The sequence below is a fragment of the Streptomyces sp. NPDC002573 genome (assembly GCF_042889625.1).
GTDB classification, from domain to species: Bacteria; Actinomycetota; Actinomycetes; order Streptomycetales; family Streptomycetaceae; genus Streptomyces; species Streptomyces gibsoniae.
Genome location: NZ_JBIARC010000030.1, coordinates 1 through 57,671 on the forward strand (window position 1 = coordinate 1; position 57,671 = coordinate 57,671).

Sequence of the window (57,671 nt, forward strand, 5' to 3'; positions counted from 1 at the left end):
GGGGTGTTATCCCCCCCCCGGGGGGGCCCCCCCGTCCCCGGTCCGGCGCAAATATAACCCCCCCCCCCGGGTTGTGCCATACGGACGGGCCGCGGCCGGATCCGGCAGCGGCCCTTCTCCTCCACGACGTGCGGTGTCAGCGCTGGGTGTAGATGAAGCCGGTCTTGTCGACCTCGTCGCCGGAGCGGCCGTGGAATCCGGCGATCTGCCAGCCGCTGGGCGCCGTGCGCGTCACGCAGTCGGACGTCGTGGTGCCGCCCGCCAGGCTGTTGCCGAGGTTGGTCGTGAACTTGGCGTAGAAGATCCTCGTGTGGCCGTCGTACCGGCCCTCGCACAGCTGTGCGCTCGTCACGTACTCGCCGCTGCCCAGGGTGAGGGACGACGCCGTGCCGCCGGTGCCGCCGTGGGCGAGCGTGGTGCCGTTGCTCAGCGTCAGGCCGACGCGGTCGACGCGGGAGCCGCTGCGCAGGGTGATGCTCGTGGCGCGGGCGCCCGCCGGGACGCTGTCGATGTCGTTGAAGTAGTCCCCGTGCGGCCCGCCGAACTGGTCACTGAGCTGGAAGGCGGAGTTGTGCGACCAGCCGAACGTCGCGGTGATCGGGTCGTGGTCGGAGAGCATGAGCCCGTCGTCGGTGAGGAACTTCGCGTGCTCGTTGTTGTACGAGGTGGCGTTCAGCGAGACGAGCCTGCTGCCTCGGTAGAGGACCTTGTCTACGATCTCGCAGCTGTTCGTGACCGCGTTCTCGTCGCAGACCAGCGCGTCGCTGCCCTTGACGGGCGGGGTGCCGCCGCGCACGAGCCGGACCCAGGCGTCGGTGAGTCCGTTGGCCGCGGCGAACTCCGCGATGGTGTCACCGGAGCGGGTGTAGCGGGTGTTGGTGTCGCCCATCACCACGACGGCGTTGCCCGCGGAGTGGGTGCGGATGAAGTCCGTCAGCTGGCTGAGGTTGTCCGCGCGCGAGGCCAGGTCGCCGTCGTTCGTCCCCGCGTTGGTGTGCAGGTTGTAGAAGTCGACGTACACGCCCTCGGCGAGCCGCTCCCGCATGAACGTGAAGCCCTTGGGGGTGAGGCAGTCGCCCGAGTCGTACTGGCACGATTTCCAGTGGACGCGCTCGAAGTCGTCGGTGTCGTACGGCAGGTCGGACAGCGTGTTGAGGCCGCTGCCGATGCCGGCTCCGCCGCTGGTGGGCGTGCGGTAGGGGTGGGTGTCGGAGGCGTACAGGTAGGAGTGGTAGTTGAAGTCCTCCTGCACATGGACGATGTCGTACGGGCCGAGCCGACCGCCGATCGTCGTCGTGCTCGGCTGACGGGGCGTCGGGGCGCTGGAGAGGCCTTCGGGGAGGCCCGCGACGTTGTAGCTGAGCACGCGGAACGTGCCCGAGTCGGCCGCCGTCGCGGCGGGCGCGGCGGTGGTGAGTCCACCGAGGACGGCGGCCGTCGCCGCGAGGGTGGCGAGGAGTCTGCGCATGGGGGTACGGCTCCTGGGGTGACGGGAGGTGGATGTTGCGCGCATGTCAAAACGCAGCGCCAACGTAGCGGCCGAAGCTGTGAGGGAATGCGCTTTCTGCCGCTTCGGGCAAGACTTCACCCAACGGTCGCCCCAGCGTCGACGACGACCCTAGGCCGCGTGTTCCAGCACCTCCTGCGCCACGTTCTTGTCCAGGGCCGCACGCACCAACGCGGCCGACAGCACGGCCGGTTCGGTGTCCCCGGCGAGCCGCACCAGCCGCTGCGGATCCTTGGGCAGGCCGAGCCGCTCCGCACCGGACAGGGCCTTGGCGTCCAGATAGGGCCCCACCTCCGGCCAGACCCGCTGCACCTCCCGCAGAAAGATGTCGGCGCCCGCCGGCCCCATCCCCGGTATCTCCTGGAGCAACCGGCGCAGCTCCGGAACGTCCCCGTGCGCCTCCTTCCGCATCCGCCGCAGATCGCCACCCCAACGCTCCGTCAACAGCTCGGCTCCGCCGCCGAGTTGGGTCGCAGTGCGCTCGTCGTAGCGCCGGTAGCCGCCCCGCCCCAGCGCGTCCACGCGCTCCTGCCAGTCGGCCCCGGCCATGCGCCGCGGATCCCGCAGACCCGCCTCCTGCAGCGCCCGCACGGTCTCGAGGGCGATCGAGCTGCGGATGCGGGCGCTGAGCAGCAGGGCCATCAGCAGCAGCCGGTAGAGCGGCTGCGGGGTGTCCTTCAGCGGGATGCCGGCCTCCTCGGCGTACGTGTGCCCGTGCTCGCCGAGCAGTTCGGCGACGACACGGTCCGCCTTGCCCTGGCGGGGCACGGGGGTCTCACCGCCCCGGCCTGAGCGGGTCGTGGCCGATCGTCATCAGCTGGTGGCGCCGCTCGTCGTCCACCGCCTCGGGCTCGTTCTCCAGGTCCCGCCCGTCCGTCACGGTGTCCACGACCTCGCGCATCACCTGGACGTCGTCGTCGGTCAGATCCGTGCGCCGCTTCTGCAGGATCGCGAGCACATGCCGCCCGGTCGGCGGCCCCGCCCGCTCGGGCAGCGGCTCGGTGTCCTCGCCAGCGTCCCGGACCCGCAGCCAGGCCGCGAGTTCCTGGGACGTCATGTTCACCACGCGGTGGAACTCGGCCCACAGCGCGTCCATCTCCAGGGCGTCGGTCATGGCGTACTCCTCTCCGCCCTCGGTGGCCGGGCCCTGTCCGTCCCCGGCGGGCCGGGCCCGGCCGCTCCGGTTCAGTCCTCCGGCGGCCAGTTCTCGGCGTCGAACATCCAGCGCTGCTTCTCCAGCTCCGCGGTGAGACCGATCAGCAGATCCTGGGTGACCGGATCGGCCTTCTCCGTGGTGTCGATCCGAGTGCGCAGCCGTCCGATCGCCGTCTGCAGCGACTCCGCCATCAGCCGTACGACGTCCGTGTCGCGCAGCCGGCCGTCCTTCACGCCCGGCAGACCGAAGGCGGACGCGACGGTCTCCGGCCGCCCGTCCGGCGGGACGCCCAGCGCGGCGGCCCGCTCGGCCACCGTGTCGGCGTACGAGCGTGCCGTGGCCACCACCTCGTCCAGCTGGAGGTGGATCGAACGGAACCTCGGTCCGACGATGTTCCAGTGGGCCTGCTTTCCGACGAGCGACAGCCCCAGCAGATCCACCAGGGTCTCCTGCAGGGCGTCCCCCGTGACCCGGCGTGCGGGTCCGGTCAGCGTGCCGTGCACCACGGTCATCGAGCGCTTCTCCTTGTCCTCGGCGTCCTTGTCCGGACTTTCGCGGTCCGGAGCAGCTCGGCACGTTCCTGCTCACCGGTGCCGCCCCAGACGCCCGCCGTCTGCCCGCTGCGCAGTGCCCAGTCCAGGCACTCGCCGATCACCGGGCAGCGACGGCAGACGCGCTTGGCGGCGGCGGTCTCCTCCAACGCGGGCCCTGAGGACCCCACCGGGAAGAACAGGTCGGGGTCCTCGCCCACGCATGCCGCGTGCCGCAACCACTCCATGGCCGCCCGGGTGCCCGAGGCGGATGGGGTGAAACCCGGTGCGACCGCACCCCGGAACAGGGTCGGGGAACTTCCCGGCGGGCCGTCCGCGGTCTATAGTTCAAAACTAGCGGTGCTAATTAATGGTTGAGGCCGATCAGGAGTCCCGTCGTGCGTACCGTCCATTTCGCGGCAGCCCGCCGCACCCCCATCGGCAAGCTGCGCGGTGCGCTGTCCTCCGTACGGCCCGACGACCTCGCCGCGGCCGTGATCCGCGACCTGGTCGCGCAGGTGCCCGGCCTCGACCCCGCCCGTATCGACGACGTCTACTGGGGCGCCGCCAACCAGGCCGGCGAGGACAACCGCAACGTCGCCCGCATGGCCGTCCTTCTCGCCGGGCTGCCCGCATCCGTTCCGGGCGCCACGGTCAACCGGCTGTGCGCCTCCGGCCTGGAGGCGGTGACGGCCGCCGCCCGCACGATCGCGGCGGGCGAGGCGGACATCGTGCTCGCGGGCGGCTCCGAGTCCATGAGCCGCGCCCCCTTCGTGCTGCCCCGCCCCGACGAGGTGCTGCCGCACCGCATGGAGACCGCCGACACCCGTCTCGGCTGGCGCCTGGTCAACCCCGCGATGAAGGACCTCCACGGACTGCTGTCCATGGGGGAGACCGCCGAGGAGGTCGCGGAGCGGTACGGCATCGAGCGCGCCCGTCAGGACGAGTTCGCGCTGCGCAGCCACCGGCGGGCCGCGGACGCCCGCAAGAACGGCTGGTTCGACGGCGAACTCCTGCCCGTGACCAGGCCGGACGGGGTCGTGGTCGCCGCCGACGAATGCGTCCGCGAGGACACCTCGTACGAGAAACTCGCCCGGCTCCGGCCGGTCTTCCGCGAGGACGGCACCGTCACCGCGGGCAACGCCTCGCCCATGAACGACGGTGCCGCCGGACTTCTCCTCGTCAGTGAGGAGGCCCTCGACGAGCTGGGCCTGGAGTCGCTCGGCCGCTATGTCGCGGGCGCCTCGGCCGGCGTCCCCCCGGACGTGATGGGCATCGGGCCCGTCCCCGCCACCGAGAAGGCCCTCGCCCGGGTCGGCTGGACGATCGGCTCCATCGAGGAGGCCGAGCTCAACGAGGCCTTCGCCGCCCAGACCCTCGCCTGCGTCGACCGTCTCGGCATCGACCCGGAGCTGGTCAACCCCGACGGCGGCGCCATCGCCCTCGGGCACCCGCTCGGCTGCTCGGGCGCACGCATCCTGACGACCCTGCTGCACCGGATGCGCCGCACGGGAGCGGCCCGCGGTCTCGCCACGATGTGCGTGGGGGTCGGACAGGGCAGCACGGTGCTTGTGGAACGCCCGTAGGACTTTCCCGGACAAGGAACAGATTCGACAGCCTTGCCTCGGGCCGTCCTGACGCGCCCGTCGTCCGGTGTCCAGGGGCGATCGGTCTCCAGACGCAGAGCACGTTGATCAAGATCCTGCTGTCGGCGGGAATGATCGCGACGCCGGAGCACGACACCATGAACCCGGAACACGTCCCGGTGTTCGGCACGGTGTCCGACCTGCCGCCCGCGCTCAGGCCCCCGTTCGTGCCCCCGGGACACCGGCCCTGAACGAGGGCAGCAGGTCGCAGGCGTAACGGCGTACGGCCCGTGGGCGGAGTGCGGTGGACGGTGGAGAGCGCGGGCCCCCGCTCGGCGGTCGTCGCGGCCGTGATCTACTGCCACGACACGGACGATCCACGAGAAGCCGAGGCGATGACCCGACACTGCTGTCCGGCGATGACGGAACGGGTGAACCGGAGCTGTGAGCGGCACGACGAGGCTTTCGCCTGCCCGGACGCGCTGATCGTGTTCACCGCGAGGTTCCGGGAGTACGGGCTCATCGTCCACGACGGCGGTACGTCGAGCATCGGGATCGACTTCTGTCCCTGGTGCGGGCAGCGGCTCCCCGAGTCCCAGCGGGACCGGTGGTTCGAGGAGTTGGAGAGCCGCGGCATCGATCCGTGGAGCGATGAGATACCCGCTGAGTTCCAGGACGACCGCTGGCTCGGCGCGTCGGGCGGGAGTCAGTGATGCGGTCGGTGGGGTCGGTGGGGTCGGTGGGGTCGGTGCGGTCGGTGCGGGTTGTCGGGTATGAGTCGCTGGTGTCCGCCGTTGGGCGATGCGCGGGCGGAGGACCGGTCTCCGCATGAACACGATGTCGCTCTGGAACATATCGACCTGGGGGTTCGCCGCGCTGGCCGGCGCGGCGATGCTCGTCGGCTTCTCCAAGACCGCTGTCAGCGGTGCCAACACCATCAGCCTCGCGATCTTCGCCGCGGTCCTGCCCGCCCGTGCCTCCACCGGTGTCCTGCTGCCCGTGCTGATCGTCGGCGATGTCCTCGCGGTCCTCACCTACCGGCGGCACGCCCACTGGCCCACCCTGTGGCGCCTGTTCCCGGCGGTCGCCGTGGGTGTCGTCCTGGGCACCCTGTTCCTGGTGTGGGCGGACGACCGGGTTGTACGGACGTCGATCGGCGCGATCCTGCTGCTGATGACCGGGGTCACGCTGTGGCGCCGGCGTACCGCCGGCCGGGAGGAGGACCCGGACGCGGTGACCACCCGCGCCGGCCGGGTCAAGGCCCGCTCCTACGGCGTCCTCGGCGGTTTCACCACGATGGTCGCGAACGCCGGCGGCCCGGTCATGTCGATGTACCTGCTGTCGGCGGGCTTCCGGAAGCTGGGCTTCCTTGGCACCTCGGCCTTCTTCTTCCTGATCGTCAACGTCTCCAAGGTGCCCTTCAGCGCGGGGCTCGGCCTGATCGACGGCCGCTCGCTGCTGCTGGACGCGGCGCTCGCGGTGTTCGTGGTGCCGGGCGCGTTCATCGGGCGGTGGGCGCTCGACCGGATCAACCAGCGTCTGTTCGAGCAACTGGTCATCGTGGCCACCGTGGTGGGCGCGGCCCAACTGCTGCTGCGCTGAGCGGGACCGCCGCGCTAGCGCAGCAGCGTGGGGAGATCCGCGAAGGAGTCGAGGACGTGGTCGGGCTCGCCGCTCGCGGCCCGGTAGGTCTCCGCGCGGTACTTGCCGGTCCGGACGAGGACCCCGGTGATCCCGGCACGCTGGGCCGCGAGGACGTCGTTCTCGATGTCGTCGCCGACCATGAGCGCCTGGCCCGCGCCGACCCCGAGGCGGGCCAGCGCCGCCTCGAAGAACGCGGGTGACGGCTTACCCGTGACCTCGGCCTCGACCCCCGCGGCCCGCTCCAGCCCGAGCAGGAAAGCCCCCGAGTCGAGCTGCAGCCCCTGGTCCGTACGCCAGTACAGATTGCGGTGCATGGCGATCAGCCGCGCTCCCCGCTGGAGATGACCGAACGCGCGGTTGAGCGCCGTGTAGTCGAACTCCGGCCCGGCACCGCCGAGGAGCACGACGTCCGGGGGAGTGTCCTCGTCGGCGTCGTCGTCGACCACCGAGACCCCGACCAGGTCCGCCCGGATGTCACCGCTGTTGAGCAGCGCGCACCGTGCTCCCGGACAGTGGTCGGCGAGATACCGGGCGGTGACGGAGGGCGCGGTGAGGATGTCCTCCGCGGCCACCGGGAAACCGGCGCCCGAGAGGGTCTCGGCGACCGACGCCCGGGTGCGGGACGTCGTGTTGGTGACCAGGGCGACGGCGAGACCCGAAGCGCGGATCTCCCGCAACGCCTCGACCGTGCCCGGCAGCGGCTGCCACGAGACGGTGAGGACCCCGTCGATGTCGATGAGGACGGCGCGCACTGCATCCATGTCGGGACCCTAGCGAGCCGAGCGCCCGTGCGCCGTGAGGCCACGGGCGGCGGGCGCCCGGGCAGCCCGTACTCTCATGTCCATGCCCCTCCACGTCCTGGTCCTCGGCGGTACCACCGAGGCACGTGAACTGGCCGCCTCGCTCGCGGCCCGTTCCGGCGTGCGGGTGACCACCTCCCTGGCCGGGCGGGTGTCGCGGCCGGGGTCGCTGGACGGGGACGTACGGGTCGGCGGCTTCGGAGGTGCGGAGGGGCTGGCGGCGTGGCTCCGCGAGCACCGCGTGGACGCGCTGGTCGACGCCACGCACCCGTTCGCCGCCGGGATCACCGCGAACGCCGCGCGGGCCGCCGCGGACACCGGTGTCCCGGCCGTGGTGCTGCGCCGCCCCGGCTGGCGCGCGCGGCCCGGCGACCTTTGGCACGAGGCGGCCTCGCTCGACGACGCGGCCGCGCTGCTGCCGCGACTCGGCCGACGGGTGTTCCTCACCACCGGCCGGCTCGGCCTCGCCGCCTTCGCCCGGCTGACGGATCTTCACTTCGTCGTACGGTCGGTGGAGCCGCCCGGGCCGCCTCTGCCGCCGCACACGGACGTGCTGCTCGCCCGGGGGCCCTTCACGGTCGAGGACGAGACCGCGCTGCTGCGCGAGCACCGCATCGAGGTGCTGGTGACGAAGGACAGCGGGGGCGCGGCGACGGCGGCCAAGCTCACCGCGGCGCGGGAACAGGCGGTGCCGGTGGTCGTCGTACGGCGTCCGCCGTTGCCCGAGGGCGTCACGGCGGTATCGGACGTGTCGGCGGCACTCGCGCGGCTGGGGCTCGCTCCTCGGTGACCGGCCGGTCCGGCTCAGTCCCGCGGATTCCTGCGCAGCAGATACGTGTCCATGATCCAGCCCTTGCGTTCCCTGGCCTCGGCCCGCAGCCGCTCGATGAGCTCCGCCGTCTCGGCGAGGGGGCCGGAGACGAGGATCTCGTCCGGCGTGCCGATGTACGCGCCCCAGTAGATGTCGATGTCCTGGTCCGCGTACTGCCGGAAGGTCTGGTGGGCGTCGAGCATGACGACCACGTCGTCGACGCCTTCCGGGAGGCCCTCCGCGAGCCGGCGCCCCGTGGTGATCTGCACGGGCCGGGCCACCCGGTTGAGCCCCGTGCGGTGCTTCGCGACGAGCGCCGAGACACTGCTGATTCCGGGGATGACGTCGTACGAGAACGTCACCGTGCCGCGGTCCAGGATCTCCTCCAGGATGCCGAGCGTGCTGTCGTAGAGCGCGGGATCGCCCCAGACGAGGAAGGCGCCGGTGTCGTCCTCGCCCAGCTCCTCGGCGATCAGCCGCTCGTAGATGTCGGCGCGCGCCGAGCGCCAGTCGCCGACGGCGGGGGAGTAGGCGCTGCCGCCCGCGGCCCGGTCGCGCTCGGGGTCCCGTGCCTCGGCCAGCCGGTACGTCCCCTCGGGCAGATGCGCGTCGAGAATGTCGTGGCGCAGTTGCACGAGGTCCGACTTCACCTCGCCCTTGTCGAGCACGAAGAACACATCCGTGCTCTTCAGCGCCTTGACCGCCTGCAGGGTCAGCTGGTCGGGGTCGCCCGCCCCGATGCCGATGACATGAATCGTTCGCACGCCCCCGAGTCTGCCGTACGCCACCGGGGACCCGCGCAGGCCCCTGCCCCGGTCGGCCTACCGCCGCTCTCCGAGCAGCCGGGGCGCCCACGCCTGCGCGTCCACCGCGGCCGCGTCCCGCTCCACGACAGACGCCGACTCATTTGCCCAGGCGACCAGTTGCGCCACGTCCATGCCGTACGGCCGGTCCTCGCCGGTCTCGGCCGCCCACCCCTCGACCGCCGCGGCACCGCGGCGCAGCAGCCGGGCACCGCCCGTCGTGTTGCCCCGCGCCGCGTGGGTGAGACCGACCGCCATCTGCGCGAGCCCACGCCACAGCGCACGCTCCTCGTCCGGACCCGACTTCCAGGCGTCCTCGAAAACCTCGTGCGCATGGAACGGCCGTCCGGCGTCCAGCAGCGCCTGAGCCTTGCTCACGGTGTCCCGCGGAGTGCGCACGACACCCTCCGGCTGCCGCGCCACGCCCGGCGCCCCGTACGGCAGCGGCCGCCCCAGCCCGTCCCGCGGCCGAGCGTTGCGGGCCCGTCCCTCGGCGTCCCGGTCCCGTGCCCGGCCCGCGCCGGCCTCCGATGCGTCGTCCATACCCCGATTGTCCCCCCGCCGCCCGTGCCTTTCGGGGCAGCCCCCGGCGTGGGGTAAAGTTCTGTCCGCGCGATCACGCGGGCCACCGCGGGAAGCGCACCGGGACGTGGCGCAGCTTGGTAGCGCACTTGACTGGGGGTCAAGGGGTCGCAGGTTCAAATCCTGTCGTCCCGACGGTGCGAAGGGTCTTCGCGGGCGAGAGCCTGCGGGGACCCTTTTCGTGTGCTGTGCCCTCGACGTCCGGCACGCGACTCACCTTGCCGTCGGCCCGGTACGGGACATGCCCGACCGGACACGGTCCGCCGCGCCCAGGAGACCCGAGGCGGCGGATCCGGGCCGTTCAGCCGGCGTCGGTCGGTGTGAAGGTCACCTCCGCCGTGGCCGCCGTGTCGCCGCGGCGGCCGGGGGCGGTCTGCCAGTTCCAGTACAGGTTGATGTGGGCGATCACCTGGGCCGGGGGCGGTGCGCCGTATGCGGTGAGGTCCTCCGTGGTGTGTGCGTCGGTCACGAGCGTGGCGTCGTAGCCCCGCGCGATGGCGCCGTGCAGGGTCGAGCGGACGCACATGTCGGTCGCGGCGCCCGTGACGACGACGCGGCCCACCCCGCGCTCGGCGAGCAGCGCCTCCAGCTCCGTGTCCTCGAACGAGTCGCCGTACAGCTTGTGGACGAGCGGTTCCGGGTCGTGGCGCTCCAGCTCCGGCACGTACTGCCAGCTCTCGCTGCCCCGCACGAGGTCGTCGTCGGAGTGCTGCACCCAGATCACCGGCACGTCCTCCGCGCGGGCCTTGCCGATCAGGGTGTTGATGTTCGCGAGCACGTCGTCGCGGTTGTGGGCGGTGGCCACCACCCCGTTCTGCACGTCGATGATGAGCAGCGCCGTGTTCGGCCGGTCCGGCAGGGTTGTCATAAAGACTCCCGGATTCCTCGTGAGGTGCCAGGTCGCCTCACACCGTAGCGGCGGCCACTGACAACCGGGTGCGGGAACCGCGGCGCGGCAGGACGCCGTACCGCCCGCCGGGCGTGCGCCGGGGAGGGTCCTGCCCCTTGACTTCGCGGGGCCCCGGCGTCACATTTCCTGACGCTACGTCAGATACGGCTGTCCGTACGCCTCACCGTCCCTCGTCATCCCGGGAGCGATCTGCCATGGCCGCCAGCGCGGACCCCGCGAGACCCACCGCATCCCCCGCGGCGGCCGGACCGTCGCGCCGACAGGTGCTCGGCGCGACCGGCGCCGGGCTCGCCCTCGCGGCCGGGCTGCCCCAGGCCGCCGGCTCGGCGCCCGCGGCCGACCTGCCCTCGCTCGGCACGTACGACGTCGTCGTGATCGGTTCCGGCGCGGCGGGCATGACGGCCGCGCTGACGGCCGCCCATCAGGGGCTGAGCTGTGTGGTCGTGGAGAAGGCGGCCACCTTCGGCGGCTCGGCGGCGCGCTCCGGCGCGGGCGTCTGGATCCCGAACAACCCCGTCCTCCTCGCGGCCGGTGTCCCCGACACCCCGGCGAAGGCGGCGGCCTATCTCGCGGCGGTCGTCGGCCCGGACGTCCCCGTCGAGCGGCAGCGGGCCTTCCTCGGCCACGGTCCCGCGATGATCTCCTTCGTCATGGCCCACAGCCCGCTGCGCTTCCGCTGGATGGAGGGGTACAGCGACTACTACCCCGAGCTGCCCGGCGGTCTGCCGAACGGCCGCTCCATCGAGCCCGACCAGTTCGACGGGAACATCCTCGGCGCCGAACTGGCCCATCTGAACCCGCCGTACATGGCGGTCCCGGCCGGACTGGTCGTCTTCAGCGCCGACTACAAGTGGCTGACGCTCGCCGCCGTCAGCGTCAAGGGAGCCGCCGTCGCCGCGGAATGCCTCGCCCGCGGCACCAAGGCGGCCCTCCTCGGCCAGAAGCCCCTGACCATGGGGCAGTCGCTGGCCGCCGGTCTGCGAGCCGGACTGCTCGCCGCGGGCGTGCCCGTATGGCTGAACACCCCGCTCACCGATCTGCGTGTGGAGGGCGGGGCGGTCACGGGTGCCGTCGTGACGCGCGACGGTACGCCGGGACTCCTCCGGGCCCGGCGCGGTGTGATCGTCGGCTCCGGCGGTTTCGAGCACAACGCGGCCATGCGCGAGCAGTACCAGCGAGGGCCCATCGGCACCGACTGGACCGTGGGCGCCCGGGAGAACACCGGCGACGGCATCCGGGCCGGCGAGCGGGCCGGTGCCGCCCTCGACCTGATGGACGACGCCTGGTGGGGCCCGGCCATCCCGCTGCCGGACGACCCGTACTTCTGTCTCGCCGAACGCACCCTGCCCGGCGGACTGCTGGTGAACGCCGCCGGGGCGCGTTTCGTCAACGAGGGCGCCCCCTACAGCGACGTGGTGCACACGATGTACGACCGCAATCCCAGCGACCCGGACATCCCGGCCTGGCTGATCGTCGACCAGAACTACCGCAACCGCTACCTCTTCAAGGACGTCGCGCCGCTCCTCGCCCTCCCCGGCGCCTGGTACGACTCGGGTTCCGCGCACAAGGCCTGGACGCTGGACGCGCTCGCCGGGCAGATCGGCGTGCCCGCCGGCGCGCTACGGGCCACCGTGAGCCGCTTCAACTCCCTTGCCCGCAGCGGCGAGGACTCCGACTTCCACCGCGGGGACAGCGCCTACGACCACTACTACACCGACCCCGCGGTCGTCCCCAACTCCTGTCTGGCGCCGCTGTGGCTGCCGCCGTACTACGCTTTCAAGATCGTCCCGGGTGATCTGGGCACCAAGGGCGGAATGCGCACGGACGCGCGGGCACGGGTGCTGCGTGCGGACGGTTCCGTGATCCCGGGTCTGTACGCGGCGGGCAACGCCAGCGCCGCCGTCATGGGGCACAGCTACGCGGGCGCGGGCTCGACGATCGGCCCCGCCATGACCTTCGGGTACATCGCCGCGCTCGACCTCGCGGGCGGGTCGTGACCGGATGCGGCGCTGCTCGAGGAGGGGCGGGGAGCGGGGCGCAAACCCATGGCAACGGGTTCATATAGGCTGCTCGCTTCGGCCCCCCACAGTCCGCGAGCGCCCGGGAGAGTCCCAGTGACCGTAGCGATTCCTCCGTCCGACACGGCCGGTTCGTCCGACGACCGGCCCGTACCCCCGGCGCAGGCCGAGGACACTGCGGCTGCCGTACCGGCCCCCGCCGGCGAGGGGTTCTGGGTGGAGCCGGGGGCGGCCGATGACGCGGTCCCGGACCTGGCGGAGCCCGAGGTGGCCGAGGTCGTGGTCCCGGATCCGGCGGAGCCCGAGGTGGCCGAGGTCGTGGTCCGTGACGCCCGCGAGTTCGGGGTGTACGCCCGGACCGGTGGCTGGGCGTTCGCGCTGAAGGTGGCGCGCAGCGTACGGCCCGGCGGCGAGCCCGCGGGCGAGACGCCCAAGGTCTCCGCCAAGCGCTTCGCCGAGCTGGCGGGGTGCTCGCCGGAGCGGATCATGCGCTACTACAAGGCGTGGGACAAGGCCGCCGACGACGGGCTGGTGCCGCACTTCGAGATCCTGGTCCCCGGCCAGGACATCGAACTGCCGGACTCCGATGTGTGGCACTCGTACTACACCGCCCGCTCCAGCGCGTCCTCCGAGCGGGGGACCGCCATCGCCGCGGCGGCCGAGGCCGAGGGCATCCGGCCGACCAAGGCGCTGGAGGTCGCCGAGAACCCCACCGCGCTGCGCGCCGCCATCCTCGCCGACCCCGCGACCGCCAGGACCGCGCGGTCCGCACTGCTCGACCGGCTCAGGGAGGACCCCGTCCTGCAGACCGAGCTGGCCCGTGACGTCGCCCGCACCGACGAGCTGAAGAAGGCGGTCGCCACCGAGAGCCGGGCCGCGGACCGGATCGGCTATGTACGCCAGATCGTCGAGAACGGCCAGGTCAAGACGCCCGCCGGGCAGACGATCGACGCGCCCGCCGAACTCCGCGCGGAGGCCGAGCGCCATCTGTCCCTCATCGACGAGCTGGACGACGGGGAGGACACCGGACAGTGGGCCACGGAGGCCTACGACACGGTGAAGGAACTCGTCGTCCAGACCGTCGAGGCCGATCCGGAGCTGCGCCGCCAGGAACGCCGTACGAAGTTCTACGGCAGCCTGCAGCGGGCGACGAAGGTCTTCGAGGAACTGACCCTGGACGACGCGGACGACCTCGACGACCTGTACGAGGACGACATGCTCCAGCGGCTGGAGGAGTTGCAGACGGCCATCGGCACCTGCATCGCGGCCCTGCGGAAGGCGGCTCCGGAGCAGTCCTGACGCCGGGCGCACCGGACACAGGAATCGGCTAGGCCGGAACGACGGCCGGTTGCGGGTGCGGTTGCTCCTGCGGCCGCGTCTCCGGTCGCGGTACGAGGGTGTTCACCCGGTGGACCAGAGCCGGCAGGAACGGTGAGACGACCGTCGCCCCGGTCGCCGCGGACAGGGCGATGGCCCAGGCGGCCGGGCCGAGGGGCGTACAGCCGAAGAACTGGCTGAGCACCGGGGTCTGGACGACGGCGGCCAGCGCCGCCAGGGAGCCCACGGAGGAGACGACGATCGATCTGCTCCGGCCCCCGGCCAGCAGTGTCTGGCCGAGCTGGGAGCCCACCAGCGCGACCAGCGCGACGGTACGGGCGCGGGCGCGGCGCCCGGTGAACCGGGCGGCGAGCCAACCGGCCGTCGCGCCGAGGGTGGTGGCCACGGCGCGGCACACGGTCTCCTCGGTCAGCGCCGTACCGAGCGAGACCTCGGGGCCTTCGTGGACCATGCGGTCGGTGGCCTCGGGCGGGCGCAGGGCCACGGCCATGGCAGGTGCGAGGTCCGTGAACAGGTTGACCAACAGCAGTTGACGGGCCGTCAGTGGTGAGGTGCCGGTGGCGGCCGCACCGAGCAGGGTGAACGCGATCTCCCCAAGGTTGCCGCCCACCAGGATCGCCAGGGCCTGACGTACCGAGGCCCACATGGCGCGCCCCTCCACCAGGGCGGCGAGGACCGTCTCCAGCCGGTCGTCGGTGACCACCAGGTCGGCCGCCGCCCGTGCGGCCGGGGTGGCGCGGGTGCCGAAGGCGATCCCGATGTCGGCGAGCCGGATGGCGGGCGCGTCGTTGGCGCCGTCGCCGGTCATCGCGACCGTGCGGCCGAGGCGCTGGAACGCCTGCACGATACGGACCTTGTGCACGGGGGTGCCCCGCGCGACCACACCGATGTCAGGCAGCAGCGCGTCGAGGGCGTGGTCGTCGAGGTCGTCGAGCTCGGCACCGGTCACCACGCGTCTGCCGTCCAGGACGCCCAGTTCGTCGGCGGTCGAGCCGGCGGTGGCCGGGTGGTCGCCAGTGATCATCACGATGTGAACGCCGGCTTCCGCGAGGTGACGCACCGCGGCCGCGGCGGTCTTGCGCACTCGGTCGGCGAACGCCAGGAACCCGGCGAAGTCGAGCCCCCGCACGGTCTCGTCCGTGAGGTCGCCCTCGGGGGCGTCGCGGAGTTCGGCGACGGCGAGGACGCGGTGGCCCTCGGCCGCCAGTCTCTCCCCGGCGGCGAGGATCTCCGCTCGGCCCGCCTCGTCCAGCGGCCGGCCGCCGCGGGTGGCGCAGCGTCCGACGACCTCCTCGGGGGCTCCCTTCACCGACAGGATGCGGTGGCCCTCGGACCGGCACAGCGTGGCGTGGAAGCCGCGACTCGGCTCGAACGGCAGAGCGGACAGACGCTGCCAGCCGGGTGCGCCCGTCGTCCTGCGCACCCCTGCCTCCTGCGCCCCCGCGGTGACCGCGCCGTCGGTGGCATGGGCGAGCCCGCCCTCGCCGTGCGGGCGCGGTGTGGCCCGCAGCGCGACGGCGAGCACGGAGCGCTGTGCCTCGCCGAGCGACTCCAGGCGCCGGCTGTCGCCGTCCGCCGCGACGGAGACGAGGGAGATGCGTCCGTGGGTGAGGGTTCCGGTCTTGTCGAAGCAGAGCACGTCGGTGCGGCCGGCCGCCTCGATGGTACGGGGATCCCGGACCAGGGCGCCCCGGGTGGAAAGCCTTCTGGCGGAGGCGAGTTGGGCCGCCGACACCAGAAACGGCAGCCCCTCGGGAACGCTGGCCACGGCGAGCCCCACGCCCGCGCCGACGGTGTCCCGGGCCGGGCGTCCGCGCAGGGTGCCGGCCGCCATCACCGCCGCGGCCGAACCGAGCGCCACCGGCAGGGTGCCGCGGGTGATCCGGGCGAGCCTGCGCTCCACCCCGACGGCGGGGGCGGCGCCCCGGCCGATCGTCGCGGCCCGGCTCGCCTCGGTCGCGGGGCCGGTCGCGACCACGACCGCGCGGCCGCGGCCCGCCGCGACCGTGGTGCCCTCGTAGACCATCGACGTACGGTCCGCGAGGCCCGAGGCCAGTACCGGCGCGACGTCCTTGGCCACCGGGAGCGACTCGCCGGTGAGCGCCGACTCGTCGGTCTCCAGGTGGTGCGCCTCCAGCAGGCGGGCGTCGGCCGGTACGACGTCACCCGCGTCCAACCGGACCACGTCGCCCACGGTCAGGTTCCGCGCGGGGACGGTGGTGTCCGAGCCGTCGCGCACCGCCTTCGCCATGACGGCCGACTTGCGCCGCAGCCGGGCCACCGCCCGGTCGGTCCGATGGCGCTGGAAACCGCCGAAGAGCCCGGACAGCGCGGTGACGGCCACGATGACGACGGCGTCGAGGACGGCTCCCACGGACGCGGACATGGCCGCGCCGGCTCCCAGCACGGGCGTGAGCGGATTGGCCATCTCGGTCAGATAGGCCCGGCCGAGCGAGGTCGTCCGCACCTCCTCGCCCCGGGCGATGCCCCGCTCCCGCACCTCGTCCGAGGTCAGCCCGGCGTCCCTGCTCCCGGTCCGGTCGAGCACGGTGGCCGGGTCCATCGCGTGCCAGGGGTGCCGGGACACATCGGTCAGCGGCAGGGGCCGCCGCAGCAGCCGTGCCGCCGACCAGACACCGGCGGCCGTGCCGAGGGCGGCCGCCGCGTTGAACGCCGTCGTGCTGTGGGTCGCGGCCCGCCGCGGCTGCCCGGCCACCGCCGCCGTGGCGCCGACCGCGGCGGAGGCCTGTGCGAGCCGCACTCCGCGGTGGGCGCTGTCCCGAGCGGCGCGACAGGCGTGCACGAGGACGACGGTCGCCGCCGGATCCCGGTCCACGTACAGGTCCGCGCCCCAGGGCGGCCCGCTGTCGGGGTCGGCCAGGCCGACCCCCACGTCGGCGGCCTGCAGCGCGGTTCGGTCGCGGGAGACCAGCAGCACCCCGGTGCCGTCGCGCTGGAGGTCCCGTACGACGTCGAGCACCTGCTCGCCCGCGTCGCGCACCGCGTCGGCCTCCCGTACGGCCGGTTCCCGTGCGTACCCACCGGTGACCACGACGGTCAGCCCGGCGGCGTGAGCGGCGGGCACGAAGGCGCCGGCCGCGTCGTGCAGCCGCGGTACCACGCTGACCACGGCGTACAGGCGCCGTCCCCGCGCCAGGCCGAGCACGAACCGTGCGCCGTCGCGTTCCAGCCGTTCCCGGGCCTCCGCGCCCGTGTCTGCGTCCGTCTCTCCGTCCAGCGGGAGGTCCTCGACGGGCCCGAGCGTCCACTCGCCGTCCTCGGACAGCCGCTCGGGCGCGGAACCGTCGAAGAGCCGGTGGGCCCGCGCGGCGAGTTCTCCCGCGGGCGCGTCGTCGAGGGGCACCAGATCGGCCAGCACATGGGAGCCCGTGGCCAGCACGTCCGTGTCGAGGAGCAGCGTGCCGATCCGGTCCAGCCGGCGCAGCGCACGGGGCTCGGCCACCAGGACCCCCTGGCGTGCCAGGCCCCGGCCCAGGGCGCAGGCGAATCCCTCACGAGCCAGCAGCGGGGCCTTGGGGATCGCCGCCAGCGCGCCGCCGGCGGCCTTCGAGGGGCGCCGGGTGACGAGGAGGGAGCCGGCGAAGGACGCCGCGGCCACGAGAGGCACCTGATCGGCGTAACGCTCGACGGGACCCTGCCGCAGCGGGGTCTCGCGGGGGAGCGGGGGCGCCGCGTGGTGGGCGACCGCCTCGGCGCTGCCCGCCAGGCGCGGTTCGGCCGCGGCCCAGGTCGCGTCCTCCGCGTTCGCCTCCAGGATCCGCAGGGCGTGCCGGACGGTGTCCACGCCGGTGCCGAGGAGCCCTCCGGAGCCGGCCTGGCCCAGGGCCGTGAGCCCGGCCATGAGCAGTCCGGCGTACTCGGTGCCGACCGCCCGCTCCACCAGGGACCGCAGCCGGGGCATCGTCTCGACGAGGGGGGCGAGCGCGGCCACCGAGGACGGCAGGGGTGCCTTGCGCACCAGGACCGCCGCCGCGGCCAGTGGCGCCGCGGCCATGTGCAGGGCCATCGCCGACCCGGCGCGCCGGGACGTCCGGCCGGAGAGCGGATGGTCGGGCAGGGGGAGATCGATGTCGTGGGCCTCCTCGATCGTCTCGACCGCCTCGGTCACGGTCTCGACGATGTCCTCGGCGTCGTACCCGGTCGCGGCGGCGACGACGACATGCCCGAGCACCGTGTTGGCCACCGCCCAGGCCACCCCCGGCACCTCGGCGAGCCGCCGCTCGACCTCCTGGGCGAGCTTCCTGGCCTTGGCGGGAGGCAGCTCACCCTCCCGCAGACCTCGCACGGCCACATGGGCACGCCCGTCGAAGTGCCGTATGCGCCGGCACGTGTCGCCCTGCAGTACGGCGGCCGCGCAGGACACGACGGTCCGCAGCAGCGTGCCTCCCGGCAGTGCCACCACGCATCACCTGCTCCCGGCCCGGTGGGTTGACTCCGGTTGCACGAGTAGCCACCCGACGTAGGTTTCAATCCGGCGGAAGCCTCAGACTGCCCCAAGCGGGTCAAAATGGAATAAAGGGATGTAACGCTCTGAGAGGAGGGCAGTGGGATGGCCAAGACAGTAGGCACCGCACCGCAGCGGGAGACGTCCCAGAGACAGTCCCCGGAGACACACGCCCATGAAGGTGCCGGACTGCACCTGCATACGCTCACGCTGCACCCGTCGTTGAAGCTTCCCTACATCACCAGGGACGACGTGACGAGTACGGCGAGGGCGGCGACGTCACGGGTCCCGGGCATGCCGACGACCAAGGACGTCGTGTTCTACGGGGGTCTCGGCGCGCTGGCCGTGGCGGGGGCTCTGGAATGGCCGATCGCGCTGGCTGTCGGCGGAGCCACCTGGCTGCTGCGCGGCGGCAGGAGGCGGGGCCAGGATGCCGAACCGCCGGCCGAGCACTACCGCGGGGGCCGCGACGTGACCGGGAGCGGCCTCTGAGGCCGTAGCCGGTCACCCTACGGCGCGCGGCGTCGACGGCGCCGCGCCGGGCGCGCGTACGTGCCTCACGCCCGTATGCCCGCGGCCGGTGCGGCGGGGTGTTCGCTGTCGCGGCCGTGCGTCAGGCGGCGGCCGGGGCGGCGGCCGTGCGCACATGACGGCCGTACGCGGCCCACAGCTCCCACGCGAGACGCATAAGGATGGTCTCGGCCAGCGCGAGGCCGATCTTCGTGGCCACGGCTACAAGAATCTCGCCCATGTCATGACTTTCTGTACTCGGTTGCGGATGTCCGGTATCCGAAAGTGCGCCTGTTTTCTCTGCGACGGGTGCCGTAGGGGCGTACATGTGATGTCGCTTCGGTGAACAGGTGGGGTTGCGGCGACCGTCGGGACGGCCGAGCGCCGGTGGCTGCCTCCCGCTCCGGGAAAGTGGCCACCGGGCCTCCCGATTTATCCGCCGACCGAACAGATCAGGCTTATCTCCTCCTGTACGGCCGTGAACGGATGTGTGCTGACCGTCTGCCTCGTGGCGGTGCCGATCAAATAAGAGGTGAGCATCCGGGCGCGCCTGGGAGCATCTTCGACATTCATTGCGAACAGCAAATCAAGGAAAATGGACGTCACCTCTCCGAACATTCCGTCGATCGCGGTGAGCCGTCCCTGCCGCACGCAATGCATCCAGTACTCGTGCCACAGCATGATGGCCCGCGGCTCGCCCTGGAAAAGGGAGAGATAAGACTCGGTGGCCGCCCAGAATCGCCGACGCGGATCCGACTCCTCGGTCGCCGCGTCGCTAACCGTGCGGACGAACGCGGCGATGTGCGCGGTCATGGCCGTGTCCACCAGGTCGTTCATGTCCTGAAAGTAGTAGTGGATCGCGCTTTTCGTCAGCGGACTCGCTGCCGCGACCGCCCGCACCGTGCACCCTTCGAGCCCGTGCTCCAGCAGGACCTGCTTGGCTGCTTCGATGATTTGTGTCCGCTTCTCCGCCCGATTCGGTGAGAATGCGTATTCAGGTCCCGCTTGATCACCGTGCATGCGCGCAGCTTACCTCATCGTGTCGTGGGCGAGCGGCCGAGTCGGATTCACTCATTACGCTTTCTTCGTGATGAAGCGACGGCCAAGGGAATTTCCGGCGACGCTTCTCTCCCTCTTTTCTTTCGGTATTCGGACGAGTTCGTGAAGAGTGCCCGAAATTTCGCCGCTCACTTGACGGATCCGCCGGTGGCGCCGGCGGCGACATGGCGCTGAGCGACGACGAGCAGCACGGCCGCCGGGACGGACGCCAGTACGGCGGTGGCCATGGTGGCGTTCCACTGGTGGGTGTGAGCGCCGATGTACTGGTAGAGGCCCAGGGTGATCGGCCGCACGTTCTGGGTGGTGGTCAGCGTGAGGGCGAAGAGGAAGTCGCTCCAGGCGAAGAGAAAGGTGAACACGGCGGCGGTGATCAGTGCGTTGCGGCTCACCGGGAGCACCACGGAGAAGAAGATGCGCAGCCGTCCGGCGCCGTCCACCCGCGCGGCCTCGACGATCTCCCGGGGAATGCCCTGCATGGACGAGCGGAGGACGAGGATCGAGAAGGGGACACCGGCGGTGGAGTCGGCGAGGACCAGCCCGGCACGGGAGTTGAGGAGTCCCAGGTCGTCGTAGGCGCCGAAGAGCGCGTTGGCCACGACGATGTCCGGCACCATCTGGGTGACGAGGACGGCGAAGAGCACCGCGTTGACTCCCCGGAGGGGGAACCGGGCCAGCGCGTAGGCAGCCGGGGCCGCGAGGCCGAGGCTGAGCACCACGCTGCCGAGGGCCACGACGAGGCTGGTGACGAGGTTGCCGCCTTGGTCGCGCAGTGCGGTGGTGTAACCGCCGAAGTCCGGGTGCAGGGGGAACCAGCCCGCCCCGAGGGCGGTGCCCGTCGGCTGGAGCGAGGCGTTCACCATCCAGTAGACGGGGAACAGCATCAGCGCGAGCAGGACGATCCCGGCGAGTGTGGACGGCAGGCCACGGCGGGGTGCGCGTTTCATGGCAGCGCTTCTCAGAGGTCCCGGGCGCGACGCCGGGCGCGCAGATGGGCGAGGGCGAAGACGAGCGAGACGGCGACGAGGACATTGCTCATCGCGGCGCCGCGCCCGAACTCGAACTGCCGGAAGGACAGTTCATAGGCCCGGGTGGCGAGGGTCTCCGTGGCGTCGGCCGGTCCTCCGCCCGTCACGACGAGGATGATGTCCAGCACCTTGACCGTGTAGACGAGGTCCAGCAGCAGCACGACGCCGGCCACGGGCCGCAGCATCGGCCAGGTGACATGGCGGAACGCGGCCATCGGCCCGGCGCCGTCCAGCTTCGCCGCCTCGTACAGATGCACCGGGATGTCCTGGAGGCCGCCGTACAGGATGGCGGTGTTGAAGGGGATGCCGACCCAGATGTTGACCAGGATCACCGACAGGAGCGCCGGCGAGGTGCCGGTGAGCCAGGGGATGCCGGACGACACCAGGTGGAGGTGGCGCAGAACGTCGTTGACGACTCCCGAGTCGGTGTCGAGCATCCACCTCCATGTCGTTCCGGAGGCGATCAGCGGCAGCAGCCACGGCAGCAGCAGAAGCGACCGCAGCACGCCGCCGAGCGGGAATCTGCGCTGGAAGAACACGGCGAGGGCCAGACCGGGCACGAACTGCCCGCAGAGCGAACCGGCGGTGAACACGGCCGTGGTCAGCAGGGTCGCGGGGAACTCGCCCGACGTCAGGAGCTCCGCGTAGTTCCGGGCCCCCACGAACGGCGCCGCACCTGTGTAGAAGGTCGTGGTGGTGTACTGCTGCAGGCTCATCACGATGTTCTTGACGAGGGGGTAGCCGAAGAACAGCAGCAGATAGGTCAGGGCGGGCACGACGAACATCCAGCGGGCGAGCGACTCCCGGAAGCGGGCCCGGGTCACGTTCCGTTCCTCGCAGGGCGCGTCCTTCTCCACGGCGTCGTCCGGGGCGGCCTCAGGAGCGGGTCGCGATCTGCTGTGCACGCTTGAGTGCCTCCTCCGGAGTCTGTTCGCCGGTCAGCGCGGACTGGATCGCGGTGTAGATCCCGGTCGCCGCCGCGGGCCACTTCACGCCGAGCCGGGCGGTGCGGGACCGGGCGTTCTCGACGCTCCGGACGAACGCGGCCATCGACGGGACCTGCTCGGCATACCGGGCGGCCACCGCGGAGCGGGAGGGCACGGTGAGGTACTGCTTGGCCAGGGTGAGCATGTTGTCGGGGGTGTTGAGGCAGGCGAGCACCCGGGCGGCCTTCTCCTGCCGTTCCTTGGAAGCGGTCTGCGGTACGGTCCACACCTCACCGCCGAGCGGGGTGACGGGAGTCAGCCCCGCCCGGGGGACGGGCAGCGGCGCGACCCCCCAGTGCAGGTTCTCGGCCTGCTCCATGGCGTGGATCCGCCAGGGGCCGTTGACCATCATGGCCGCCTTGCCGGCGACGAACTGATCGTGGACATCGGACTGGTCCCAGTTCAGCACCGACCTCGACATGGATCCGCTCTTCACCAGGTCGACCCAGAGCCGGAGCGCCTGCGCGGCCTGCGGGCTGTCCAGCCGTGTCTCGTCCCCGCCGTTGGACCAAAGGAACGGCATGAACTGCCATGTGCCCTCGAAGCCGGCGTTCGCGTCGAGCGCCATGCCGTAGCGCCCCGGGCGGGTCAGCTTCTGTGCCGCCGTCCTCAGCTCGTCCCAGGTCCTCGGTACGGCGACCCCGGCCTCGGCGAGCATGTCCTTGTTGTAGAAGAGGGCGACCGTGCTGACGGTGGGGGCCAGCCCGTAGACCTTCCCCTGGTACGTGCCCGCCGACAGGATCCCCTCGGTGAATCCGCCGGCGTCGACGCCGTACCGGTCCAGCGGGGTGAGCGCGCCGGTCCGGGCGATCTGCTGGAGGTCCGGGTTGTCCAGCATCAACAGATCGGGAAGGGTGCGCGACGATGCCTGCTGCAGCACCTTGGGTATGAGGGAGGTCCCCGGCACGCTGGTGTGCTCCACCTTGACGTCTACGGTCCTGCCGCAGGCGTTGAGCCGCTCGCCCCACTGGGCGTGCTCGGTGGCGTCGGTGTAGTAGTCGAGCGCGGTGATGGAGGTGACCTCGCCCGTGGCCGAGCCGGCACCGGTGGTGGCACCGCACCCGGCGGCGGCCAGGGTCAGGACGGCGGTTCCCAGGAGGGCGGCGAACCGCCGCGCGGCCGGTCTGGCCGATGAGATCATGCTGATGCCTTTGCCGAGCGACGTCGGGGGACGGGGTGTCGGGTCGGGAGAGGCGGGATCCCGGACGTCCCATGACGACGCGGTCAGCATGCGCCTGCGGGCGAACACCAGGATTCCGGGTCGACGACAAGACGGCTCATACCGGCTTCTTCCGATTCGAACGCAGGATATCGGACCCGCTCGGCTCGTCCGCCGCTCGGCCCCGGGCATCGCGGTGCGCGGCCCGGAGAGCATCGCGGTGCGCGGCCCGGAGCCGCCTTTCTCATCGGCTCAGAAGACCTGCCCCGGTCCCTCGCCGTCCACGCGGCCAGGGCCCTGTGCGGCCGCCTCCCGGATCATCGCCGCCACGGCCTCGGGCCGGGACAGCATCACCGCGTGTGAGCTGTCCAGGAAGTGTTCGACGGCGGCCATGCGCTGCGCCATGAAGCGCTGAGCGGTGGGGTTGAGCATCCGGTCGGCGGTCGCGATGGCGTACCAGGACGGCTTCCCGGCCCAGGCCGGCGGGCCCGCTCTGCCGGTCAGTGCCCGCCGGGCGATCGAGCGCTGCGCCACCGACCGCACCCCAGTGACACACGGCGGCAGATCGGCCGCGTACACCTGCGAGAACCGTTCCGCACGAAGGGACAACTCGCCCTCCCCGCCGACGCCGTACCCGGTCTCGACCGTCGCGTCGACCCCCGGCATCAGGGGAAAACGGCCGGTGATGTCGAGGACGCACTCCCCGGCGTCCGGAGCGAACGCCGCCACGTAGCACAGCGCCACGACGTTGTCGGCGTCGGTGGCGGCCTCCGTGATCACGGCGCCACCGTAGCCGTGGCCGACCAGGACGACCGGGACCCCGAGGTGGCCCACCACGCTTCGGAGGTAGGCGGCGTCCTCATCCAGACCGCGCAGCGGATTCGCGGGAGCGCGGACCGATAACCCGGCGGCGTGCAGGACACCGATCACCCCGGCCCAGCACGAGGCGTCCGTGAACGCCCCGTGCACGAGCACGACGGCCGGCGGTTGGGGGGTGGACTGGTGCATGGCCGGTGACCTCCGACTGAGAACGACGTCCCAGCCAAGCGCACCCGCTCAGCACGGGCATCGCGTGAACGTACCAACCGGTCCGCTCAGTCGTCGGGCAAGGCCCTGACCAGGTTGGCGAGCTGAACCCGGGAGTTCACCGACAGCTTGCGGAAGACGGAGGTCAGATGAGTGTTGACGGTGTGCGGGGAGACGACGAGCAGATCGGCGGCCGACCGGTTGGTGTGGCCTTCGGCGATGATGCGCGCGATCTTCTTCTCCGAGGCCGTGAGGGCCTCCCAGCCCCGGACCGGTCGCTCTGCGGCCGTTGCCCCGCGGCGCTGCGCGCCCGCGGTCTCCAGGTCGCGCTGCACGCGCGCCGCCGCGGCCTGCGCCCCCGACTCGGCGAAGGTGCCATGAGCCTCGGTCAGGGCGGTCACCGCCTCCGTCTTTCGGCCCGCCGCCAGGAGCGCCTGCCCGAGGTCGGCGTGCGCGGCGGCCCGGACCAGCGGACGAGGACTCGCCCGGAGCAGCGTCACGGCGCGCTCCAGCAGGGCGAGATCGTCGCCCACGAGCCCGAGGGCCTGCGCGGCGATGCCGTTGGCGGTGGGCACGGCCGGGTTGCGTGCGGCGTGCGCCTCCGCCTGTGCGGCGAGGTCCGCGGCGAGAGCGTGGTCCGCGCCGCGCAGCGCCATGCGTATCGCCGAGTCGACCCAGTCGCGCAACAGCCGCCAGCGCATGAAGGGACCTTCGTCCTGCACACGCCGGATCCTGTCGACGGCGAGCGCCGTGTCGCCGTCGGCCTCGGCGTGGACCGCCTCCAGGAAGCGCACCGCGGCCGTGTTGCCCGGGTTCGGTTTGACCGCCAGCCGTTCGCGCGCCGCGGTCAGATGCCGCCGCGCCGCCTCGCGATCGCCGCGCAGCAGCGCGATCCGGGAGCGGATCACCCGCGCGTTCACCTGCTGGACGGGTACCTGTACGTCGTCCTCCAGGCGCTCCATCGTCAAGAAGTCGGCCTCGGCGTCGTCGAGTCTGCCCAGGCCCAGATGCTGCTGCCCCTGTCCCCACAGAAGCATGGCCTGACGGAACGTTCCGGCCTCGTCCGCCGCCCGCAGCAGCAGTCGTTCGCCCGCTCCGAAGTCGTCGAGATGCTGATGCGCGACGATCTCCTCGGGGAGGAACACGGGATCGACGGCGCTGAGCGCGGCGAAGTGTTCCAGCGCCACGGCGTTCTCACCCGCGTTGAGCGCGATCTCGCCGAGCCCGCACAGGGCCAGCACATGCGCCTCCCGGTCACCGATCGCGGTGGCGGCGCGCAGCGCGGTCTCACCGGCCTCACGTGCCACGACCAGATCCTGGCCCCGGGACATGGCGAGCGCGCGCAGGGCGGCCAGCCGCGCCTCGATCTCCGGGTCGGCACCCGCGGTGGCGAGGGCCGTCTCGGCCCGGCGGCGCAACTCGTCGGCGAGATCCATGCTCCACAGCGTCCCGCCGAGGGCTGCCTGGAGCCGGCTGAACGCGTCCAGCGGCGGGCGGTCGGCCAGCAGGCGGTCGGCGGTCGACAGCGCCTCCCGGTTCCGGCCGGCCCGGGTCAGACAGACGATCGCCTGCTCACCCACCGCGAACCTCAACGGCCGTGCGGACGGCACCAGTTCCAGAGCGCGCGTCATCAGGTCGGCCGCGAGGCCCGGCGTGACCGGCAGCACGTCGTCGGCGGCCTGCCGCAACAGCGTCACGGCCTCCTCGTCCCCGGGCAGCCCGCCCCTGAGGATGTGCGGTACGGCGTCGATCGGCCGGCGGCCCGCGGCGACGAGATGGTGAGCGGCTTCGCGGTGCAGGGTCTTGCGGGCCGACGGGGGGATGTCGACGTAGACGGCCTGACGCAGCAGATCGTGCCGGAAGACCAGCTGATCGCCGTCGTCGTCGAGGAGCCCGGCGCGCACCGCCTCCTCGAGCGCCGGGATCAGCATGGCGGGCGGGCGGCCGCAGAGCGCGGCGGCGTCCTGGAAGGCGAACCCGCGTCCCAGCACCGCTCCCATCTGGAGGAAGCGCAGCGTGTCGGGCTGCAAGGACCTGAGTCTGCCGCGCACCCCCACCACAAGGCCCTGAGGCACAGGATCGTCCGAGGCCTCGGCGGTGCGCAGTCCACCGAGCATCTCGACCGCCAGGAACGGGTTGCCGCCGGCTCCGTCGAGCAGGTCCCGAACCCGCTCGTCGACGGCCGCCCCCAGAGTGTCGCCGGCCAGCTGCCCGATGGCCGCTCCGGACAGTGGCCCCAGGGGCACGGTGAGGGTCGGGAGTTCGCCCGTCGCGGCGGCGACGATCTCCTCCGCCGGACCGGTGGGCCCCTGCCGCGCTGTGATCATCCAGAGCACCGGCGAAGTCCGCAGGCGTGCCGGAAGCTGCTTCAGGGCGAACCGGCTCAGCGGGTCGGCCCACTGCACATCGTCCAGCGCGATCAGTACCGGGACCTGCCCCGCCCGGGCCTCGATCGCCTCCGCCAGACGTTCCACCAGCCAGATCCGCTGGTCATGGTGGCGGGCGAGAGCGACGAAGGCGTCGTCGGACAGCAGCGGCCGGTCCCCGTGCAGGACGCAGGCCGCCAGCGACGAGAGCGGCACGATGTGATGCAGCTCATCTGCCTTGCCGAGGCCCACCGAGTATCCCGCCGCTCCGGCCCGCTCCGCGGCCTCGGTGAGCAGCGTGGTCTTGCCGATGCCGGGTTCCCCCCGGATGAGGGCCAGGGCGCCGCTTCCGGTGCGGGCCACCGAGGTGATCAGCCTCTGGAGCTCCGCGAGTTCGGCCTCCCGCCCGCGCAGACCACGCCGCGACAGCGATCCGCCCGACCCCGCCACTTGCCTACGTCCCTTCCTGCCCGCACCCGCGGCGCTTCGGCGCGCACGGACCATGCATCGAGGGTCACTATCTCAAAGCACCGCTGCTCAGCGCACATCCGTGGAGGGGGCGGGGGACGGGGCGAAGGCCTGGCAGAGTTCGACGGAGAAGGGGCAGGAGGGTCAGCGCTCGGCGGGCGAGCTCGCGCGGTCGAGGGTGTGGGGGCCGGGAGTCTCGTCGCAGCATCCGGCTGTTTCCCCGGCCCCGCCGACGAGATCGGCCCGGCGCCGGACGCCGGGCAGCCCGGCATGCCCGCAGTGTGACGCCCCCGACTCCGGCTCAGTCGGCGCGCCCTTGGGCAGCGGCTGCGCAGGGGATCCCGGTGCCGCCGCGGAGTTCCGCCACTCGGTGGGGGACATCCCGTGGACCGCCCGGAACGCCCGGCTGAAGTGGGCGGCGCTGGTGAAACCCCACCGGCGGGCCACTGCGGCGATGGTCCGGCCCTCCGCCTGCCGGCGGGCGAGCTCGCGCCGGCACTCCTGGAGCCGACGGCGCTGGATCCACCGGCTGACGGTGGTGTCCTCCGCCTGGAAGAGCTTGTGCAGATAGCGCACGGAGATCTGGTGGGCGCGGGCTATGGACTCGGGCGACAGGTTCGGTTCGGCGAGGTGCCGGTCGATGAACGCCTGGATCCGCAGGACGAGCATCCCGGTGCCGCTCGGGCTTTCGGCCGTGTCCTGGCGGAGTTGCTCCTCGGCCAGGGCGGTGAGGAAGTCGACGACGTTGTGGGCCAGCGCCTCACCGGTCCGCGGCGGGTACGTCGCCGCCGAGTCCACGACCTTGGTCAGAAAGGGCGACAGCAGGGAGCCCAGCGTGGTGTCGGGGTGGATGGGCGTCGCCGTGATCCGCTGGAAGTCGGAGTCGCGCAGGCCGAGGAGGCGGCGGGGCAGGACGATGGACTTCGTCTCGAACGGCCGGGGGAACTCCATCCGGATCGGGCGCGCCATGTCGCAGAAGACGATCTCGCCGCCGTCCAGGACCGCCACGCGGCCGTCCTGCTCGACCCGGGCGGTACCCCGGGCCAGGAGCTTGACGACGAGAGGGGCGTCACCGCCCCGGGCGATCAGCCGTGAGGTCCGCCAGGCCCGCAGGGGATCGCTCTCCACGGTGGCGACCCGGAGCCGGCCCAGCGGGGAGGTCCGCACGGCCCCCGAGCAGACCTGGTCCGGGACGGCGATGTCGACGGCGCCGAACGTCCGGGACAGCGTCTCGCGCCAATACGCCGTTCTTCGGTCGGTGGGCACGGAGTCGGTGGTGCAGTGGGTGCTCGAGAGCTGTCCGGTCTTCGGTGTCGATGAATTCGGCGACATGATCTCCGCCCTTCGGCCGGTGTGCTTTCCGTCGACACCGTGTCAGCGGGCTCATGTGCGGCACATCGCGTGAATCCGCTAGATCCGGGTGAACAACGTCCGCTGACCCGTAGGGCTCCGGCGAGGCCGCGCCCGTCTCACCTGGCTGCCGAGGACCGTGTGGGCAGGCCCTTGGTCCGCAGTACGGCGTAGCCGATGCCGATGCCCACCGCCAGCGGCCACTCGACGGCGCCCAGGACCGCCAGCGCGCCGAGACCGGCGTACAGCGGGAGTCCGCGCCGGGCGGTCAGTGCGCGTCCGGCGGTGGCCACGGGACCCGCGGCGGCGCCGACCGCACGCGTGGCCGCGTCGCCGAGCCCGGGGAGGGTGATCGTACGGTCGCCGGCGGTGCTCTTCCGCTTCGGCGCGTTCCCGGCGCCTTCGGTCTCGGGCCGCCGCGTCCTCCGCGGAGCCGAGGGCTTGTTCGCCTCCGAGGGCTTCGGCCCCGACGGCTTCCGGGTCCCCGACTGCCTCCGCGTCCCTGACCGCTTCCGTGCCGCCGCCGGCTTTTTCGCTGCCCCTGTCTCCCGCGGCGCCCCTGGCTTCTTCGCTGCCGCCGACCCCTTCGCGCCCGGCGTCTCCGAGGCCTGGAGTGACGGCTTCGGCGCAGTCTTCGGGTCCTTCTCGGCGGTCCTCGGCGTGGTCACGGCTCACATCCGTTCGTGGGGTCCGGAATGTCGCCCCCCGGCCAGGCACAAGCTACCTCCGGCCCCAGGGCCCGGCGAGCCGGGAACCGTTCGGAGCAGCACCTCGGGCGGCGGGGCCCGGGGTGACTCATGCTGATCGGGAAGTCACGAGCAACCGGCCTGCCTGCTGCGGAGGGACGCGGATGTCGCTGTTGTCCGGGGTGCTTCCGCCGCTGCCCGCGCCGTTGACCCGAAGCCTGAAGGGCGGCGTGGCCGCCGGTGTGCGCGAGGCACTCGGCGGCGCCGCCGTGCTGCTCGGGGTGGACAAGCGGGATGTGTGGTCCCGCCCGGGGCGCTGCCATATCGATGTGCGGGGCGTGCGAGGTCCACGCGGCATGTGGGTGGGCCGGTTCGTGGAGCGCGCGCTCGAGGAGCATCCCGGAGTGCTGTGGGCACGGGTGAACGCCCCCGCGGAGCGAGTGGTCGTGGAGCTGGGCTCGCCGCCGCCGTCCCGGCAGGAACTGATCGGGATCATCGCCCACGCGGAGGCCCACGGAGCGGCCGGCAGCGCGGACGAGGGCGAGTTCGACGGATGGTGCCCCGAGCCGCACCACCCGTGCGAGGCGCCGCGCGCCCGGCCCACCCTTCCGGTCCTCGCGGCGGACATCGCGGGGCTGCTGCTCACCGTGGCCACCCGCCTGTCGCCGTGGACCCCGCTGCCCGCCGAGGTGGGGGCGCTCGCCACGGCCGTCCAGTGCCACCCCCTGCTGCGCCGGTTCGCGGCGTCGGTCCTCGGTGAGCGGGAACGCCCGGAGTCGGTGCTGCCGGCACTCAACGCCCTCGTCCAGGGCGTGGCCACCCGCGGTGGCGGGCTCGTCCTCGACGCAGCTCAGCGGCTGGCCCAGTGGCGGGAGGCGAACGCGGCCCTTCAGGCCTGGGCGGAGGCGGAGCCGCGACTCGTACGGGGACCGGAGGACGCGCGGGCCGAACCGACGCTCACCCAACGACCCCAGGCGCACCAGGATGTGACGGCGCGCTATGCCGTACGGGCCATGGGCGCGGGCGCGGCCGTCGGCGCCCTGACGACCCCCGGCGTGGGGCCGAGGCGTGCGCTCGCGGTGGCGTTGTCCAGCATGCCGAAGGCGCCGGAGGCCGGGCGGGAGGGCTTCGCCACCAGCCTGGGCCGATTTCTCGCGCTGCGGGGTGTCGTGGCCATGGACCGCGGCGCGCTGCGCCGGCTGGGCCAGGTGGACACGGTGCTCCTGGACGTGGACGCACTGCGCAGCGGCCGCCATGAACTGACCGACCTGGAGCTGCTCGACGGCGCCGAGCCCGCCGAGGTCTCCGACCGGCTGTTCGCCCTGTTCGACCCGGGTGCCCCCGGGCATGCCCACCACGACGGCAACGACTGGACGCTCGGCCCCCTGGCGGAGCTGGAGCTGACGGACGGCGCCGGACGAGGGGCCGCGGACCGGCTGCGGCACCGGGGCAGCGAACAGGTGCTGGGCCTGGTCCACGGGCGCCGGCTGGTGGCCGTGGCGGGGGTCGCGACTCAGACGCTGCCGGGCGCGCAGGCCCTGGCGGCCGCGGCCCGCCGTTCCGGGATCCGTGTGGTCCTCGCCGGCGACCAGCCGTATCCCGAACTCGGCTTCGTCGACGCGATGGTGCCCACGGGGGGCCGACTGGTGGCGTCCGTACGAGGGTTGCAGGCGGACGGTCGCGTGGTGCTGCTGGTGTCGGGGAACCGCCGCGCGCTCGGTGCGTCCGACTGCGGCCTCGGCGTGCACCGGGAGGGAGAGCCCCCGGCCTGGGGCGCACATCTGCTGGTCGGCACCGACCTGGACTCGGTCGCGCTGATCCTCACCGGGGTCGGCGTGGCCCGCCAGGTCGACCGGGACAGCGCGGTGCTGGCCGCGAGCGGCAGCGGCATCGGCGCCGTCGCGGCGATGCGGGCACCGGCCGCCGAGGCGTGCTCGCGCGGACAGGCGGCGTGCAACACCGCCGGGGGCATCGCCTTCGGTCTGGGGGTCTGGCGGGCCCGGCAGCTGTGCTCGCGCCCGGTCACCCCGTCCGTGGAGATCGTGCCGTGGCACCTGATGACGCCCGAGCGAGCCCTGGAGCGGCTGCGTACGAGCATCGACGGGCTGTCCGTCGAGGAGGCCGAGGCACGGGCCAAGGGGCCGTCGCGGGCGGGCGGGCCGCCCCGGGCCACCCTGCCGTCGGCGTTCGTGGACGAGCTGTCCAACCCGCTGACACCCGTGCTGGCCGGCGGCGCGGCCCTGGCCGCCTCCGTGGGTTCCCGGGCGGACGCCCTGCTGGTCGCCCTGATCACCGCCACGTCGGCCCTGGTGGGCGGCGTGCAGCGGGTGAGGACCGAACGGGCCCTGGCCGAGCTGACCGCCCGCTCCGCCGTGGGCGCCCGGGTGTGCCGGGGCGGCGCCGAGCGGCTGGTCACCGCGGAGGACCTGGTGCTGGGGGACGTGGTGCTGCTCCGGCCGGAGGACGTGGTGCCCGCCGACTGCCGTCTGCTCCGGGCCCAGGGACTGGAGGTCGACGAGTCGTCACTGACCGGGGAGTCCCTGCCCGTGGCCAAGGATGCCGCTCCCGTGGTCGCCGCACACCTCACCGACCGTCTCTCCATGCTCTACGAGGGCACCACCGTCTCCGCCGGAGAGGCGGTGGCCGTGGTCGTGGCCACGGGGGCCGCCACCGAGGTCGGGCGCACCATGGCCACCGCCCGGGAGGCCGCACCCGTCACCGGCGTCGAGGCCCGGCTGTCGTCCCTCACCAAGGCGAGCCTGCCCGTGGCGACGATCTCCGCGGCGGCGGTGGCCGGGGCCGGTCTGCTGCACGGACGCCCCCTCGCCGAGAGCGTGGCCTCGGCGGTGAACCTGGCGGTCGCCTCGGTCCCCGAGGGGCTCCCGTTCCTTGTGAACGCGGCCCAACTGGCCTCCGCGCGCCGACTGGCCGAACACGGCGCGCTCGTGCGCAACCCCCGCACCATCGAGGCGCTCGGCCGGGCCGATGTGCTCTGCTTCGACAAGACCGGCACCCTCACCGAGGGCAATCTCCAGCTCGCCGCCGTCAGCGACGGAGACCGCACGTACCCCGTCGACCGGCTCGCCCCACGGCACAGAAGCGTGCTGGCGGCCGCCCTCCGCGCCACCCCCGCCGCCCGCCAGTCCGAGCCGATGGCGCACCAGACCGACCGGGCCGTGGACGCGGGAGCGCGCCGGGTGCGGGTGTCGGTCGGCCGGGGCGCGCCCCGCTGGCGGCGCACCGGCACCCTGCCCTTCGACCCGTCCCGCGCCTACCACGCCACCACGGGCAGCACGACCGGCCGCACCCTGCTCAGCATCAAGGGCGCCCCCGAGACCGTGCTGGACCGCTGCCGCTACCGCCGGCTGAACGGGGTGCGGGCCGTGCTCGACGACGCCGGGCACAAGGCGCTCACCCGGGCCACCGAGCAACTGGCCGGAGCCGGCCGCCGCGTCCTCGCCGTCGCCGAACGCTCCATGGAACCCGGGGAGGAGCTGACCGACGCGGCGGTGAGCGATCTGGACTTCGTGGGATTCGTCGTACTGGCCGACCCGGTGCGCCCCGGGGCGGCGCCGGCCACCACCCGGCTGCGGGCGGCCGGGGTGCACACGGTCCTGCTCACCGGGGACCACGCCGCGACCGCCGAGGCCATCGCCGCCTCCGTGACCGGCGACCCGAACCAGACCGTGTGCACCGGACCGGAGTTGGACCAGCTCGACGACCACGCGCTGGACGCGCTGCTGCCGACGGTGGATGTGATCGCCCGCTGCACCCCGCACCACAAGGTGCGCATCGTCGAGGCGTTCCAGCGTCTGGGCCGGGTCGTGGCGATGACCGGCGACGGCGCCAACGACGCCCCCGCCATCCGGCTCGCCGACGTCGGTATCGCGCTGGGCCGACGCGGCACCCCCGCCGCCACGGCCGCCGCCGATCTGGTCATCGGTGACGACCGCTTGGAGACGATCGTCACCGCCCTGACCGAGGGCCGGGCGATGTGGACCTCCGTCAGGACCGCGCTGGCCATCCTGATCGGCGGCAACCTCGGCGAGGTCACCTTCAGCGTGCTCGCCTCCGCGCTGTCCGGTACCTCACCGCTGAGCGCCCGTCAGATCATGCTGGTCAACCTGCTCACCGACCTCGCCCCCGCCCTCGCCATCGCGGTGCGCACTCCCGCCGAGGGCACCGGGGAACAACTGCTTCAGGAGGGCCCCCACGAGTCGCTGGGCACCGCGCTCACCCAGGAGATGCTGCAACGCGGGCTGACCACCGCCCTCGGTTCCGGACTGGCCTGGACGGCCGCCCGCTTCACCGGCACCCGGCGCCGCGCCGGAACGGTGGCACTCGCCGCGGTGGTCGGCACCCAGCTCGCCCAGACCCTCGCCAGCGGCGGTGCCGACCGTCAGGTGCTCGCCGCCACCATCGGCTCGGCGGCGGTGCTCGTCGGCATCATCCAGACCCCGGTCATCAGCCAGTTCTTCGGATCGACCCCGCTGGGCCCCGTCGGCTGGGGCATCGCCCTCGCGGCCATCACCACGGCCACGCTCCTGCACGGACCGCTGGAGCCCGTCGCCGGTTTCCTCGTCCGCACGGGCCGGCTGCCCATCGCGGCGGACCCGGACGGCGAGGCGCAGCACTCGGCGCTGCCGTCGTCGGCCCTGGCCGCTCTCGCCGAAGCCCCGCTGGCGTGGCTCGGCGGGGTGCTGTCCCGCTTCGGCCTGCCCACACCGGGCTTCGCCCGGCCGGCCCCTCAGTGAGGGCGCACGGCCACCGAACAGAACGGCCGACCGCTCATTCCGCTGCCGAGTCCCCCGGCGGTACGGTCTCCAACTCCCTTGTGAAATGGCCCGTGTCCAGGCGCAGCCGCCAGGAGTTCCGGCGGTGGGCGGCCGTGAGCGCGGCCTCGAGCGGTGACGGGGGCACCGCGAGGACGGGGCAGGAGGCGTGCGCCAGGCAGTAGCGGCTGACCGACGGCCACAGTGCGCGGTGCCAGAGGGAGCGGTGCCCGGCACCGATGATCAGCACATCGTCGTCACGGGCCGCGATCTCCACCAGCGCCGGGCCGGGGGCGCCCCGGGCGATGAGCGCCCGCATCGGCAGCCCCGGGCCCTCGGCGCCGAACACGCCGCCGAGCGCCTCGATCAGCCTCTCCCGAGCCAGCCGCTCCCACTCGCCGATCATGACGCACGCGGCCGGGGACCGCCGGGCGGCCAGATCCCCACCGGGCGGTTCCCAGGCCAGCACCGGCCACAGCTCCGCGCCACGGCGCCGGGCTTCGTCGGCGGCCCGGCGCAGGGCGGTGACGCTGTTCAGCGAACCGCTCACGCCGACCACGACACGGGTGGTTGAGTGGGCGTCGTCGGATTCGGACTCGGACATCACACACCGTTCCTCACACGCCGAAGGGGTGGTCCCCGGGTGGCTCCCGCCCGTCGGCGATGCTCGTCGATACCGCGTCCATCTCACGCCCGGGCCGGGGCCGCGGAACAGTCCTCGCGCCCTTTGCTGACACCCTCCTGACGGCCTTCTTCAGGCCTCTGGCCAGCGGTGTCAGCAACGCGTCAGCGTCGTCCCGGTCGCCGTCAGCATCCCGTCAGGAAGGGTCCGGCATGCGGGGTGCCCGGGCATAGCGTCATCGCCGAGCCGCGGTCCGCCCCACCGGATGAGGGGCGCCTCGCACATCCCGGTAGGACCACCCGGCTCAGACCTGAAGATCCACCCGCTCGTCCTTGAAGGACCGCGGATCCTCCGGGAGGCATCCCATGGCAGACAACCAGTACGCCGAAGACCCCGAGCCCTGTGAACGGTTCCCGACCGGGCCTCTGTACGTCCCGGTCCGGTCGGGCTCGTCACGGTGCGTCGCTCGGCTCTTCCGTACCCCCCTCGGCGAACGTACGGCCGTCGGCTTCACCTCTGAGCGCAGACTGACCGCGACGCTCGGGCCGTCCCAGGAGTGGATCAGGCTCGCCGAACCCGCGCTCCGCGCGCTGACCGCCCCGCTCGGGGTCACCACCGTCACGGTCGACCCCCAGTTCACCGCCCCCGCGCCGAGTCGCGGCGAAACCCTGCCCCGCTTCCGGAAGCACTCCGGCGAACGCCGTGAGCGCACGCACGCCTGGGATCCGCAGGCCGTCGGAGTGCTCCGGGTGACCGGCGCCGCGGCCCTCGTCTCGGCGCTGTCGCTCTGGCTCGGCTGAGAGATGAGGACACGATGACCACCGTCCACGAACCCGCGATCACCACGACCGCCCACGAGTTGTCGGTATGGCCGGCCTCGACCACCGAGCCGCACCCCGGTGAACTCGCTGTCGGCGGCGTGCCGCTCGCCGAGATCGCCGAACGCTTCGGCACCCCCGTCTACGTCCTGGACGAGGCGGAGGTGCGCGACCGCTGCCGTACCTACCGGGACGCCTTTCCCGACGCCGAGGTCCTCTACGCGGCCAAGGCGTTCCTGTGCCGCGCCATGGTCCACTGGATGGAGGAGGAGGGCCTGGGCCTCGACGTCTGCTCGGCCGGCGAACTGGAACTCGCGGTCACCACCGGCTTCCCGGCCGGGAAGATCGTGCTCCACGGCAACGCCAAGTCCCCGCGCGACCTCGAGACCGCCCTGCGCCTCGGCGTCGGCCGGATCGTCATCGACAGCCCGTCCGAGATCGCGCGGCTGGCCGCCGCGGTCGGGCCCGAAGGCCACCAGAAGGTCATGGTCCGGGTCGTGCCCGGCATCCACGCGGGCGGCCACGAGAAGATCCGCACCGGCACCGAGGACCAGAAGTTCGGACTGTCGATCTCCGACGGCTACGCCCAGCACGCCATCGCCCGGATCCTGGACCAGCCGCAGCTCGAACTCACCGGTCTGCACTGCCACCTGGGCTCGCAGATCACCAGCGTGAAGCCGTATCTCCAGGCGATCCGCCGACTGGTGGGCCTCATGGCCCGGCTGCACGAGCAGCACGGACTCGTCCTGCCCGAACTCGATCTGGGCGGCGGCCACGGCATCGCCTACCGCCCCGGCGAGCAGGCCATGGACCTGACCACGCTGGCCCGCAAGGTCCGTGCCGAGCTGGCCGAGGCCTGTGCGTCGGCCGGGATCGCGGTGCCCCGCCTGATCATCGAACCGGGACGGGCCATCGCGGGACCCGCGGGTGTCGCCCTGTACCACGTGCTCGCGGTCAAGCGCACCGGCAGCCACACGTTCGTCGCCGTCGACGGCGGGATGAGCGACAACCCGCGGCCCGCCCTGTACGGGGTCCGGTACGAGCCCCGGCTCGTGGGCCGGCGAGGCAGCTCCATCCTGCACCCGGTCACCGTCGTGGGCCGGCACTGCGAGGCCGGTGACGTGCTGGCCACGGATGTGGACCTCCCCGACGACGTCCGCCCGGGTGACCTGCTCGCCGTGCCCGTCGCCGGTGCGTACCACCTGTCCATGGCCTCCGGCTACAACATGGTCGGCCGCCCGCCGGTGACCGCCGTGAAGCAGGGCCACGCCCGGCTCCTGGTCCGGCGCGAGTCCCTGGACGACATCCGCAGGCGCGACGTCGGCCTGTAGGAGCACCCCAAGCCACCTCCGGGCGAGACCTGGCCCGGCCCTCGCCCGGAGGTGAGTCCGCCCCGCGCCGCACGCACGGGAGACCTCAGGCGGCGCCGGGCAGCGCGAACACGGCGCAGGTGGCCGTGGCGTGCGCGTACAGCCTGCCGTCGTCCGCCCCGGTGAGCCGCGCCTCGGCGGTCGCCGTCGTCCGGCCGACATGGACGGCTCGTCCCGTGCACCGCAGGGTCGGGGTCGCGGCCAGCACCGGCCGGACCATGTTCACTCCGAGCTGGACGGTGGTGTAAGCGCGGCCGGCCGGCAGGGCGGTCAGCACGGCGGTACCGAGGGCCGAGTCGAGCAGGGTGGCCATATAGCCGCCGTGGACCGTGCCCATGGGGTTGTAGAGGTGCTCCCCGGGCTCGCCCTCAAAGACGGCCTGTCCCTCTTCGACGGCCACGAGCCGGAATCCGAGCGTCCCGCAGATCGGGGCTTCGGGCAGGTCTCCGGCCAGGCTCATGCGGGCCAGCTCGATGCCTGTCTCGGTGCCGGCGGCCGCGTAGCCCAGCGGGGGCTGCCACGTGTGCGTACGCGAGCGGATCCCGCCGGGTCCAGTGCCGTCGGAAGGTGTGCCGTCGGCCGCGGTGCGGTGGCGGGTGGCGGGCTGCGCCATGTGCTGTCCGTTCTGTGAGGGCCCCGGCTCGGGGTCCGTTGTCGATGTCTGATGTGCGATGTGCTATGCGCGGGCGGCAGTGCGGTCTGCGCGCTGCCGCCCGGCACTTCAGGTCCTGGCGACGACCGGTCGCGGGACTCCCCGGATCAGGGGAGCTTGACCGCGATGAGGTCGACGGGACGGATGTCGGGCGCCTCGCTGAGCATGGTCGGGGCGGCGTCCATCAGTGCGGCGGCGATCGCGCCCCGCAGATGCGCCTGACGCCCCTGCTCGTCGTCGAAGGTGTCGAAGACGCCGAAGGTGGTGTCGCTCTGCCGGAACGCGAACCACGTGACGGTGTGGTCCTCCTCCTGCGCGAGCCGCAGCGCGTCACGCAGCAGCGCCTCGACCTTGTCGGCGTACTCGGGCTTGGCCTCGATCCGAGCGAGCAGTCCGAGCTTCGTCATGGTGCACTCCCGTGGTGTCGTCTTCATGGAGGGTGTGGTGCCGGTACCGGGCACCGTTCTCGTCCGGACATCCCAGAATCTAGGCCGCCCCGGTCCTCCCACCCAGTGTCGGAAACGACGCATCAGATAGCGTTTACGTCATGGACGTGGCTGTGCTCGCCTACGACGGCGTATTCGACTCCGGACTCTCCGCACTGCTCGACGTGCTCGACGCGGCGAACGCCATGCGCGGTGAGCTGCCGGAGCCCCCGCCCGCCTGGACGGTCACCACGATCGGCTTCCGCCGTCGGGTCCGTACGGGGGCGGGGCACGTGGTGGAGACGGCTCCCGTCGCCGCGGCCACGGACGCGGATCTGCTGCTGGTGCCCGCACTGGCCGAACGGCGGCCCGACGCCCTGATCGCCCATGTGTCGGGCCCGGACGCGCTGCCCGTACGGCGCCTGATCGCGGCGGCACGCGAACGCGGCACGCCCCTCGCCTCCGCCTGTACGGGCACCTTCCTGCTGGCCGAGTCGGGAGTCCTCGACGGGCTGCCCGCCACGACGAGTTGGTGGCTGGCACCGTACTTCCGCAAGCGCTACCCGGCCGTGCCGCTCGACGAGAGCCGCATGGTCACCAGCTCCCGCGGGGTGACCACCGCGGGGGCCGCCTTCGGGCATGTCGACCTCGCCCTGGCGATCGTGCGGATGAAGAGCCCGGCCCTCGCCGAGCTGGTCGCCCGCTATCTGGTCGTCGACGAGCGCCCGTCCCAGGCGGCGTACACCATCTCCGCGGCTCTGGCGCAGAGCGACCCGACGCTGGAGGCCTTCGAGCGCTGGGCCCGTGTCCATCTGGACGAGCCGATCTCGATCGCGGACGCGGCGCGGGCGATCGGCGTCAGCGAACGCACGCTCCAGCGGGCCGTGCGCCGCACCCTGGGGACCTCGCCCGTCCGCTTCGTCCAGGACCTGCGCGTCGAACGCGCCTCACATCTCCTGCGGACCACGGGACTGCCCCTCGAGGTCATCGCGCGCAAGGTCGGCTACGAGCACGCCAACACCCTCCGGATCCTGCTGCGCGAACGCACGGGAACGACCGCGGGCTCACTGCGCAGACGATGACCTCGTTCCGGCGGGCCGACGAGGCCGGTCCGGCCCGCCGGCTCAGCTCTCCTGGCCCCCGAAGGCGTCCAGGATGCGTTCGGCGGCCCGTGTGGCCGTCAACTCGCCGTCTCTGACCTGCTGTTCCATGGCGGGGGCCAGGGTGCGGACCGCTGGGTCGGCGTGCAGACGCCCCAGGAGCTCGTCGCGGACCATGGTCCAGGTCCAGTCGACCTGCTGGTCGCGGCGCCGGGCGGCGAGGCGTCCGGTGGAGTCCAGCAGGGTGCGGTGCTGCTCCAGCCGCTCCCAGACGGTGTCCAGGCCCGCCGACTCGCGTGCGCTGCAACTGAGCACGGGCGGCGTCCAGAAGGCGTCCCTGCCGTGCATCAGCCGCAGCGCGCCCGCCAGTTCACGTGCGGCGGCGCGCGCGTCGCGCTCGTGCGGTCCGTCCGCCTTGTTGACGGCGATCACGTCGGCCAGCTCCAGGACGCCCTTCTTGATGCCCTGCAACTGGTCCCCGGTGCGGGCCAGGGTGAGCAGCAGGAAGGAGTCGACCATGTTCGCGACGGCCGTCTCGGACTGGCCGACGCCGACCGTCTCCACCAGGACCACGTCGTAGCCGGCGGCCTCCATCACCACGATCGACTCGCGGGTCGCCTTGGCGACCCCGCCGAGCGTGCCGGCGGTGGGGGAGGGGCGCACAAAGGCCGCCGGGTCGACGGCCAGCCGCTCCATGCGGGTCTTGTCGCCGAGGATCGAGCCGCCGGTCCGGGTGGAGGACGGGTCGACGGCGAGCACGGCCACCCGGTGCCCGAGGCCGGTCAGCATGGTGCCGAAGGCGTCGATGAACGTCGACTTGCCCACCCCCGGCACCCCACTGACACCGATCCGCCGGGCCTTCCCGCTGTGCGGCAGCAACTCGGTCAGCAACTCCTGGGCCAGCGCGCGGTGCTGCGGGCGCGTCGACTCGACGAGGGTGATCGCGCGTGCGATCACCGCCCGTTTGCCGTCGAGGACTCCCTTGACGTACGTGTCGAGGTCGATGGCCATGGACTCATGGCCTCACAGGTCGCCGTGTCCGAGATCGGCTGCCAGCCGCGTCACCAGGTCGTGAGCCGCGTCCGGGATCACCGTGCCGGGACCGAACACCGCCGCCGCGCCCATCTCCCTCAGCGTGGGCACGTCCTGCGGCGGGATCACCCCGCCGACGACGATCATGATGTCGTCGCGGCCCTCCTCGGCGAGCGCCTCGCGCAGCGCCGGTACGAGGGTCAGGTGCCCGGCGGCCAGGGACGACACCCCGACGATGTGCACATCCGCCTCGACCGCCTGCCGGGCCACCTCGGCCGGGGTCTGGAACAGCGGGCCGACGTCCACGTCGAAGCCGAGGTCGGCGAAGCCGGTCGCGATCACCTTCTGCCCGCGGTCGTGGCCGTCCTGGCCCATCTTGGCGACCAGGATGCGCGGCCGGCGGCCCTCGGCCTCCGCGAAGGCGTCCACGAGGGTCCGGGTGCGGTCCACGTTCGGCGACTCACCTGCTTCGTTGCGGTACACGCCGGAGATCGTACGGATCTGGGCCGCGTGCCGCCCGTACACCTTCTCCAGCGCGTACGAGATCTCTCCGACGGTCGCCTTCGCACGGGCCGCGTTCACCGCGAGCTCCAGCAGGTTCCCCTCGCCGCCGGCCGCCCGGGTGAGCGCGTCCAGCGCGTCCTGGCAGGCGGTCTCGTCCCGCTCCTCGCGCAGCCTCCGCAGCTTCTCGATCTGCTGGGCGCGCACCGAGGAGTTGTCGACCTTGAGCACCTCGATCTGCTCGTCGGAGTTCACCAGGTACTTGTTCACACCGATCACCGGCTGCCGCCCGGAGTCGATCCGGGCCTGGGTCCGGGCCGCGGCCTCCTCCACGCGCAGCTTCGGGATACCCGCGTCGATGGCCTGCGCCATGCCGCCCGCCTGCTCCACCTCCTGGATGTGCTGCCAGGCGCGGCGGGCGAGGTCGTAGGTCAGCCGCTCCACGTACGCGCTGCCGCCCCACGGGTCGATCACGCGCGTGGTCCCGGACTCCTGCTGGATCAGCAGCTGGGTGTTGCGGGCGATACGGGCCGAGAAGTCCGTCGGCAGCGCGAGCGCCTCGTCCAGGGCGTTGGTGTGCAGCGACTGGGTGTGGCCCTGGGTGGCCGCCATCGCCTCCACACAGGTGCGGGTGACGTTGTTGAACACGTCCTGCGCGGTCAGTGACCAGCCCGACGTCTGCGAATGGGTGCGCAAGGACAGAGACTTGGTGTTCTTCGGGTCGAACTGTTTGACCAGCTTGGCCCAGAGCAGCCGGGCCGCGCGCAGCTTGGCGACTTCCATGAAGAAGTTCATGCCGATCGCCCAGAAGAAGGAGAGCCTGGGCGCGAAGGCGTCCACGTCCAGGCCCGCGTCCCGGCCGGCCCGGATGTACTCCACACCGTCCGCGAGGGTGTACGCCAGTTCCAGGTCGGCCGTCGCACCCGCCTCCTGGATGTGGTAGCCGGAGATGGAGATGGAGTTGTAGCGGGGCATCCGCTGCGAGGTGAAGGCGAAGATGTCGGAGATGATCCGCATCGACGGCTTCGGCGGATAGATGTAGGTGTTGCGGACCATGAACTCCTTGAGGATGTCGTTCTGGATGGTCCCGGCCAACTTCTCGGGCGGTACGCCCTGTTCCTCCGCCGCCACGATGTACAGCGCGAGCACCGGCAGCACGGCGCCGTTCATCGTCATCGACACGGTCATCTTGTCCAGCGGGATGCCGTCGAACAGCTGCCGCATGTCGTAGATCGAGTCGATCGCCACGCCCGCCATGCCGACGTCACCGGTCACACGCGGGTGGTCGCTGTCGTAGCCGCGGTGCGTGGGCAGGTCGAAGGCGACCGACAGGCCCTTCTGACCGGCCGCCAGATTGCGGCGGTAGAAGGCGTTGGACTCCTCCGCCGTGGAGAAACCCGCGTACTGCCGGATCGTCCAGGGCTGGTTGACGTACATCGTCGGGTACGGGCCGCGAAGGTACGGGGCCATGCCCGGGAAGGTGTCCAGGAAGTCCAGGCCCTCCAGATCCTGCCCGGTGTAGAGCGGCTTGACCGTGATGCCCTCCGGTGTCTCCCACACCAGGTCGTCACCGCCGGCGGCCTTCTTGACGGCGCTGCGCCAGTCGTCGGGGCCCGCGTCGACCGCCGGGGTGCCCAGCTCGATCGCCGAGAAGTCGGGGATGGACATCAGGACACTCCCATGCGGTCGAGCGTGGCGGAGAGCACGGACACGGCGTCACAGCCGGCGAAGACATAGGTATCGACGCCCTCGTACGGTCCCGGGCGGCCCGCGAGGAACACCTGCTCGGCTCCCGCCGCCCGCAGCTCGGCCGCGACGGCCTCGGCCTGCTCCTCGTACAGTGCGTCGCTGGAGCACAGACACGCCTGCCGTGCGCCGCTCTCCTCGAAGGTGCCCTCGGTGACCGGCTCGATGCCGCCCGCCTGGAAGAGGTTGGCGGCGAAGGTGAGCCGCGCGGTGTGCGCGGCGGCCGGGCCGAGCGCGGCCAGATGGATACGGGGCCGGGCGCCCGTCTTCGCGAGATGAGCGTCGGAACGGGCGCGCAGCGCCTCGAACGCCTCGTCACGCCGTACCCGGGGCAGACCACCGGACGGCGGCACCGGCGCGGGGGCGCGGACCACCGGCTTCTCGGCGAGATGCGGGAACTCGCTGACTCCGGTGACCGGTTCCTTGCGCTTCGCGAGCTTCGCGCTGCGCGCCGACCAGGTCCGGGCCAGCCGCTCGCCCAGCATCCCGGAACGAAGGGCCGCCGCCTGGCCGCCCGCACGCTCGATCTCCTGGAAGAACTCCCAGGCAGCGCGGGCGAGTTCGTCCGTCAGCCGCTCCACGTAGTGCGAGCCGCCCGCCGGGTCGATCACCCGCGACAGATGGGACTCCTCGATGAGGATCGTGGAGGTGTTGCGGGCGATACGGCGCGCGAACGCGTCCGGCACGCCCAGCGCTTCGTCGAAGGGCAGCACGGTGACGGCGTCCGCGCCGCCCACTCCGGCGGCCAGCGTGGCGACCGTGGCGCGCAGCATGTTCACCCAGGGGTCCCGGCGCGTCATCATCACCGGCGAGGTCACCGCGTGCTGGACCTGCGCGCCCGCCCGCGACGCGCCGCAGACCTCGGCCACGCGCGCCCAAAGACGGCGCGCCGCACGCAGCTTGGCGACGGTCAGGAACTGGTCGGCCGTCGCGGCGTAACGGAACTCCAGCTGCGCGCAGGCCTGTTCGACGCTCAGTCCGGCGTCCGTCAGCGCACGCAGATACGCGACACCCGTCGCCAGGGAGGAGCCGAGCTCCTGCGCCGCCGAGCCGCCGGCCTCGTGGTACGGCAGCGCGTCCACGGTGAACGCCCGCACGCCCGGGTGGCGATCGGCGCACTCGCGGGCCAGCTCGGTCAGCGGCGCGATGTCGTACGAGTCTCCGGTACGCGCCTCGTGGCCCAGTGGATCGGCGCCCAGGTTACCCCGTGCCGCGTCGGCGGCGACGCCCCGCTCCTCGTACAGGCGCAGCAGCCGCCGAGCGGCCTGCCCGGTCTCGGCACCGGCGTCCAGGACGACCGGGGCCAGATCCAGGAAGACCCCTTCGAGGGCGCTGCCGAGCTCCGCGACCGTGATGCCGGCGCTCTCGCCGACGACCAGCCACAGGGAGGTGGTGCCGTTCTCGAGATCGGCGAGGACCGCGCTCGAGTCCGCGACCGCGTGCCGCTGGCGTACGTCCCAGCCGCCGGCCGTGTTGCCCTCGGCGCGCGCGCCGCGCACGAACGGCGGGAAGCCGGGCAGGCCCGGATCGGGCGCGGAGTCGCGCACGGTGTACAAGGGCTGGATGCTCAGCCCGTCCTCCAGCGTGGTGGACAGGGCGTGCTCCGCCTCGGTACCCGCGACCTCCTTGCCCGACTTGCGCAGGACACCCGCCACCAGGTGCTGCCACTGCTCGCGCGTCGCGTCAGGGAACTCGGCGGCCAGGGAGAGCCCGTCGTCAGGCAAGACCGTCATGCTCGGATGTTAGGTCAGGCAGGCAGACGAGCAGCAGAGGGCACGGTTGTGACCTTGTTCTCGTTGGGCGGGCGAGGGGGCTCCCGTCCGGCGCCCGATGGGGTTCTTGTCCGGTGTGTACGGGTGTTTCCCGCCGTACGTGTGACGTGGTTCTCGTGCGAGGACAGACGCCGCAAACGACTCTCCCGCGCCCATGTGGTGCAGGTGGGGTGCGGGCGTTCGCCACCCGCACCCCATCCCGGCTAACGGAGATCGACCACCGTGCGCAGTTTGCCGCTGGTCGCGGTGCGTTCGAACGTCTCCCTCCGCACGGTCTCCACCGCGAACGCGAGCAGGCCCTCCGCCTCGGCCGAGGCCAGCTCCGCCACCTCGGCGGCGAGGGCGTCCCGCGCGGCGGCGGGGTCGCACGCGTAGTCCTCGTCGAGGCGGACCGTCAGCAGCTCCCGGCCGGAGCCGGGGGCGACCAGCAACTGCATCTCGCCGTGGTAGCCCAGCCGCTCCTGCGCCGCTCCCAGGATGCGCCGGTAGTTGAAGAAGTACGTGCCGACCCGCACGACGTCGCCGTAGCGCCCGAGCAGTTCCAGACGCGGAACGTGGCTGCCGCAGGGGCACGCGCCCTCGACCGCGCGTCCGAGGTCCCCGATCTCGTAGCGGTCCAGCCGCTGCCCGGCACGCGCCCGCGAGGTGAACACCAGCCGCCCCGGCTCGCCCGTGGGCACGGGCCGGTCCGTGTGCGGGTCGAGGATCTCCAGCGTGTGCAGATCGGTCAGCACATGGTGGACCGATCCGCCCGATTCCGCGCACTGGTAGCCCAGCGGCCCCAGATCGGTGCTGCCGTACGCGGCCGAACGGATCACCTCGACGCCGAACTCCTCGGTCAGCACCCGGCGTTGCTCCGCGGTGAAGTGCTCGCCGCCGTAGAACACGGTGCGGATGCCGCCGTAGGCACGGAGCCGGTCCGCCTCGGCGTGAAACAGCTGCCACAGATAGGAGGGCATGCCGAAGAGGGTGTCCGCCCGATGGGCGACCAGCGCCTCGGCGACCACGGCGTGATCGGGTCCCGCGGCCATCGGGATCTGGGTGGCGTTCAGCCGTTCGAGGATGGAGAAGAAGCTGATGAAGCTTCCGTACATCCCGCCGCAGTAGAAAAGGTTGGCCGCCCGGTCGCGGGCCGGGTCGAACCCCGCCGCGAGCAGCCCGTCCGCCGCGGCGCGCATCTGGTTGTCGTAGTCCGCGCAGGTGAACACCGACAGCGCCGGCGCGCCCGTGGAGCCGCCGCTGCGGAAGTACAGATGCGCGTGCTCCGGGGCCAGGGACGTCAGCGCGCGCTGCACGTCCTCCTTGCCCAGCAGCGGCCCGGCGGGCGCCGGTGGCAGCACCGGCGCCGCCACCAGGTCGTCCAGGCAGGCCACCGTGCGGAACGCCGCGTCGGACGCGCGGACGCTCACGCGCCGGCTGTACCGCTGCAACGCGTAGACCCCGTCGTGCGGTTCGCCCTCGTAGCCCTCCAGCATGGAGCCGACCGGAGTGACCCGGGTGACGCCCGCCGCGAACGCCGCCCGCGCCAGCTGGGCCACGTCCGCCCGGCCGCCGCCGATCGCCATGGTCTGCAGATAGCGGCGCATCGGCCGCAGCGTGGCGGTGACCGCGTGCCGCGGCAGCGGCTTCACCCGGATACTGCGGTGCAGCGGGGACGCGTCGAGCGCCGGACGAGTGTCGGCCAGTACCCGCCAGGAGCCGTCAGCGGCGGCGATCACCCGGGTCAGACCGAGGTGCCGTTCCAGCCGGGCGAGCTGTTCCACGGTGGTGATCTCGGCCTGCTCGGCCGTGCTCGGCCGCGGCGCCGGCCGCGTGGCGGAGATCTTGGCGAGGTGCTCGGCGAACTGTTCGGCGAACGCCCAGACCTCCTCGGCGTCCTCGGTGTCCAGGTAGACCACCTGCGGACTGGAGCACGCCTGCTGGTCGAAGCGGCAGACGTCCTCCGCGAGCGCGTCGAGGGTGCCGGTGTCGGCCGCCGCCTCGCGGGTCAGATAGGCGAAGGAGATCCGATGGCCCCACTCGACGATCCGGCAGCCGGGCGGTGCCAGGTCGCTGACCGCCGCTACGGCGTGCTCGCCACCCCACACTGCGATCGCGTCCGCCTGCCCGCACAGCGTGCGCAGCCATTCCCGGCGCGAGGACGGGAAACGCAGGGCCACGACGCGTTCGGCGATCAGTCCGGTCGCGTCGGCGGCGCCGAGCGCGGCGAGCAGATCGAGGGCGAGCGCGGTGTCCGCGCTGCTGGTCTTGAGCACGTTGAGGTTCCCGGCCAGCAGTCCCTCGACGACGCTCAGCGGCGCCACGGTGGCGGCGTTTCCGGGGGCGATGTGCACCAGCAGGCCGACGGGTGCCCAGGACTCGTACACCGTCTCGCGGGCGTCGGGCCGCGTCAGCCGCTCCGGCCGGGGCCCGCCCAGCTCCCGGCGGAGCTTGCGGTCCAGGGCGTTCCGGGTCAGCGCCGAGGCCAGCTCGGCGAGCGCGGCGCCGGCCTCGTCGGCGGGCAGGTGCGCGGCCAGCCTGGTGTGCAGGGCGGAGGCGGGATCGGCCAGTTCGGAACTCACCGCGGCGCAGGCGCCGAGCACCACATCGGTGGGCAGCGCTCGCGCCAGGACCCGGCCGGTCAGCTCGGGCAGTGCGGCGAGCCGGCGGGCGGCCTCGGCGTCGTCGACGAACTCGCCCTGCCAGAGGTGGAGTGCGGAAGCGGTCACGACGTTCCCTTCAGGAGTTCGGCTGCCGCGACCGCGCAACTGCGGTTGCGGCTCACCCCGGCACGGCCGTGCACGGTGAACCAGTCGGTGGACAGCGGACAGCCGCACTCCGCACCGGGGTGCAGCGACGCCAGGTCGCCCATCACGACGCTGTGCGCCGGTACGGCGGTGATGTACGGGCTGACCAGGTGCAGAAAGCCGCGCTCCCCGTACGGCAGCGGGCGCAGCTTCGCCGGGTCGCGTACGGCGGCCCGCGACCACACGGGCACATGCAGCCGGTGCCGGGCGCACTCGATGTACGGCACGCAGTGCTCGACGGACCCGAACGTGTCGCGGACCCGGTCGTCCGGCACACCGAGCCGCTCGGAGATCTCGGCGTAGAACTCCTCCTTGCCGATCCGCCGGTCGGCGTGGCCCTTCCAGCCGCCGCCCAGCACCACCAGCGACCCCTCGGGCAGCCGCAGCGGCGGCAGTCCCATGGCGCTCATCCGCTCCAGGGTGAAGTGCAGGAAGGCGGGGAAGCCCAGGATGCGCACCGGCACGTCGTCCTCGGCGTACCGCTGGAGCGCCGCGATACAGCCGTGCACATCGAACTCGTGGCCGGAACCGGTGTGCCGCAGCGCGTGCGTGGTGTGCCGGGCCGGGGCGAAGTCGCACAGATAGTTGTCGGTGAACGAGGTGCCCAGTTTCAGCGACGGCGCGGGCTCGTAGCTGTAGAGGAGGTAGTTGACCGGCTGATCGGGGGTGATCCAGCCGTAGTGGTCGAAGATCCGGGCCACCATGCGCTGCGCCGAGCGGATGGTCCACTCGTCGAAGAACATCTGCGACTTCTGGCCCGTGGTGCCCGAGGAGGTCAGATGCAGGAAGACCTCCTCGCGCGGGATCGACAGCACCTCGTGGCGCTTGAAGAACGCGGCCGGCACCAGCGGGGTGCGCACCCCCTCGCCCACGGTCGGCGCGGGGACCTCCGGCGGGTCCTGGAGCAGGGAGCCGAAGAACGGGGAGCGCCGCGCGTGCCAGTCGTTGGCCTCGGCCATGGCGGCGGCGAACAGCGCGTCGGCCTCGGGGCCCGTGTCGTACGGCGACGCGAGGTCGCACAACCGCTGCACATGGCCGAGTGCCGCCGGGTCGGGGACCTCGACGGGAGCGAGATGGGGGTTCATCGGGACACCTCGTGAAGGGGCAGATAAGTGGCGGTCCAGGCGCTCAGATAGGCGCTCAGATAGGGCTGGAGCAGCGCGCTGACCGCTGTCGTCCTGAAGTCGATCTGACGGCTGGTCCGGGACAGCACGACGTAGTCGTGGAAGTGGTCGTCCATACGGCGCATCGCCGGGTACACCGCGCTCGGCACGAATCCCGAGGCGAGGAAGACCTCCAGCGCCTCGGTGTCGGCGAGCGGCAGCAGCGTCTCGGCGTAGTCCGCGCCGGCCCGGGTGACCACGGAGATCAGTGCCTCCAAGGCGCCGGTCACGGCCGCGGGACGCGGATGCACCGCGATCAGGGCGCAACTGCCCGCGACCGGGTCCAGATCGGCGTACGCCTCGAAGCTGCCGTCGGCCGCGACCAGCATCGCGTTCGGCGTGTGCAGGGGGAAGAAGCGGTCGCTCGCGTCGGGGAAACGGTCCAGGAAGCGACGGCGGACGAAGGCCGAGGCGGCGATCAGCTCGATCGGCTCGGCGCCGGTGACGGCGGGACGCGCGGGGCGGGTGGCGATGTGCCGCGTCCCCGCGTAGTCGACGCCGATGCCCGAGGACGCCGCGGTCAGCAGCGCCGCGAGGCGTTCCGGTACGCGCTCCACGGGGGCGCGGCGCTCCAGCACGCCGTCGGCGTAGCGGGCGAACAGGGCCAGGCTCTCGCAGCCGTCGACCTCGACCGCGTTGGGCATCAGGCCGAGCGGCCGGAAGCCGTTGCGCACGACGACATGCTGGGGGCCCTCGGTGACGACGCGGACGGTGGCGTACACCGAGTCGAGGCGGCCGGTGCCGAACGCCTCGTCGCACACCGCACCGCTCAGCACGGAGGCCAGGCCCCCGCCCCGGTGTCCGGGGTGCACGGCGAGGCCGACGAGCTTGCCGATGCGGCTGCCCGGGTCGGTCTGCACGACGGCGGAGCCCACCAGGGCGCTCCGCTCCGTGCGGGCGGTGAGCCAGTGCGCGGTGCCGTCCACGATCAGCCGGTGCATGACGGCCGGGTCGCTGCCGAGCGGCACCGGGTAGCCGTGTCCGTACACGTCGAAATACAACTGCCGCAGTTCCGCGATGTCCTGGACCGCGGCGGGAGCGAGAACGACGCTCATGACGCGTCTCCCGTCAGCGCGGCCCGCTGCCCGGCCGGGGCCGACGGCGCATCCTCCGGGACGTCCGCGCGGCCGCCCAGCCACCACAGCGCCACGGCGACCGGGACGAGACCGGCCCCCTGCACCAGGCACAGGGCGCGTGCGGTCAGCTGGTCGCCGAGCGCGCCGAAGACGAGCGAGGAGACGGGGAACGTGGCGCCCAGCAGCGCCTGCATCGCCGTGAAGAAGCCCGCTTTGTCGTCGGCGGGCACCAGCCGCTGGAACAGCGCGACGAAGCGCACGCCGATCACTCCCACGCACCAGCCGGCGCCGACCATCGAGCCGGCCGCCACCGCGTGCCCCGTGAGCAGACCCGGCAGGCCGAGGCAGGCGGCCATCACGGCCAGGCAGATGCTGCCCAGGGCGACCGGGCGCCCCGGAAGACGCCCGCCGGTGAACGACCCGACGAGCGTGCCCGCGCCCAGCGCCACCTCCAGCGAGGCGACGGTCGAGCCGGTGGAGTGCAGCACCCCCCGGGTGTACAGCGGCATCACGACGTAGACGGCCGTGGTGAAGACGTTGGCCGCGGCGAAGCAGACCAGCACCCGGCGGACGAACGGCAGTCCGGCCAGGATGCGGCGCAGCGTGCGCCGCTCGGGTGCGGCCCCGCTCGCGGCCCCCTGCGGGGCGGTGGCGTGCGGGAACCGGACGGAGCCGATCAGCAGGGCCGCCGTCAGATACGCGCCCGCACACCCGGCGACGACGTCCGCGAGGCCGCCCGCGTCGACCACCACAGGGCCGAGGAGACCTCCGGCGAGCCCGGCCAGCGACTGGGTGGACAGCTCGAACCCGGTGGCCGCCTCGATGTCCGCGTCCTCGACCAGCTCGGGCACCGCGGTCGTCAGACACGGATCGAAGACCGCCTGGCAGGTCGCCAGCGCCAGTCCGGCCGCGTAGACGGCGGCCACGGGCAGCGTCCCGGCGTACGCCCAGACCGCCGCGGCCGTGGCGAGGACGCCCGCCGCCCCCGCCGCCACGGCGAGCACCGTGTGGCGGGCGTGCCGCGCGATGACGCGGGCCACCACCGGGGCGAGCACGACCGCGGGCAGGGTGCTCACCATGAGGAACAGACCCGAGTCGAGGCCGCGGTGGTCGCCGCCGGCGAAACCCACCAGCCACCAGACCGCACCGACCTGGAACATCCTGCTCGCCATCTGGGTGAGCAGCTGACCGGCCCAGACCGTGCCGAACGACCGGTTGCGCAGTACGACGGGCAGTCGGCGCCCACCGGCTACGGATGTGCTCATGACTGCGGCCGTTCGTCGACCACCCGGATCAGCTTTCCGGAGCGGGCGTTGACCGCCAGATCCCGGTGCCGGACCCACTCGACGGTGAGCGGGTCGACATGCCCGGCGTCGGTTGCGCTCGTGTAGGCCGGACGCTGCTCCAGGACCGCCTTGACGACGGTCTCGCCCAAGGCGGTGTGCAGGTCGCCGGGTTCGCCCGTCGCCAGTCGCAGCACCAGGCCGTCCCGGCCGTGCCGGCGGCGCACCACGAGTTGCAGCCCGGTCACCTCGCCGGCCGCGTCGGCAGCCGTGACGATGTCGTGCACGTCCTGCGTGTACAGCGAGACGGGTCCGACCCGCACGCCCTCCTCGGCGCGGCCGAGGATGCGGAAGACACCCGCGTCCCGTGCCACCCATGCGGCCCGGTCACCCGCCGGGTACCGCAGAATCGGCATCAGCCGGCGGCGCAGGTCGGTGACGACCAGCCGGCCGGGCATGCCCTCCTCCTCGATCGGCAGGCCGGTCTCGTCGTCGAGTATCTCGACCACCGTGTACGGAGTGAACGCGCGGTGCACCCGCGGATCGTCGCCGGGCACCGCCTCGCCGAGCAGTCCCGCGTCCACGCTCGCGTATCCCAGGGAACGCGCCTGAGCGTGCGGAAACGCCGCCTTCAGCAGGGGGAGTTGATCGCCGAACAGGCACTCCCCGCCGAAAAGAAGCAGCTCCACGTCCGGCAGGGTGCGACCGGCCGAGGTGAGGCGCTCGGCGAGTGAACACAGCGTGGTCGGTGTTCCGGCGACGACCTGTACGCGGAAATCGTCCAGGGTGGCCGCGGTGGATTCCCAGGGTGTCGCGCCGCCGATGGGCAGTCGCACATTGGCCACCGGGGAACGGTGCAGTGAGTCGAGAACGAAGCTGAAACTGGCGTACAGATCACCCGCGTAGAACAGGTCGGCCACCCGGTGACCGGGCCGCAGCCCGGCTGCGACGAGGCCGGCGCCGAATGCCGTGGTGAACTCGCGCCATTCCGTGCGGGTGTAGCAGGAGAACTTCGGGGACCCTGTCGTGCCGCCGCTGCGGAAGACGACCGCCTCGTCCAGGGGCGCGGTGAGCAGTCTGTTGTCGCGCGGCGAGTTGGCCCGCCAGAATTCCTCCTGGGGCACCACCGGGAGATCCGTGAGATGGGCCACGTGATCGGGAAGATGAGCGTAGAGATCCCGATAGAAAGGCGAGTTGCGGCGCGCGAAGCGTATCAGCTCCATGAATGGTTGAACTGGCATCAATTCCTGCTCGAAGGCATGCTCGGTGAACCGTCGGCAAAGGGAAGGGCCGACGGCAGCGCGATGGATGGTGTTCGCCATGAAACGGCGCAGCGACGTGCGTCACTGACGATGTGCTGGATTGGCACACCCGGAAAAGCCGGGGCGCCCACATCCGAAGGGTATCTCATCATTCGGAATGCTCTTGCGCCAACTGGCCGCGTGTGTATCGAACTTCGGCCAGGCGTGGACGAGCGGTGACGGTATGCGGTTCCCGCGCCTTCAGGAGACGGTCGTCACAAAGAGCACTGGTTTCATAAGCAATTGTTGAGGCTTCCTCAAGATGCCTTTATAGGAATGGCGAGTGACGCCGGTTTTCCGGCCGGCGTCGACTCGTCACTCCTCGGCGGTCCGGGGCCGGGGCAGGTCGATCAGGACGAGCGCACGACGTCGTGCGCTCATCGGATCCGAGTCCGACGCGCTGTCGCCGGGCAGCACATTGCCCTCGGACCGCGTCGCGATCTCGACGTCCTCGGGGACCATGACGGTCTCCATGTCGGCCTGGAGACGCGCGAGGTGAACCGCCAGTGCCGAGCGGAAGATGCCGGCCACGCCGTCCGCGCGCGCCTGCCCGCGCCGCAGCGCCTCGCCGAAGTGCGGAAGTCCGCCCCGCATCCCGTTGGCGTGGCCGACCACCTCGACGCGCGGCGGCGGGAAGCCCGCCCTGACGTTCGCCAGCGAGGCCCACGCCACCTCGGCGGCCAGCCTGTGCACCGTCTCCCGCTGGGGTCCCGTCAGCTCGGCGGATCCGTCCGCGAACTCGACCCCTCCGATGGTCAGCCGCTCGCTGCGGTAGGACGGCTGCGGCACGCTCTCCTGCGGCACTCCTTCATGTGGCACTCCTTCATGCGCCGCGGCCTCATGGGCTACGGCCTGCGGCCGCGCGTGCGGCTGTGGTTGTGCCGTGTGCTGCTGCTCCTGCGGGGGCCGGGGCGCCCGGGGCTGCACCTCCGTGGTGCCCGGCCCCCGGCGGGGGCGGGTCGGCGGGGCCGCGGGGGCGTCGCCCTGCCGCGGATCGTGCACCGTCACCGTCGTCCGGCGGCCGTGCTCGGGGTCGCCGGAGGACGGGGTGCGCTCGGTGGTGACCGTGACCGGGAAGTCGGCCGCGGTCAGATGCGGTTGTGCCGAACCGTGCTGGTAGTTGATGAGGTGGCGGTCCAGCCGGTCCCGGAGTTCCCGGTGGACGGCCTCGGCCCGGCCCTGGGCGCCGTCGGGGAAGACCCCGCCCAGCGTGGGACGGCGGTTGTTGCCGCGCCCGGTCACGGTGAGCCGGGGCAGCGGCAGCCCGTTGTAGTGGTTCCACAGTCCGGCGCGCACCACATGCTCGGCCACATAGGTCAGTTTGCGGGCCTCGACCTTGCTGATCTGCCGGGAGCCCTGGTCGAACCCGATGTCCACGTTGGGGAGCCGGTGACCGTGCACGATCACGGACGTCAGCGGGTTGGCCTCGGCCGACGGAACGGAACTGAGGAGGTCCGCGCTCACCTCGTGCATGGTCTCACCGGGACGCTGGGAGAACATCCGGAAGTGCCACAGCTCGCTGCCCTTGGGCAGGTCCGCCGCCTGCTTCATCCGCGCCTCGGCGACCTTGACCGTGCGCTCGTACTCCGCCTTGGCGGCCGCTTCCTGCGGGCTCCCCGGAGTCGTCGTACCGACCGCTCGCCGCGCGTCCGCCGCCTTGGTGAGCGCGTCGACCAGGTCCAGGTGGCGGCCCAGCCTCTTGAGCGTGGCTTCGTCGGCACCCCCCGCCCGCTGACGGTCCAGCTCGTCGCTGACGGCGGCGTGCAGCCTCCGGAAACCGTTCGGCGAGGTACTCCTGAGGTTCTCCGCCACGACCGATCGCATGGTGCCGGCGATCTGGGCGCGCCGGGCGAAGTTCTCCAGCGTGATCTGGTGCTTGCCGTCCTCGCTGGAGAGCACGACGGCGGCGAAGTGGTAGCCGAAGTGGCGGCCCTCCGGCGCGCTCGGCTTGGCGTAGTTGTGCGCCAGGCTCGGGAAGCCGTTCTCGTCCAGCGCGTTGATCGAGTGCACGAGGTAGGTCTCGCCGACCTTCGCCCAGGCGTGCTCGTTGATGCCGATCCCGCGCGCCGCGTCGGAGAGCACGTCGCGCCGCGGGTTGTCCAGCGGGTCGTAGCTCAGCGCGCTGCCGTAGGACCTGCCCGGTGTGGGACCGTCGCTCTCGGCGATGAGCCGGTCGTCCCGCAGCACCTGGCGCGCGGCCCACGACGGATCCATGGGCCCGGTCGGCTCCCGCCCGTCGGCCACGTGGCTGAGAGCCTCCGCGAGGTAGTGGATGCCGGTGACCTCGGTGCGTCCCAGCGCGTTGATCGGGCCCGTGGCCACACCGGTGCCGTCGGGATCCCGGAAGACCACGTGTGACGCGGGCACGCCGCCCGACACCATCTGGGCGAAGTCACGGCAGACCTCCTCCTCCGACTTGCCGGAGCGGGTGAGGAACTGCGGGGTGACACGCACCAGTTCGCGATGGCCGCCCTCGCCGTCGGCGACGTGCAGTGCGAGGCCGTCCGTCTTGAGCCGCACCAGGCTGCCCGCGAGCGACAACTGCCGGTTTGCCGCGTCGACGGCCTTGGCGGTGGCGAAGATCTGCTGGCCGTAGCCGTACTGGCGGTGGGCCAGTGACAGGTCCCCCGAGACATGCAACGGCGGGTGTTCGTGGACCAGTGTCTGCCTCATGCCCTGCGCGGGCACCCTCAGCTGCGGGATGTTGTCGGAGCTTGTCCGACGGTAGTCGTAGGCGGCGTGGTACATGCCGGTCGGTTCTTCGAACAGCACGGTGTCGGGGGTGGTCCCGATCACCCTGTAGTCGGTGGTCGTCAGCGGCCGGGCCCGGAGGCGGTCCACCAGGTCCGTCGGGGACAGCGCCGACTCGCTGGCGTCCCGCGGCGGGTGCAGCTTGCTCGCGTAGTCGGGGCCGCCGGGGTCGTGACCCGGTGCCACGGGGCGCGTCACAGGGGCGTGGTCCGGGGTCACGGGGTCGTGGACCGTGGCCACGAGGGCGTGGTCCTCCGCGGCGGAGTCGTGGCCGAGGCTGAGCCCGTCGAACAGGTCCAGCAGACCGCCCTCGCCGCCCAGGTGCAGTGCCCAGCTGCCGCTGCCGCCGAGCAGGTCGAGGTGTTCGGCTCCGGTCTCCCAGTCGGTCGCGGTACGCACATGGGAGTCGGTCGACCACACCGCCGTCCCGGTCCGGCCCGCGATGAGCTGAGCGAGCCCGTGGTCCTGCCCCTGGGAGACGACTAGCAGGATGTCCTGGCCCTCGCCGCGCAGCGGGTCACGGGCGACGAGTGCGGCGAACTCCTCCGGGTCGGTGACATGGATCGCGCGGCCGCCCGCCATCAGGACGAGGTGATCCGGGGTCCCCTGCGCGGTGACCACATACGGGTCGTGCCACGGTGCCGGATGCTCCGTCGGCTGCCCGTCCGGGCCGGTCACCGTGTACTTCGTCAGATCGGGCGGGTTCGCCCTCGAACCCGTCCAGTCGCGCCCGGCCGCGTATCCCGACCCGTCGACCAGCACGGTGTGGTCGTCCAGCGCGGCGTGCTCCGTCACCAGGAAGTGCGCGGCGAGCGCGGAGGCGTCCGTGATCGACTCGGGTCCGGCGTGCGCGGTGAGCGACAGCAGATACCGGTAGTCGTCCTCGGTCGGCGCGGTGTCCAGATGCAGCACCTGCCGGGCCAGCGCTTCCAGATGCGGGCGGCCGGCGGTGTCCGGTGTCGTACGGGGCAGATCCATCGCCCGCAGCGTGAGCAGGGCGCCGTGGGCGCTCTCGTACGCCTCCGGGCCGAGTGAGTCGCCGTAGAGGCGGTCCAGCCACTCGTACTCGCGCGCCCGTTCGTCCGTGTACTCCTCCAGGACCCGCGACCAGTCCTGCTCCTCGTCCGGGTACGCCTCGGGAGCGTCGTGCTCGTTGCGTGGCATGTGCGGGTCGTGGGCTGCGGTGTCGTCGTGCGAGGCCGCGCCGCGGTCCGGGTCGGTCACCGGGTCGACCCAGGCATGGCGCCGGGTCACCGGCGGGGCGGCCGAGCGGGCGTCGTGCCAGCGGGGGTCCCGCGACAGCGGGGTGTGGTCCGCGTGCTGCCGCACGTCGGTCGCGGAGACGTCGTCGGTGGAGGCCGACGACGTCCTCGGGGGCTCCTGGGTCTCGGGGTGGCCCACACCGTGGTCCGTGGCGGGCTCCGGGACGTCCCCGACGAGCGCGCCGAGCAGTTGGAGGTGACGGCCGCGCAGCCCGCCCTGGGCGAGACCGTACGGCGCCGGCTGGTGGAAGTCGCCCAGCAGGCTGCCCGGCACCTGGGCGCGCCCCGGCCCCTCGTCGTCCTCGCGGTACTCGTCGCGCAGACCGAGCTGGTGGCCCAGCTCATGGGCGTACGCCACGGGATCCGCGTCCGGCCACCAGGTGCGCTGGTCCATGGGGCGGTCGCGGCCGGCGAGGTCGACGACCAGATGGGGATCGGCGTCCTCGGCCACGCGTTCCACCGTCACGTGCAGCAGGTTGCCGTTGGGAAGGCGGTGCCCCGGGCGGTTGTAGTACTCCTCGGCGCCCTGTTGCAGCCGCTGCCACGGAGTCTCGGTGTCGTGCCCCGAGCCGCCCCGGAAGGCGACGCGCACGGTCAGGTCGGTGACGGTGGTCTCGCCGACGCGGAAGGTGCGCGCGTCGAAGGCGGACCGGACCACGAAGCGTGGTGCGTGGTTGAGAACGCGACGGGGTGTGACGGTGGCGGGGGTGTGGCGGTTGTGGGCGTGGGTCTGCCGGTCTCCCTCGTGGGTCTGCCGGTTGTCGTCGTGGGGTTGTCGGTTGTCGTCGTGGGTCTGCCGGTTGTCGTCGTGGGGTTGTCGGTCATCGGCGTGGAATTGTCGGCCGCCGTCGTGGGACTCCGGATTGTCGTCGTGAGTCTGCCGGCGCGGCGTGTGGTCGGTGGCCGGGTCGTGTGTGGCGCTCGTGGCGGGAGCGGACTGGAGTGCCCTCGGTGCCTTGGGGGCGACCTCGTCGGTCATGGTGGGCGGGCGCTGCGTCGGCGTCTGGCTGGCGTCGTAGTGGTTGTGCCCGTTGTAGTACACATCGATCGAACGGCCGGTGTTCTCCGGTCCGACCGTGCGCAGATGGGCCGTGCCGCCGCCGGTCGACTGGATCGTACGCAGCTGGACGCCGAGGGTGTGGGCCACCAGCGCGGGGAACATCTCGCCCTCGTTGGTGTTCCACGCGTCGTTGCCCGGCACCCAGTTCTCCAGGGCCCTGGTGAGTGCCCGGTGCTCCGCCTGCGTCAACGGCCGGTGCAGCGCCGAGTCGACGACGGCGCCGACCATACGGTCATGGCTGTCGATGTACTCCAGGGCCAGGGGACCGAAGCGCCCGGTGACGTAGGCGAACTGGGCGCGCGGTGCCAGGGCGGTGTCTCCCAGGGTCCAGTTGCCCTGGTGGTCCGTCGTCTCCGGCACCTCGTTGGCCGCGCGCTCGGCCGCTTCCTGCGCGGGGAGGTGGTGCGGTGCGCCCATCAGCTCCTGGGTCCGCGCGTCCACGTAGAGATTGCGCAGAGCCTCCGGGCGGAGCCAGTCCGGGGACATGACGTGGTCGACACCGTCGGCATGCAATCGTGCCTGGAGCGCGTCGAGGCTCTGGGTCTGCAGTTGCTGCCGGAGCTGGTTCTCCTGGCTGCGGCGGTACAACTCGGTCACGTCGAACGGGAGACGCTCCGGCGGCGTCGTCCGTACGGTGCGCAGCACCATCTGGCGGAGGGCTTCCGCGGCGCGGCCCAGGGGACTGTCGGACCTGACGGGGCCTTGCTGGGTGCGGATCTGGCGCAGCACCGCCCCGTGCTGGGTGTGCGCGTTCCCGGGGGACCCCTGGTGCAGTGCGGCGGGCCAGTGCTCGGGCGGGGTGCTCGCCACCACGGAGTAGAGCAGACACCGGCCGTCGCCCGGCACCTGGACGCGGGGCGTCGGCTGCTGGACGACCGTGGTCTCCGCCGCGTCCGGCTTCGTCTGCTGGACGCCGGTGGTGACGTGGTGCGTGCTGGTGGTCGTGGTCGTGGTCGTGGTGGTGGTTGTGGTGGTGGTTGTGGTCGCATCGTGCTTGGCGACCGGTGCGGGGGCTTCCGGAGCCTTCACCGGAGGCTTGATGGTGCCCGACGTCTCCTCGGCGGGCTTGACCGCCTCGTGCGTCTTCTCCGGTTGCCTGACGTCCTCAGGGGCCTTCGCCGGTGATTCGACGTCTCCCGAAGCCTTGGCCTGCTGTTCGGTGTCTTCCGGAGCCTTGGCCTGCTGCTTGTCGTTTTCAGGGGCCTTGACCTGCTGTTCGTTGTCCTCCGCGTCCTTCAGCTGCACCTGCTGCTTGGTGCCCTCCGTCTCCTTCACTTGCCGAGAGGTGGAGTCCGCGTCCTTCACCTGCTGTGTGGTGTCGTCCGCCGGCTTCGTCAGGTCGGGTGTCTTCGGGGTGTGGTCGGTGGTCGTGGACGGTGTGGTGGTCTCGTCGG

At 72.4% G+C, this 57,671-nt stretch carries 44 protein-coding genes and 1 tRNA gene (1 of these 45 running past the window's edge); 14 read left to right on the plus strand and 31 right to left on the minus strand.

All coding sequences use genetic code 11. The features are described from left to right. Positions 1–136 precede the first annotated feature (136 nt). The 5 genes from ACFYX0_RS26070 to ACFYX0_RS26090 form a co-directional block, all read right to left on the minus strand. Positions 137–1,468 carry a jacalin-like lectin gene (locus ACFYX0_RS26070; RefSeq protein ID WP_388973541.1) on the minus strand — a complete coding sequence of 444 codons (1,332 nt, stop codon included), beginning with the start codon at positions 1,466–1,468 and terminating at the stop codon, positions 137–139. A gap of 150 nt (positions 1,469–1,618) precedes the next feature. Next, entirely contained in the window at positions 1,619–2,275 is a 657-nt protein-coding gene (locus ACFYX0_RS26075) for an endonuclease (protein ID WP_311699832.1), read from the minus strand. 7 nt (positions 2,276–2,282) lie between these two features. Further along, positions 2,283–2,621 carry a DUF3140 domain-containing protein gene (locus ACFYX0_RS26080; RefSeq protein WP_311699833.1) on the minus strand — a complete coding sequence of 113 codons (339 nt, stop codon included), beginning with the start codon at positions 2,619–2,621 and terminating at the stop codon, positions 2,283–2,285. 71 nt (positions 2,622–2,692) lie between these two features. Further along, positions 2,693–3,175 (minus strand): Dps family protein, encoded by a 483-nt coding sequence (locus ACFYX0_RS26085; RefSeq protein ID WP_388973543.1) that lies wholly within the window; start codon positions 3,173–3,175, stop codon positions 2,693–2,695. Further along, the gene (locus ACFYX0_RS26090) at positions 3,172–3,441 is read right to left on the minus strand and encodes a WhiB family transcriptional regulator (protein ID WP_388973545.1); all 270 of its coding nucleotides are present in this window, start codon (positions 3,439–3,441) and stop codon (positions 3,172–3,174) included. The genes ACFYX0_RS26085 and ACFYX0_RS26090 overlap by 4 nt, the downstream gene beginning before the upstream one ends. A gap of 150 nt (positions 3,442–3,591) precedes the next feature. Here ACFYX0_RS26090 and ACFYX0_RS26095 point away from each other — a divergent pair, with 150 nt between their 5' ends. From ACFYX0_RS26095 to ACFYX0_RS26110, 4 genes are all read left to right on the plus strand, one after another. Beyond that, positions 3,592–4,779, plus strand: coding sequence for a thiolase family protein (locus tag ACFYX0_RS26095; RefSeq protein ID WP_388973547.1), 1,188 nt, complete (start codon positions 3,592–3,594; stop codon positions 4,777–4,779). 104 nt (positions 4,780–4,883) lie between these two features. Next, positions 4,884–5,030, plus strand: a complete 147-nt coding sequence (locus tag ACFYX0_RS26100) for a hypothetical protein (protein ID WP_388973549.1) — start codon at positions 4,884–4,886, stop codon at positions 5,028–5,030. A gap of 39 nt (positions 5,031–5,069) precedes the next feature. Beyond that, entirely contained in the window at positions 5,070–5,492 is a 423-nt protein-coding gene (locus tag ACFYX0_RS26105) for a DUF6980 family protein (RefSeq protein ID WP_311699837.1), read from the plus strand. Between the two features lie 115 nt (positions 5,493–5,607). Continuing rightward, positions 5,608–6,381 (plus strand): sulfite exporter TauE/SafE family protein, encoded by a 774-nt coding sequence (locus ACFYX0_RS26110; RefSeq protein ID WP_388973551.1) that lies wholly within the window; start codon positions 5,608–5,610, stop codon positions 6,379–6,381. 14 nt (positions 6,382–6,395) lie between these two features. Here the strand turns inward: ACFYX0_RS26110 and ACFYX0_RS26115 are convergent, their stop codons facing one another. After that, on the minus strand, positions 6,396–7,184 hold the full coding sequence (locus ACFYX0_RS26115; protein WP_311699839.1) for an HAD-IIA family hydrolase: 789 nt from the start codon (positions 7,182–7,184) through the stop codon (positions 6,396–6,398). Positions 7,185–7,266: 82 nt separating this feature from the next. Here ACFYX0_RS26115 and ACFYX0_RS26120 point away from each other — a divergent pair, with 82 nt between their 5' ends. Continuing rightward, the gene (locus tag ACFYX0_RS26120; RefSeq protein ID WP_311699840.1) at positions 7,267–8,013 is read left to right on the plus strand and encodes a cobalt-precorrin-6A reductase; all 747 of its coding nucleotides are present in this window, start codon (positions 7,267–7,269) and stop codon (positions 8,011–8,013) included. Positions 8,014–8,027: 14 nt separating this feature from the next. On the opposite strand, the gene cobF is transcribed toward ACFYX0_RS26120, so the two are convergent. Together cobF and ACFYX0_RS26130 are read right to left on the minus strand one after the other, a co-directional pair. Then, entirely contained in the window at positions 8,028–8,798 is a 771-nt protein-coding gene (gene cobF / locus ACFYX0_RS26125) for a precorrin-6A synthase (deacetylating) (RefSeq protein ID WP_355924130.1), read from the minus strand. 57 nt (positions 8,799–8,855) lie between these two features. Continuing rightward, complete coding sequence (locus ACFYX0_RS26130; RefSeq protein WP_388973553.1) at positions 8,856–9,380, minus strand: DUF309 domain-containing protein; 525 nt, start codon at positions 9,378–9,380, stop codon at positions 8,856–8,858. Between the two features lie 100 nt (positions 9,381–9,480). Between ACFYX0_RS26130 and ACFYX0_RS26135 the strand changes: the two genes are divergently transcribed. Further along, positions 9,481–9,554, plus strand: a tRNA-Pro gene (locus tag ACFYX0_RS26135). 166 nt (positions 9,555–9,720) lie between these two features. Here ACFYX0_RS26135 and ACFYX0_RS26140 read toward each other — a convergent pair. Beyond that, a complete protein-coding gene (locus tag ACFYX0_RS26140) occupies positions 9,721–10,287 on the minus strand; it encodes a cysteine hydrolase family protein (protein ID WP_388973555.1) in 567 nt (188 codons plus the stop codon). A gap of 236 nt (positions 10,288–10,523) precedes the next feature. Between ACFYX0_RS26140 and kstD the strand changes: the two genes are divergently transcribed. Both kstD and ACFYX0_RS26150 read left to right on the plus strand, forming a co-directional pair. Further along, on the plus strand, positions 10,524–12,326 hold the full coding sequence (kstD, locus tag ACFYX0_RS26145; protein WP_388973557.1) for a 3-oxosteroid 1-dehydrogenase: 1,803 nt from the start codon (positions 10,524–10,526) through the stop codon (positions 12,324–12,326). Between the two features lie 117 nt (positions 12,327–12,443). Beyond that, positions 12,444–13,646, plus strand: a complete 1,203-nt coding sequence (locus ACFYX0_RS26150; protein ID WP_388973559.1) for a hypothetical protein — start codon at positions 12,444–12,446, stop codon at positions 13,644–13,646. Between the two features lie 28 nt (positions 13,647–13,674). Here the strand turns inward: ACFYX0_RS26150 and ACFYX0_RS26155 are convergent, their stop codons facing one another. Further along, complete coding sequence (locus ACFYX0_RS26155; protein ID WP_388973561.1) at positions 13,675–18,105, minus strand: HAD-IC family P-type ATPase; 4,431 nt, start codon at positions 18,103–18,105, stop codon at positions 13,675–13,677. A gap of 150 nt (positions 18,106–18,255) precedes the next feature. Between ACFYX0_RS26155 and ACFYX0_RS26160 the strand changes: the two genes are divergently transcribed. Continuing rightward, on the plus strand, positions 18,256–18,642 hold the full coding sequence (locus ACFYX0_RS26160; RefSeq protein ID WP_311699846.1) for a hypothetical protein: 387 nt from the start codon (positions 18,256–18,258) through the stop codon (positions 18,640–18,642). A 121-nt stretch (positions 18,643–18,763) separates the two neighbouring features. On the opposite strand, the gene ACFYX0_RS26165 is transcribed toward ACFYX0_RS26160, so the two are convergent. From ACFYX0_RS26165 to ACFYX0_RS26205, 9 genes are all read right to left on the minus strand, one after another. Then, on the minus strand, positions 18,764–18,901 hold the full coding sequence (locus tag ACFYX0_RS26165) for a hypothetical protein (protein ID WP_355916511.1): 138 nt from the start codon (positions 18,899–18,901) through the stop codon (positions 18,764–18,766). A gap of 191 nt (positions 18,902–19,092) precedes the next feature. Continuing rightward, the gene (locus ACFYX0_RS26170) at positions 19,093–19,680 is read right to left on the minus strand and encodes a TetR/AcrR family transcriptional regulator (protein WP_388973563.1); all 588 of its coding nucleotides are present in this window, start codon (positions 19,678–19,680) and stop codon (positions 19,093–19,095) included. 167 nt (positions 19,681–19,847) lie between these two features. After that, on the minus strand, positions 19,848–20,663 hold the full coding sequence (locus ACFYX0_RS26175; RefSeq protein ID WP_388973565.1) for a carbohydrate ABC transporter permease: 816 nt from the start codon (positions 20,661–20,663) through the stop codon (positions 19,848–19,850). Between the two features lie 11 nt (positions 20,664–20,674). Beyond that, positions 20,675–21,529 (minus strand): carbohydrate ABC transporter permease, encoded by an 855-nt coding sequence (locus ACFYX0_RS26180; RefSeq protein WP_388973666.1) that lies wholly within the window; start codon positions 21,527–21,529, stop codon positions 20,675–20,677. Between the two features lie 91 nt (positions 21,530–21,620). Next, a complete protein-coding gene (locus tag ACFYX0_RS26185; RefSeq protein ID WP_388973567.1) occupies positions 21,621–22,871 on the minus strand; it encodes an ABC transporter substrate-binding protein in 1,251 nt (416 codons plus the stop codon). Positions 22,872–23,141: 270 nt separating this feature from the next. Then, positions 23,142–23,897 (minus strand): alpha/beta fold hydrolase, encoded by a 756-nt coding sequence (locus tag ACFYX0_RS26190; protein ID WP_388973569.1) that lies wholly within the window; start codon positions 23,895–23,897, stop codon positions 23,142–23,144. Between the two features lie 86 nt (positions 23,898–23,983). Beyond that, complete coding sequence (locus tag ACFYX0_RS26195; protein ID WP_388973571.1) at positions 23,984–26,731, minus strand: helix-turn-helix transcriptional regulator; 2,748 nt, start codon at positions 26,729–26,731, stop codon at positions 23,984–23,986. A 162-nt stretch (positions 26,732–26,893) separates the two neighbouring features. Continuing rightward, the gene (locus ACFYX0_RS26200; RefSeq protein WP_388973573.1) at positions 26,894–28,081 is read right to left on the minus strand and encodes a helix-turn-helix domain-containing protein; all 1,188 of its coding nucleotides are present in this window, start codon (positions 28,079–28,081) and stop codon (positions 26,894–26,896) included. A 137-nt stretch (positions 28,082–28,218) separates the two neighbouring features. Further along, complete coding sequence (locus ACFYX0_RS26205; protein ID WP_355916490.1) at positions 28,219–28,392, minus strand: hypothetical protein; 174 nt, start codon at positions 28,390–28,392, stop codon at positions 28,219–28,221. Between the two features lie 557 nt (positions 28,393–28,949). Between ACFYX0_RS26205 and ACFYX0_RS26210 the strand changes: the two genes are divergently transcribed. Further along, positions 28,950–33,539, plus strand: a complete 4,590-nt coding sequence (locus tag ACFYX0_RS26210; protein ID WP_388973575.1) for an HAD-IC family P-type ATPase — start codon at positions 28,950–28,952, stop codon at positions 33,537–33,539. 34 nt (positions 33,540–33,573) lie between these two features. On the opposite strand, the gene ACFYX0_RS26215 is transcribed toward ACFYX0_RS26210, so the two are convergent. Then, the gene (locus ACFYX0_RS26215) at positions 33,574–34,161 is read right to left on the minus strand and encodes a universal stress protein (RefSeq protein WP_388973577.1); all 588 of its coding nucleotides are present in this window, start codon (positions 34,159–34,161) and stop codon (positions 33,574–33,576) included. A gap of 383 nt (positions 34,162–34,544) precedes the next feature. On the opposite strand from ACFYX0_RS26215, the gene ACFYX0_RS26220 reads away from it, so the two are divergent. After that, a complete protein-coding gene (locus ACFYX0_RS26220; RefSeq protein ID WP_388973579.1) occupies positions 34,545–34,979 on the plus strand; it encodes an SAV_915 family protein in 435 nt (144 codons plus the stop codon). A gap of 14 nt (positions 34,980–34,993) precedes the next feature. Beyond that, positions 34,994–36,328, plus strand: a complete 1,335-nt coding sequence (gene lysA / locus ACFYX0_RS26225) for a diaminopimelate decarboxylase (RefSeq protein ID WP_388973581.1) — start codon at positions 34,994–34,996, stop codon at positions 36,326–36,328. Positions 36,329–36,413: 85 nt separating this feature from the next. Here the strand turns inward: lysA and ACFYX0_RS26230 are convergent, their stop codons facing one another. After that, positions 36,414–36,980: a PaaI family thioesterase gene (locus ACFYX0_RS26230; protein WP_388973583.1), complete on the minus strand. Its 567-nt coding sequence runs from the start codon at positions 36,978–36,980 to the stop codon at positions 36,414–36,416. A 146-nt stretch (positions 36,981–37,126) separates the two neighbouring features. Next, entirely contained in the window at positions 37,127–37,426 is a 300-nt protein-coding gene (locus ACFYX0_RS26235; RefSeq protein ID WP_355916472.1) for an antibiotic biosynthesis monooxygenase, read from the minus strand. A 140-nt stretch (positions 37,427–37,566) separates the two neighbouring features. Here ACFYX0_RS26235 and ACFYX0_RS26240 point away from each other — a divergent pair, with 140 nt between their 5' ends. Next, on the plus strand, positions 37,567–38,526 hold the full coding sequence (locus ACFYX0_RS26240; protein ID WP_388973585.1) for a GlxA family transcriptional regulator: 960 nt from the start codon (positions 37,567–37,569) through the stop codon (positions 38,524–38,526). Between the two features lie 42 nt (positions 38,527–38,568). Here the strand turns inward: ACFYX0_RS26240 and meaB are convergent, their stop codons facing one another. The 8 genes from meaB to ACFYX0_RS26280 form a co-directional block, all read right to left on the minus strand. Next, on the minus strand, positions 38,569–39,555 hold the full coding sequence (meaB, locus tag ACFYX0_RS26245) for a methylmalonyl Co-A mutase-associated GTPase MeaB (protein WP_388973587.1): 987 nt from the start codon (positions 39,553–39,555) through the stop codon (positions 38,569–38,571). Between the two features lie 12 nt (positions 39,556–39,567). Continuing rightward, positions 39,568–41,745: a methylmalonyl-CoA mutase gene (scpA, locus tag ACFYX0_RS26250; RefSeq protein ID WP_388973589.1), complete on the minus strand. Its 2,178-nt coding sequence runs from the start codon at positions 41,743–41,745 to the stop codon at positions 39,568–39,570. After that, complete coding sequence (locus ACFYX0_RS26255) at positions 41,745–43,556, minus strand: methylmalonyl-CoA mutase family protein (protein ID WP_388973592.1); 1,812 nt, start codon at positions 43,554–43,556, stop codon at positions 41,745–41,747. Before ACFYX0_RS26255 ends, scpA begins: the two co-directional genes overlap by 1 nt. Before the next feature lie 242 nt (positions 43,557–43,798). Continuing rightward, the gene (locus ACFYX0_RS26260) at positions 43,799–46,303 is read right to left on the minus strand and encodes an acyl-CoA reductase (protein WP_388973594.1); all 2,505 of its coding nucleotides are present in this window, start codon (positions 46,301–46,303) and stop codon (positions 43,799–43,801) included. Further along, entirely contained in the window at positions 46,300–47,466 is a 1,167-nt protein-coding gene (locus ACFYX0_RS26265) for an acyl-protein synthase (RefSeq protein ID WP_388973596.1), read from the minus strand. The genes ACFYX0_RS26260 and ACFYX0_RS26265 overlap by 4 nt, the downstream gene beginning before the upstream one ends. Further along, positions 47,463–48,599, minus strand: coding sequence for a GNAT family N-acetyltransferase (locus ACFYX0_RS26270; RefSeq protein ID WP_388973598.1), 1,137 nt, complete (start codon positions 48,597–48,599; stop codon positions 47,463–47,465). The genes ACFYX0_RS26265 and ACFYX0_RS26270 overlap by 4 nt, the downstream gene beginning before the upstream one ends. Further along, on the minus strand, positions 48,596–49,885 hold the full coding sequence (locus ACFYX0_RS26275; RefSeq protein ID WP_388973600.1) for an MFS transporter: 1,290 nt from the start codon (positions 49,883–49,885) through the stop codon (positions 48,596–48,598). Before ACFYX0_RS26275 ends, ACFYX0_RS26270 begins: the two co-directional genes overlap by 4 nt. Further along, positions 49,882–51,144: a phenylacetate--CoA ligase family protein gene (locus ACFYX0_RS26280; protein ID WP_388973602.1), complete on the minus strand. Its 1,263-nt coding sequence runs from the start codon at positions 51,142–51,144 to the stop codon at positions 49,882–49,884. The genes ACFYX0_RS26275 and ACFYX0_RS26280 overlap by 4 nt, the downstream gene beginning before the upstream one ends. Between ACFYX0_RS26280 and ACFYX0_RS26285 the strand changes: the two genes are divergently transcribed. Further along, positions 51,046–51,384: a hypothetical protein gene (locus ACFYX0_RS26285; RefSeq protein ID WP_388973670.1), complete on the plus strand. Its 339-nt coding sequence runs from the start codon at positions 51,046–51,048 to the stop codon at positions 51,382–51,384. The genes ACFYX0_RS26280 and ACFYX0_RS26285 overlap by 99 nt on opposite strands. Positions 51,385–51,519: 135 nt before the next feature. Here the strand turns inward: ACFYX0_RS26285 and ACFYX0_RS26290 are convergent, their stop codons facing one another. Continuing rightward, positions 51,520–57,671, minus strand: partial view of a hypothetical protein gene (locus ACFYX0_RS26290; RefSeq protein WP_388973604.1) — the 3' portion only. Its footprint extends 12,778 nt past the window's final position; 6,152 of the gene's 18,930 nt are visible here — the last part of the coding sequence; its start codon lies off the right edge, out of view; it ends in the stop codon at positions 51,520–51,522.

Bases quoted from the DNA above. Each gene is read 5' to 3' on its own strand.
- ACFYX0_RS26070 (WP_388973541.1), bottom strand. From the start codon at position 1,468: ATGCGCAGACTCCTCGCCACCCTCGCGGCGACGGCCGCCGTCCTCGGT.
- ACFYX0_RS26080 (WP_311699833.1), bottom strand. From the start codon at position 2,621: ATGACCGACGCCCTGGAGATGGACGCGCTGTGGGCCGAGTTCCACCGC.
- ACFYX0_RS26085 (WP_388973543.1), bottom strand. From the start codon at position 3,175: ATGACCGTGGTGCACGGCACGCTGACCGGACCCGCACGCCGGGTCACG.
- ACFYX0_RS26090 (WP_388973545.1), bottom strand. From the start codon at position 3,441: ATGGAGTGGTTGCGGCACGCGGCATGCGTGGGCGAGGACCCCGACCTG.
- ACFYX0_RS26110 (WP_388973551.1), top strand. From the start codon at position 5,608: ATGAACACGATGTCGCTCTGGAACATATCGACCTGGGGGTTCGCCGCG.
- ACFYX0_RS26115 (WP_311699839.1), bottom strand. From the start codon at position 7,184: ATGGATGCAGTGCGCGCCGTCCTCATCGACATCGACGGGGTCCTCACC.
- ACFYX0_RS26120 (WP_311699840.1), top strand. From the start codon at position 7,267: ATGCCCCTCCACGTCCTGGTCCTCGGCGGTACCACCGAGGCACGTGAA.
- ACFYX0_RS26130 (WP_388973553.1), bottom strand. From the start codon at position 9,380: ATGGACGACGCATCGGAGGCCGGCGCGGGCCGGGCACGGGACCGGGAC.
- ACFYX0_RS26140 (WP_388973555.1), bottom strand. From the start codon at position 10,287: ATGACAACCCTGCCGGACCGGCCGAACACGGCGCTGCTCATCATCGAC.
- kstD (WP_388973557.1), top strand. From the start codon at position 10,524: ATGGCCGCCAGCGCGGACCCCGCGAGACCCACCGCATCCCCCGCGGCG.
- ACFYX0_RS26160 (WP_311699846.1), top strand. From the start codon at position 18,256: ATGGCCAAGACAGTAGGCACCGCACCGCAGCGGGAGACGTCCCAGAGA.
- ACFYX0_RS26165 (WP_355916511.1), bottom strand. From the start codon at position 18,901: ATGGGCGAGATTCTTGTAGCCGTGGCCACGAAGATCGGCCTCGCGCTG.
- ACFYX0_RS26170 (WP_388973563.1), bottom strand. From the start codon at position 19,680: ATGCACGGTGATCAAGCGGGACCTGAATACGCATTCTCACCGAATCGG.
- ACFYX0_RS26175 (WP_388973565.1), bottom strand. From the start codon at position 20,663: ATGAAACGCGCACCCCGCCGTGGCCTGCCGTCCACACTCGCCGGGATC.
- ACFYX0_RS26180 (WP_388973666.1), bottom strand. From the start codon at position 21,529: ATGTTCGTCGTGCCCGCCCTGACCTATCTGCTGCTGTTCTTCGGCTAC.
- ACFYX0_RS26185 (WP_388973567.1), bottom strand. From the start codon at position 22,871: ATGATCTCATCGGCCAGACCGGCCGCGCGGCGGTTCGCCGCCCTCCTG.
- ACFYX0_RS26190 (WP_388973569.1), bottom strand. From the start codon at position 23,897: ATGCACCAGTCCACCCCCCAACCGCCGGCCGTCGTGCTCGTGCACGGG.
- ACFYX0_RS26200 (WP_388973573.1), bottom strand. From the start codon at position 28,081: ATGTCGCCGAATTCATCGACACCGAAGACCGGACAGCTCTCGAGCACC.
- ACFYX0_RS26210 (WP_388973575.1), top strand. From the start codon at position 28,950: ATGTCGCTGTTGTCCGGGGTGCTTCCGCCGCTGCCCGCGCCGTTGACC.
- ACFYX0_RS26215 (WP_388973577.1), bottom strand. From the start codon at position 34,161: ATGTCCGAGTCCGAATCCGACGACGCCCACTCAACCACCCGTGTCGTG.
- ACFYX0_RS26220 (WP_388973579.1), top strand. From the start codon at position 34,545: ATGGCAGACAACCAGTACGCCGAAGACCCCGAGCCCTGTGAACGGTTC.
- lysA (WP_388973581.1), top strand. From the start codon at position 34,994: ATGACCACCGTCCACGAACCCGCGATCACCACGACCGCCCACGAGTTG.
- ACFYX0_RS26230 (WP_388973583.1), bottom strand. From the start codon at position 36,980: ATGGCGCAGCCCGCCACCCGCCACCGCACCGCGGCCGACGGCACACCT.
- ACFYX0_RS26235 (WP_355916472.1), bottom strand. From the start codon at position 37,426: ATGACGAAGCTCGGACTGCTCGCTCGGATCGAGGCCAAGCCCGAGTAC.
- ACFYX0_RS26240 (WP_388973585.1), top strand. From the start codon at position 37,567: ATGGACGTGGCTGTGCTCGCCTACGACGGCGTATTCGACTCCGGACTC.
- meaB (WP_388973587.1), bottom strand. From the start codon at position 39,555: ATGGCCATCGACCTCGACACGTACGTCAAGGGAGTCCTCGACGGCAAA.
- scpA (WP_388973589.1), bottom strand. From the start codon at position 41,745: ATGTCCATCCCCGACTTCTCGGCGATCGAGCTGGGCACCCCGGCGGTC.
- ACFYX0_RS26255 (WP_388973592.1), bottom strand. From the start codon at position 43,556: ATGACGGTCTTGCCTGACGACGGGCTCTCCCTGGCCGCCGAGTTCCCT.
- ACFYX0_RS26265 (WP_388973596.1), bottom strand. From the start codon at position 47,466: ATGAACCCCCATCTCGCTCCCGTCGAGGTCCCCGACCCGGCGGCACTC.
- ACFYX0_RS26270 (WP_388973598.1), bottom strand. From the start codon at position 48,599: ATGAGCGTCGTTCTCGCTCCCGCCGCGGTCCAGGACATCGCGGAACTG.
- ACFYX0_RS26275 (WP_388973600.1), bottom strand. From the start codon at position 49,885: ATGAGCACATCCGTAGCCGGTGGGCGCCGACTGCCCGTCGTACTGCGC.
- ACFYX0_RS26285 (WP_388973670.1), top strand. From the start codon at position 51,046: ATGGGCCACGTGATCGGGAAGATGAGCGTAGAGATCCCGATAGAAAGG.
- ACFYX0_RS26280 (WP_388973602.1), bottom strand. From the start codon at position 51,144: ATGCCAGTTCAACCATTCATGGAGCTGATACGCTTCGCGCGCCGCAAC.